Below are 55,428 nucleotides of genomic sequence, written 5' to 3'. Positions count from 1 at the left end.
GGTCCGGCATCGTGCAGGCCGCCTCCCACGCCTGGATCGATCCCCAGTCGTGCCCGACGAGGTGCACCTTGCGCTCCGGTGCGGTGGCGTCCAGCACGGCCTGCATGTCGGCCATCAGGTAGGAGAACGTGTAGCGCCTGCGCCCGAACGGCCGGGACGACGCGCCCGCCCCCCGCACGTCGTACCGGACGACGTGGAACCGCTCGGCGAGACGTCCGGCCACCTCGTCCCAGACCGCGTGGGTGTCGGGGTAGCCGTGGACCAGCAGGACGGTCGGGCGGGATCTGTCGCCCTGCTCGTACACGGCCAGGTCGACGCCGTCGCCCCGGACGCGCCTCGTGATGACGGGTGGTGCGGGGGGTGTCATGGCGTGTCTCCCGTAAGGTCTGGAGGAACCGTACACCGGCTCCGCGGCCCATGCGCGCGGGCGAGCGCCACTTCCGGGTTAGTACGGGTCGTAGCCCGCGGCCCTTGCGGCAGGGGACCGCTTCAGGTACTCCAGCGCCCGCGGCGTCGAGCACACCTTCGACGGGTGGTGGTTCGGCTTGAGATAGACCGGCGCCTCGCCGAGCAGCAGCTTGAAGATGCCCGGGACGTGCCCGAGCCGGACGGACCGGCGGTACGAGCGGTAGACGCGCAGCGGCGTCACCCTCCGCTTGATCGTCGGGTCCTGCTTGAGCAGGTACAGGGAGCCGCCGATCAGCGCCCAGTACAGGAAGAACAGCGACACCGTCCACGCTGCGACCCGGGTCGCGTACCCGCCGCCCATCGCCTTGTAGACGTCGAACACCACCGACCGGTGCTCGACCTCCTCGGCGCCGTGCCAGCGCAGCAGGTCCAGCATCGTCGGGTCCACGCCGGACTTCTCGAACCGCTCGTTGTCCATGATCCACTGGCCGAGCACGGCGGTGTAGTGCTCGATCGAGGCGACCGCGGCCAGCTCGAACCGCAGGCGGCGCCGCCACGCCCGGGGGTTGCGCTCCTTCAGCGCCGCCATCTGCGCGGGCCGCTCGGCGTTGCCGCGGGCCGCCGCGTCGGTGATCTTCGAGACGTCGATCCCGGCGCGCTCCAGGATCTGGTCGAGGACGCCCTGGTGCGAGCGCGCGTGCACCATCTCCTGGCCGATGAACCCCTTGATCTCCTCCAGCAGCCGCTCGTCCTTGATGTAGGGGCGCGCGTCCTTGACGCACTGGATGAACCACTTCTCGCCCTCGGGCAGGACGATGTGGAACGAGTTGATGATGTGCGTGGCCACCGGGTCGCCCGGCACCCAGTGCAGGGGCGTGTTCGACCAGTCGAAGGTGACGCGCCGCGGCTTGATCGGAGGATGGCGCTCGTCGATGGACGCCGCCGCACCGTTCGCCAGGGGCCTCGTCATACGGTCCTCGCCTTCCACACGCATGGAGCCGCGCGGTGCGGGGGCGCCCGCACGCGTACGCATCGGGGAAGCAGTCAACTCCAGTGAAGCGATGCGTTTCTTGAGGCCGGTCCAACAAGTTACCCGTTGGTTTTCGGCCCGTGATGACAAGTGGCGCCGCGCTACAGGGCGATACGCTCCGCACCCGCGTAGACGTTCATGGTCTCGCCGCGCAGGAAGCCGACCAGCGTCATCCCGGCGTCCACGGCGAGGTCGACGGCCAGCGACGACGGGGCCGACACCGCCGCCAGCACCGGCACGCCCGCGGTCATCGCCTTCTGCGTCAGCTCGAACGACGCGCGCCCGCTCACCATGAGGACCGTCCCGGCCAGCGGCAGCCGGCCCTGCCTGAGCGCCCACCCGACGACCTTGTCGACGGCGTTGTGCCGGCCGACGTCCTCCCGCAGCGCGAGCAGCTCGCCACCGGCGTCGAACAGCCCGGCCGCGTGCAGGCCGCCCGTCCGGTCGAACACGCGCTGCGCTTCGCGCAGCCGCCCCGGCAGCGCGGCGAGGACGTCCGGGGTGAGCCGGACCGGATCGCCGGCCACGTCGTACGGCCGGTCGTCGCGCAGCGCCTCGATGCTGGACTTGCCGCAGACCCCGCACGCGCTCGTCGTGGTGAACGCCCTGGTCATGGAGTCGTCCGGGGGCGGGACGCCGGGAGCCAGCGCGACGTCCAGCGTGTTCTGCTCGGCGGTGTCGGCGCAGTACCGCATCGTCGCGAGGTCGGCGGCGTCCCCGATCACGCCCTCGGCCGCCAGGAAGCCGGCGACGAGGTCGAAGTCGTGGCCGGGCGTGCGCATTGTGATGGTGAGCGGCTTGCCGGCGACGCGGATCTCCAGCGGCTCCTCGACCGCGAGGGTGTCGGGCCTGCGGCCCCGCGTGCCGGTGGTGCTCACCCGCAGCACGGGCCGTCGCACGGTGATCCGCCCCATGATGGGGACGGTACCCCGATACGCGCCGGTAATGAACGGGCGCCGGGGTCAGTCGGGCATGCCGCGCGGCCGGGGCGCCCGCCAGCCGTACCGCATGGCGACCACCCGGAGCCCGAACGCCAGGACGGCGCCGCCCGCGGCGAAGGCCGCGCCGTGCAGCCCGGCCCCGTCCGCGGCCGCCGTGACGGCGGCGCCGAGCAGCGCGGGCAGCGCGTACAGCTGCCGGTCGTAGAGCACCGCCGGGATCTGCCCGCTGAGCACGTCGCGCAGGATGCCGCCGCCCACCGCCGTGACGACACCGAGCAGCACCGCATGGATCGGCGACAGCCCGTGGTCGAGGGCCTTGATCGTGCCGGTCGTGCAGAACAGGCCGAGCCCGGCCGCGTCGAACAGCAGCACCGCCGGAAGCAGCCGGGTCACCTGGGGATGCCAGAAGAACACCAGCGCCGACGCCGCCAGCGGGACCAGCACGTACCCGAGGTCGGTGAACGCCGCCGGGGGCACCGCCCCGATCACCAGGTCGCGGATGATCCCGCCGCCGAGCGCGGTGATCTCGGCCAGCACCACCATGCCGACGACGTCCAGCCGCTGCCGGACGGCAGCCAGCGCACCGGACACCGCGAACACGAAGATCCCTGCGAGGTCCAGCACGGCCGCGACGCCCGGCCCCGTCACTCCCGGCGGTCCGTCCGGTCGATGTTCCAGTTCGCCACCACCGCCGCGAACGGCGGGATCACCAGCGCCGCCACCGACATCGCGATCGCCGCGGCGTGCGAGTAGAACCGCACCACCGCCCAGGCCAGCACGAACAGGGTGAGGCACGTCCCCATCATCACCCCGTAGGCCGCCTTGCGATGCCTCATGCCCTCACCGTACGCGGCGCCCGTGCCGGGGCGAGAAGGCCCCGGAACGGAGGTGGCGGAGGCGTACGGGAATCGAACCCGCCGTCCCGAGATCCTCGGGACCGTCGGCTTTGAAGGCCGGGGAGGCCACCAGGCGCTCACACGCCTCCGCAGGTGATCTTAGTCGGTGTAGAGCCCGTCGATGTCGGCGGAGTACTTGGTGTGCACGACGCGGCGCTTCAGCTTGAGGGTGGGGGTCAGCTCCTCGCTCTCGGCGGTCCACTCGGCGGGGAGCAGCCGCCACTTCTTGACCTGCTGCACGCGGGCGAGGCGGCCGTTGGCGTCGTCGACGGCCCTGGCGACCTCCTCCAGGACGAGCGGGTGCGCGGCCAGGGCGGCGAGGTCGGTGGTGTCGATGCCGCGGGCGGCGGCCCACACGGGGGCGACCTCGCCGTCGAGGGTGATGAGGGCGACGACGTAGGGGCGGCGGTCGCCGAAGGCGAGGGCCTGGCCGACGAGGGGGTGCTCCTTGAGGTGGTTCTCGATCAGGGACGGGGCGATGTTCTCGCCGCCGGCGGTGATGATCAGCTCCTTCTTACGGTCGACGACGGTGAGGAAGCCGTCGTCGTCCAGGCGGCCCACGTCGCCGGTGTGCACCCAGCCGTCCGCGTCGATGAGGTCGGCGGTCGCGTCCGGGCGGTGCAGGTAGCCCGGGGTGCAGGTGGCGCCCCGGACGAGGATCTCGCCGTCGCCGGCGAGCTTCAGCTCGACGCCGGGGAAGGGGCGGCCGACGGTGCCGAGCTTGAAGGAGCCGGCGAGGTTGGCGGTGATGGCGCCGGTGGTCTCGGTCATCCCGTAGGCGTCGAAGATCTTCAGACCGAGGCCGGCGAAGAAGCGGGCCACCTCGACCGGCAGCGGCGCGGCGGCGCTGGAGGCCTGCCGGACGCGGTCCAGGCCGAGCAGGGCGCGCATCGGGGTGAGGACGGCCCGGTCGGCGGCCTCGAACGCGGCGGTGACCTCCGGGGTGAGGGTGCCGCCGTACTCCTGGGCGGTGACGTAGGCGCGGCCCGCCTCGAGGGCCTGGGCGACGGCGCGCTTCTTCTCCTCGTCCCGCTCGGCGGACAGCACGGCCTGGATCCCGGCCATGATCTTCTCCCAGACGCGCGGGACGCCGAAGAAGGAGTGCGGTCGCACCTCGCCGAGCACGGCGGTCAGCTGGGCGGGATCGGGGCAGAAGTGGACGTGGGAGGCCAGCCGGATCGGCAGGTAGTAGCTGAGGACGCGGTCGGCGATGTGCGCGAACGGCAGGTAGGAGACGCCGGCCGGGTGTTCGGGCAGGACGGAGGTGCTCCGCACCATCTCCGCCTCGTGCAGCACCATCGAGTGGGTGATCAGGACGCCCTTGGGGTCGCCGGTGGTGCCGGAGGTGTAGAGGAGCGTGACGGTGTCGGTGGGCTTGACGGCACGCCGGCGCCGGTCGATCTCGTCCGGGTCCGCGGCGAGGCGCTCGCGGCCGAGCTCGGTGAGGGCGTCCCAGGACAGGTAGCGGTCGCCGGCCGGGCAGGCGCCCGCGTCCACCACGATGACCTTGCGCAGGTCGGGCAGGCGGTCGAGGACGGGCTGCCAGCGGTCCAGCTGGTCCTTGCCGTCCAGGACGGCGTACCGGGCCGCGCAGTGGCCCGCGACGAAGGCGACCTGGTCGGGCGCGAGGGTCGCGTAGACGGTGGTCGGGACGCCGCCGGCGTGGACGGCGCCGAGGTCGGCCAGGACGTGCTCGGACCGGTTCGGCATCATCAGCGCGACGACCTCGCCCGGCTCCAGCCCGAGGGCGGCGAAGCCGGCGGCCGTCTCCAGCGCGCGGCGCCGGGTGTCGGCCCAGGTGAGGGTCGTCCATCCGCCGTCGGCGCGGTCGGAGTAGGCGGGCCTGGCGCCGTGCCGCTCGGCGGTCTCGGCCAGGACCGTGCAGACGGTGCTCCCCGCGAGGGCCCGGTCGAGTCCGGGCCGTTCCTGGATCCCCATGTCGCCCCTTGAAAGTAAGTGATGACTTGCAGAGGGGAGATCGCATCATGCCGAACGTTGTTCGGACAAGGGTTTCGCGGATTTCCGTGCTGGTCGGGCCGGGTGTTCGGCCCACCGTGACCGCCCCCGTACTGTCCGTTTGTTGATCATTTGCGGTAGTTGTGCGTTAAATCTTGCGGTGACCCGACTCGCCCCTGTCGCCCGCCTGACGCAGTACGCGCACGGCGGCGGCGGCGCGTGCAAGATCCCGCCGGGGGAACTGGAGCGGGTCGTGGCCGGGCTCACCGGCGGGGACGACGCCCTGCTCGTCGGCGGCCCGGACGGCGACGACGCGGCCGTGCTGCGGATCGAGGGCGGCCGGGCCGTGGTGTCCACCGCCGACTTCTTCACCCCGGTCGTCGACGACGCCTACGACTGGGGCCGCATCGCCGCGGCCAACGCGCTCTCCGACGTCTACGCGGTCGGCGGCGAGCCGCTGATGGCCCTCAACCTGCTGGGCTGGCCGTCCGACGCCCTGCCCGCCGAGCTGGCCCGCGAGGTGCTGCGCGGCGGGCGCGACATGGCGGCCCTCGCCGGGTGCGCGATCACCGGCGGGCACAGCATCGACGACCCCGAGCCGAAGTACGGGCTGGCGGTGACCGGCATCGCCGATCCGGACCGGCTGCTGCGGCTGGACGCGGGCCGCCCCGGCCTCCCCCTGACGCTGACCAAGCCGCTCGGCGTCGGCGTCCTCAACGCCCGGCACAAGGCGACCGGCGAGGTGTTCCCCCACGCGGTCGACGCGATGACGGAGCTGAACGCTGAGGCCGGGCTGGCCGCCCTCGAACGCGGCGCCGCCTGCGCCACCGACGTCTCCGGTTTCGGGCTGCTCGGCCACCTGTACAAGCTGGCGCGGGCGAGCGGCGTGACGGCCGTGGTCGACGCCTCCGCCGTCCCGTATCTGGACGGCGCGCGGGCCGCGGTGCGCGACGGGTTCGTCCCCGGCGGCACCCGGCGCAACCTGGCGTGGGTGTCCCCGCACTCCGACTTCCGCCGCATCGCCGAGGAGGAGCGGCTGCTCCTCGCCGACGCCCAGACCTCCGGCGGGCTGCTGGTCGCCGGGGAGATCCCGGGCGCGCCGGTCGTCGGCGAGCTGGTCGGCCGGGGGCGGCACACCCTCGTCATCCGCTGACCGCGGCCGGGTGTTCCGGACACCAGGTCAGGGGTAGGGACCTGTGAAGGGACGGGACGGGGGAAGTAAAAGGTGCACTGATGACCATCGGGGGGCTCGCCGCCGCCGTCGTCGTGGGCGCGGCGATCGGCGCGCTCGCGCGGCTGCTCGTGCCGGGCCGGCCCGGCATGCCGGTCTGGCTGCTGATGGCCGCGGGCGTCGTCGCGGCGTTCGCCGGGACGGGCCTGTCGCACCTGACCGGCCTGTCGGAGGACGGCTGGAACCTCTGGGAGGCCTTCCTGCAGATCCTCCTCGCGGCCGTCGGCGTGTCCCTGGTGGCGATCGTCTGGCCCGAACGGACCCACCACCCCTAGGATCCCGCCGCCCCCGGCGGTGGCGCCGTCAGGCCTTCCGGAGGACGGGGCGCAGGTCGTCCAGCACGTCCGGGTCCTCGATCGTGGAGGGGACCGCCACCTCCTGCCCGTCCGCGATGCCGCGCATCACCCCGCGCAGGATCTTGCCCGACCGGGTCTTGGGCAGGGCGGGCACGACGGAGATCTCCTTGAGGGCGGCGACCGGCCCGACCTGGTCGCGCACCATCTTCACCAGTTCGGCCGACAGCTCGCCCGGCTCGGCCAGCACTCCGCTCTTGAGGACGACGAGGCCGCGCGGCACCTGCCCCTTGAGCTGGTCGTGCACGCCGATGACCGCGCACTCGGCGACCGCCGGGTGGGAGGAGATGACCTCCTCCATCGTCCCGGTGGACAGCCGGTGCCCCGCCACGTTGATCACGTCATCGGTGCGGCCCATCACCCACACGTAGCCGTCCTCGTCGATGTGCCCGCCGTCGCCGGTGAGGTAGTGCCCCGGGTACTTCGTCAGGTACGACTCGACGAACCGCTCGTCGTCCTGCCACAGCGTGGGCAGCGTGCCGGGCGGCAGCGGCAGCCGGATCGCGATGTCGCCGTCCGCGCCGGACGGGACCGACGACCCGTCCGGCGCGAGCACCCGCACGTCGTAGCCCGGCACCGGGACCGATGGCGAGCCCGCCTTGACCGGCATCGGCTCCAGCCCCCGCAGGTTCGCCACGATCGGCCAGCCGGTCTCGGTTTGCCACCAGTGGTCGATGACGGGGCGGTCCAGGACGCGCGACGCCCACCGGTAGGTGTCGGGGTCGAGCCGCTCCCCGGCGAGGAACAGCGTGTCCAGCGCGGACAGGTCGTACCCGGCGAGCAGCGCGCCCTCCGGGTCCTCCTTCTTGATCGCCCGGATCGCGGTCGGCGCGGCGAACAGCACCTTCACCCGGTGCTGCGCGGCCACGCGCCAGAAGGCGCCCGCGTCGGGCGTGCCCACCGGCTTGCCCTCGTAGAGGACGGTGGTGCAGCCGGTGAGCAGCGGCGCGTACACGATGTAGGAGTGCCCGACGACCCAGCCCACGTCGGACGCCGCCCAGAACACGTCTCCGGGGCCGACGTCGAACACGTTCTCCATCGACCAGCGCAGCGCGACCGCGTGCCCGCCGTTGTCGCGGACGACGCCCTTCGGCCGCCCGGTCGTCCCGGACGTGTACAGGATGTAGAGGGGGTCGGTGGCGGCGACCGGCACGCACTCGGCCGGCCCGGCGGCCGCGACCGCCTCGTCCCACTCCACGTCGCGGGGCCGGACGAGATCGGCGTGCAGCTGCTCGCGCTGCCGGATCACGCACCGCTCCACCTTGTGGCGGGCGAGCTCCAGCGCCTGGTCCAGCAGCGGCTTGTAGGGGACGATCCGGCCGGCCTCGATCCCGCAGGACGCCGACACGACCGCCTTGGGCCGCGCGTCGTCGATGCGGACGGCCAGCTCCTTCGCCGCGAACCCGCCGAAGACCACCGAGTGCACCGCGCCGAGCCGCGCGCACGCCAGCATCGCGATGACCGCCTCGGGCACCATCGGCAGGTAGATGACCACCCGGTCGCCGCGGTCGACGCCCTGCGCGCGCAGCGCCCCGGCGAACCGGGCGACGAGGCCGGTCAGCTCCCGGTAGGTGTAGGTCCGCACGGTCCCGGTGACCGGGCTGTCGTAGATCAGCGCGGCCTGCTCGCCGCGGCCCTCCTCGACATGCCGGTCGAGGGCGTTGTCGCAGGTGTTGAGCTCACCGCCGGTGAACCACCGGTAGAACGGCGGCGCCCCGTCGTCCAGGACCCGGTCGGGCGGGACGAGCCAGCGGACGTCCCGCGCGGCCAGCCCCCAGAAGCGGGTCGGATCGGCGATGCTGCGTTCGTACGCGGCCGCGTAGGCGCCCATGTCGTCCTCCCGGTGCCGGGTCCTCGCCCGAGTGTGCCCTTGAGGCCCCAATCGGTGATTCGGGCCGCACACCTATAGGGCATGGCGCGGGCCCGGTTCGTCAAGGGCCCGCGCCGTCACCCCGGGTGACGCAGGGCGTGCCCGACGGCGATGAGCGCGGCCGCGGCGGCGCCCGCGGCGACGATCCAGAAGCACGTCTCGTACGCGCCGAGCGTCGGCGCGCCGGAGCCGGCGACGACCCGCCCGGCCAGAATCGACGCGGTGGCGGCGCCGGCGATGCTGCCGCCGGTGGTGCGCACGAGCGAGTTGATCCCGCTGGCGATGCCGCTCTGGTCCATCGGGACGTGCCGGACGGCGAGCGTGCCGAGCGCCGCGTAGGCGATCCCGAACCCGATGCCCTGGATGGAGCTGAAGGCGAGCATGTCGTACGGATGGGAGTTCGACACCGCGAGCCAGACGTAGCACAGCCCGGCGAAGGCGGACCCGGTGGCGAGCGTGTAGGCGGTGCCGATCCGGGCGGCGATCCGGCCGGCCATCGCCGAGAAGACGAGCATGGTCGCGGTGCTCGGCAGCATGTAGAGGCCGACGTCCAGGACCGAGCCGTCCAGCCCGTACCCGAGCTCCGCGGACGGCGCCTGCACGAACCCGGCGATCAGCGTGAACGCGGCGAACATCGAGAAGCCGAGGAGCGCCGAGACGACGTTGGCCGACAGCGACCGCTTGCCGACCAGCAGGTTCAGCCGGACCAGCGGCGCGCGGACGCGCAGCTCGATCACCACCCACGCCGCGCACAGCGCGGCGGCGGCCCCGAACAGGCCGAGGACCCGGCCGGACGTCCAGCCCCACGCGTTGCCCTGGCTGATGCCGAGCAGCAGCGCGGCCAGCCACACGGCGAGGATCGCCGCGCCCGCGACGTCGGGCCGCCCGCCCGCGCGGACGCCGACGTCCCGGGCCGTCACCGCGACCAGCACGAGCACCGCGCCGGCCAGCGCGGCGGCGATCCAGAACACCGGGTGGTGGCTGGAGGTGCGGGTCGCGATCAGCCCGGTCACGATCATGCCGGCGCTGCCGCCGACGCCCATGGTGGCGCTGACGATGCCGATCGCCGTGGTGACGCGCTCCGCCGGGAACGTGTCCCTGATCATGCCGATCGACAGCGGGACCAGCGCGGCGGACACCCCCTGCAGGGCCCGCCCGCCGACCAGCACCGGCAGCGAACCGGACACCGCGCACAGCACCGAGCCGGCCAGCAGCAGGACGAGGGTCAGCAGGACCATCCGCTTCTTGCCGTACATGTCGCCGAACCGCGTCAGCAGCGGGGTCGCGACCGCGCCGGCCAGCAGCGAGGCGGTGAACACCCAGGTCACCGCGGTGATCGAGGCGTCGAAGATCTGCATGAGCCGCGGCAGCAGCGGCAGCACGAGGGTCTGCTGCACCGACACGACCATCCCGGCCGCGGCCAGCGCGAGGAGCGTGAGCCCGGTGTGCCGGGCGTCGGCGGGCGGGCGCCCGGTCTCCTCGCGCACCTTGGCCGGGGCGCCGGTCATGCGAACCTCCCGCGTCGGCCGGTCGCCGGGGGCCGGCGCGGCATTTTCCATTTACTTAGCGAACTTAAGTGTACGGTGGCTGCGGTTATTCCCCGCCATGTCACCCCAGGGGAGCGGGGGAGGAATCGCAGGTGGAATGCGGCCCGCTCGCGTGTCCGGTTTTGGCGCGCGGCCCCGGCATCCATAGGGTTGCCTTCCGTGGACCTTCGTCTGCGCGGCCCCCGTCGTTCGTCCCCCCGGCACGGCTCGTCCTCGTGACGCCTGCCGCGGTCAGGTCCGGAAAGGACGCTGATGCAGGTCGTCTCCACCGCCGGTCACGGTGGGCACGGGAAGTCGGCGCTCGTGCGCGCCCTCACCGGTACGGAGCCCGGTGAACCGGGCGCCTGGACCGAGCTGCCCTCCGGGCGGCGGGTGGCCTTCGTCGACGTGCCGGGAGACGAGCGGTCCGTCCCGGCCATGCTCGCCGGGTCCGCCCCGGCGCCCGCCGTCCTGCTGGCCGTGGCCGCCGACGAGGGGTGGATGCCGCAGACCGCCGAGCACCTGGAGGCCCTCGGCGCGCTCGGGATCCGCTCCGGCGTCCTCGCGGTCACCAAGGCCGACGCCGCCGACCCCAAGCTCGCGCTGCGCCTGGTCCGCGACAAGCTCGCCGGCACCGCGCTGCGCGGCATGGAGGCCGTCCCCGTCAGCACCGTCACCGGCGCGGGGATCGAGGAGCTGACCGCCGCGCTCGACCGCCTCGCCGGCCGGCTTCCCGTCCCCGACGCGGACGCCCCGGTGCGGCTGTGGGCCGATCGGGCGTTCACCGCCGGGCGGCAGACCGTCGTCACCGGCACCCTCGCCGCCGGGACGATCAGCGTGGGGGACGAGCTGCTCCTCATGCCCGCCGGCGAGCGCGTCCGGGTGCGGACGATCGGCTGCGCGGGCGAGCCCCGCGCGTCGGTCGGCGGCGTCTCGCGCGTCGTGCTCACCCTGCGTGACGCGGGCCGCGTGGAGGCCGGCATGGCCCTGGTCACCCCGGGCGCGTGGACCCACACCACCTGCGTCGACGTGCGCACCAGGTTCGGCGAGGCGTCCGGCCGCCTGGCCCGGCGGATGACCCTGCACCTCGGGGCGGCCGCCATCCCGGTCGGGCTGCGCCCCCTCGGCCCCGACACCGCCCGCCTGACCCTGAACACCCGGGTCGCCCTGCACCTCGGCGACACCGGCGTCCTGCGCGACCCCGAGCGCCGCTCCATCGCCGGGGTGAGCGTCCTCGACGTCCGGCCGCCGACGCTCGTGCGGCGCGGCGCCGGGGCGGCCCGCGCGCGGGAGCTGGCCTCCTGGCCCGACCGCCCGGACGGCACGATCGTGCTCCGGCGGCACGGCGTGCTCCGCCGGTCGGAGCTGTCCCTGATGGGCTGCGCGCCGCCGGACGACGCGGTCGCGCTGAACGGCGAGTGGGTCGCCGACCCCGCGCACTGGGAGTCGCTGTTCGAGCGGCTCGCCGAGGAGGCCTCCCGGCACGCCGCCGCGAGCCCGCGGGCCCCGGGCATCCCGCTGGAGACCGTCCGGCTCCGCCTCGGGCTCCCGGCTCGGCAGCTCGTCACCGCCCTGGTCCGGCCGCCGCTGCGGCTGGACGCCGGGCGCGTCTACGGCCCCGTCCCGCCGCCGGCGCCCGATCCGGCACCGGAGCCGCCGCCCACCGCGATCGCCGCGACGCCCCCGCCGCCCTGGGCGGCGGGCGTGGAGCGCCTGCGCGCCGACCTCGCGGGCTCCCCGTTCGACCCGCCGCCCCCCGCGCGCCTCGGCGAGCTCGGCCTCACCGGCGAGGTGCTCGCCGCGGCGGAGCGCGCCGGCGCCGTCGTGCGCATCGAGGACGAGGACGGCGACATCGTGCTGCTCCCGGGCGCCGACCGGGAGGCGCTGCGCGTCCTGACCGGCCTGCCCCAGCCGTTCACGCCCGCGCAGGCCGGGGAGGCCCTGGCGACGAGCCGCCGGGTCGCCGTGGCCCTGCTGCGCCACCTGGACCGGCTCGGCCTCACCGAACGGCGCCGCACCGAGCGGTCGTGAAGCGGGCGGTCGTGAAGCGGGCGGTCATGAACCGTGCGGGGGCGGGAAAACCGGTTGAACCGCGATCGGTGGTTCTGGCGTCATAGATCACGGTTCGGATCCCCGTCGACGAAGGAGTGGCATGCCGTACCAGACTCTGAAGGGCGGCCGTGTCCCCATCCGGATGTGGACCGACCCCGACACCGTCGAAGACCTCGCCCTCGACCAGCTCCGCAACGTCTCCTCCCTTCCGTGGGTGGAGGGGCTCGCGGTGATGCCCGACGTCCACTACGGCAAGGGCGCCACCGTCGGCTCGGTGATCGCGATGAAGGACGCGGTGTCGCCCGCGGCCGTCGGCGTCGACATCGGCTGCGGCATGACCGCCGCCAAGTCGTCGCTCACCGTCGAGGACATGCCGGACGACCTGGCCGGGCTGCGCAGCCGCCTGGAGAAGGCGATCCCGGTCGGGCGCGGCTCCCACAAGCAGGCCGTCGACCCGTCCGCGCTGCCGAACCTGAAGGAGCGCGGCTGGTACGACTTCTGGAAGTCCTTCGACGACCTGCACCCGGCGGTGCGGTCGCGCCTCGGCCGCGCGCGGTCCCAGATGGGCACCCTCGGCGGCGGGAACCACTTCCTGGAGCTGTGCGCGGACGACGAGGGCGCGATCTGGCTGGTGCTGCACTCCGGCTCGCGCAACATCGGCAACGAGCTGGCCGAGCAGCACATCGAGGCCGCCCGGAGGCTCCCGCACAACCAGGACCTCCCGGACAACGACCTGGCGGTGTTCCTGACCGGGACGGCCAAGATGGACGCCTACCGGCACGACCTGTTCTGGGCCCAGGAGTACGCGCGCCGCAACCGCGCCGTCATGATGGCGCTCGCGCAGAACGTCGTGACGCGGCGGTTCGGCGAGAAGCGCTGCAAGTGGCAGCAGGTCATCTCCTGCCACCACAACTACGTGGCCGAGGAGGAGTACGGCGGCGTCGAGCTCCTGGTCACCCGCAAGGGCGCGATCCGCGCCGGCCGCGGCGACCTCGGGATCATCCCGGGGTCCATGGCGACCGGCACCTACATCGTCCGCGGGCTCGGCAACGACGGGGCGTACAACTCCGCCTCGCACGGCGCGGGCCGCCGGATGAGCCGCAACAAGGCCCGCAAGAGCTTCACCGTCGAGGACCTCGTCGAGCAGACCCGGGGCGTCGAGTGCCGCAAGGACAGCGGCGTCATCGACGAGATCCCGGGCGCCTACAAGGACCTGGAGACGGTGATCGAGGCGCAGTCCGACCTCGTGGAGGTCGTCGCCCACCTGCGCCAGCTCATCTGCGTGAAGGGCTAGGGACCGGGCGGGGTGCGCAGCACGTAGCCGACGCCGCGGACGGTGTGGATGAGCCCCGGGTCGGGCGTGTCGACCTTGCGGCGCAGCACGGCGCGGATGCGGGCGACCAGCTCCACCAGGTCGAACGGCTTGGTCACGTAGTCGTCGCCCCCCCGGCCGTCAGGCCGCGCACCTTGTCGGCCGGGGCGTCCCGCGCGGTGACGAACAGCACCGGCACCGGACCGCCGCGCTCCCGCAGCCGGGCGATCACCGAGAAGCCGTCGAGGTCGGGCAGCATCACGTCCAGCAGGACCAGGTCGGGCCGGACGCGGGCCGCCGCGGCCACCGCCTCCTCGCCGGTGGCCGCGGCGGTGAGCCCGGCGGCGCGAGGTCCGGGACGCTCGGCGCGCGGCGCCGCCACCACGACGCTGCCGCCGGCCGGGACGACCTCGCGCGGGATCGGCACCGCCACGGCCCGCCACCCGCCGCCGCGCACGCCGGGCGCGTCGAACGGCCGTCCGGCGCGGCGGGCGACCTCCGCCGCGTCCAGCCGGGGCAGCCGCGGGCCCGCGCGCTCACCGCTCCCCCGGCGGTACACCACCTGGGCGATCCGGCCGGTCTGGTACCGGCCGAGCGCGCCGATCATGACGGTCGACCCGAGGGCCGGCCCGGCGGCCACCAGCGCCGTCGTGATGACCAGCAGCCGGGTCCGCAGCGAGACGCAGGTCAGCCGAGGACGCGGTCGATGAACGCGGTGACGTCGGCGAGGACCTCGTCGCGGTTGGTCTCGTTGAACACCTCGTGGCGGGCGGCCGGATAGAGGCGCTCGGTGAGGTCGTCCCCGCGGACGGCCTCGATGCCGGTCCGGGTGTCCTGCGGGCGGACGAGCTCGTCGGCGTCGCCGTGGACGTAGAAGGTCGGCAGCGCGCCGAGGGAGCCGTGCTCGTTGATGCGCCGGAGGGCGGTGTCGAGCGCCTGGACCGTCGTCTTCTTGAACGGGCCGTGCCAGATGAGCGGGTCCTCGGTGTAGGCCTTGCCGACGGCCGGGTCGCGCGACAGCGTGGACGTGTCGATCGGCTCGTCGGGCATCTCCTGCAGCGGCAGCAACTGCTCCGCGACGTGCCACCGGCCGAGGACGGGCCCCGACAGCATGAGCGCGGCGAGGACGTCGCCGTGCAGCTGGGCGTGGCGGGTGGCGATCAGCCCGCCCATCGAGTGGCCGATCAGGACGACGGGCAGGCCGGGATGGTCGGCGAGGGCCGCCTCGACGGTGGTGTGCAGGTCGGCGACGACGTCCTCGAAGTCCTCGATCAGGACGCGCTCGCCGGCCGAGCGGCCGTGCCCCATGTGGTCGGGCCCGCACACCACGGCCCCGTGCCGGACGAGGACGTCCGCGACGTGGTCGTACCGGCCGAGGTGCTCGCCGTAGCCGTGTGCGAGCACCGCGATGTAGCGCGGCTCGCCGTCCGCCCAGCTGCGGACGGTGATCGCGCCCTGCGTCCCGGCGAACTCCCACTCCCGCGACGTCGTCACTCCGGCCTCCCTCTCGCTCGACGGAACGTAACGGTCTCTCGCGATGGGACGGATCGTCAACCACCGCAATAGGGTGGAGTGACAGACCGCAATCCACCGGCGGCTCGCGAGCCGGGCCCGCCGGGCATCAGGAAGGGGCGCCCGTGCTGGTCGACACCTTCGGCCGTACCGCTACGGACCTGCGGGTCTCCCTCACCGACCGGTGCAACCTGCGGTGCGCGTACTGCATGCCGCCGGAGGGGCTGGACTGGCTGCCGAAGCCGGAACTGCTCACCGACGACGAGGTCGTCCGGCTGGTCGGCCTCGCCGTGCGCGACCTCGGTGTCACCGAGGTCCGCTACACCGGCGGCGAGCCGCTGCTGCGCCGCGGCCTCGCCGACATCGTGCGCAGGACGGCGGAGCCGGCTCCGCGCCCGCAGATCTCGCTGACCACCAACGGGATCGGGCTCGACCGGCTGGCCGCGCCGCTGGCCGAGGCCGGCCTCGACCGCGTCAACGTCTCCCTCGACACCCTCGACCGCGAGACGTTCCGGCGGCTCGCCCACCGCGACCGGCTGGAGGACGTGCTGCGCGGGCTCGCGGCGGCGCGGGCCGCCGGGCTGGAACCCGTGAAGATCAACACGGTGCTGATGCGCGGGATCAACGACGGCGAGGCCGTCCCGCTGCTGCGGTACTGCCTGGAGCACGGCTACCGGCTGCGGTTCATCGAGCAGATGCCGCTGGACGCCCAGCACGGCTGGACCCGCAAGGACATGATCACCGCGGACGAGATCCTGGACCGGCTGTCCGCCGAGTTCGACCTGGCCCCCGACACCGCGCACGACCGCGGCAGCGCCCCCGCCGAGTCGTTCCTGATCGGCGGCGGCCCGGAGACCGTCGGCGTGATCGGCTCGGTGACCCGGCCGTTCTGCGGCGCCTGCGACCGGGTGCGGCTGACCGCCGACGGGCAGATCCGCAACTGCCTGTTCGCCACCGAGGAGTCGAACCTGCGGGACGCGATGCGCGACGGCGCCACCGACGCCGAGCTGGCCGAGCGCTGGCGCAAGGCGGTCTGGGCGAAGCGCGCCGGGCACGGCATCGACGACCCGTCGTTCCTGCAGCCCGCGCGGCCGATGTCCGCGATCGGCGGCTGACCGCCGGTGCGCGCCGGTCCGGAGTTCGACGCCGTGCTGCTGGCCGGCGGGCGGGCGCGGCGGTTCGGGGCCGACAAGCCCGCCGCCACCGTGGGCGGGCGCGCGCTGATCGAATGGACGGCCGCCGCCGTCGCCGGGGCGGTCCGGCTGGTCGTGGTGGGGCCGCCGCGGGACGTGCTGCCCGACGCGGTCGTCGTCCGCGAGGACCCGCCCGGCGCCGGGCCGGTGCCCGCGCTGCGCGCCGGGCTCGCGCGGGTGCGGGCGCCGAGGGTGGCGCTGCTTGCCGCCGACCTGCCGTTCCTGCGTCCCGTCCACATCGCCCGGCTCCTCGACGCGATGGGGGAGCGGCCCGGGGCGGTGCTCGTGGACGAGGCGGGCCGCGCGCAGTGGCTCGCCGGCTGCTGGCGCACCGCCGCCCTGCGCGCCGCGCTGGACGGCCACGACGGCGCCGCGCTGCGCGGTCTGCTCGGCCCGCTGGAGCCGGCGCCGGTGGCGCTGCCGGCCGGTGCCCGCCCCCCCTGGTACGACTGCGACACCCCCGAGGAGCTGGCCGCCGCCGGGCGGCTGCTTTGATGGTGCGAGAGTGGGCAGGTCACCAGGACCACGCGCGAAGGGGGAACCCATGCCGGTGCTCGACGACTGGATCAACGCCGCCTGCCGCGAACTCGGCCTGGAGCGCGGCGACATCGACCAGGGCCTCGTCCTGGACCTGGCCCGCGACGTCGCGCACGGGGTCGCGCGGCCCGGCGCGCCGCTGACGGCGTACCTGCTCGGCCTCGCGGTCGGGCGCGGCGCGCCGGCCCGCGATGCCGCCGCCCGGCTGACCGAGATGGCCGAGGGCTGGCAGGCCGAGGTGCCCGCACCGGCGAGCGAGCCCGCGCTGGACGACGCCTAGCCCCGGTCGGCCGGGGCGTCCCGCTCGTCGACGGGCACGACGTCCTTCAGGAAGTCGCGGCGGGACAGGAACGCCGACAGGCTCTCGCGGTGCTCGTCGCAGGCCAGCCAGATCTTCCGCCGGTCCGGCGTGTGGATCTTCGGGTTGTTCCAGCGCAGCGCCCACACGGCGTCGGCGCGGCACCCCTTGGCGGAGCACAGCAGTTCCTCGGGGACGGTCCCCGGAGCGGAGTCGGTCATCCGGCCACTGTGGCACAGGGCGCCGGGGCGGAGCGGTCCAGCCCCGCGTTTCGCCCGGCCCGGCCCCGGATAGGAGGGTCCCGTGCGCACTGCGGCCGAGGAGCGCGGCGAGGAGGGGCGGCGGCGCTGGCGGGCGCTCTCGGTCTGCCTGGTGTCGGCGTTCATGACCCTGCTGGACGTCAGCATCGTCAACGTCGCGCTGCCCTCGATCCGGGCGGGCCTGGACGCGTCCCCGGCGGAGCTGCAGTGGATCGTGTCGGGGTACGCGCTGACGTTCGGGCTCGTCCTCGTCCCGGCCGGGAGGCTCGGCGACGCCCGCAGCCGCCGCGCGGTGTTCATGGCCGGGCTCGCGCTGTTCACGGTGGCGAGCGCGGCGGCGGGCATGGCCCCGACGGTCCTGTTCCTCCTGCTGGCGCGGCTCGTGCAGGGCGTCGCGAGCGGGATCCTCAACCCGCAGGTCGCGGGGCTCATCCAGCAGCTGTTCCAGGGCGCCGAGCGCGGACGCGCCTTCGGCGCCCTCGGCGCGGTGATCGGGATCGCCACGGCCGTGGGCCCGCTGCTCGGCGGCGCGCTGATCGCGTTGTCCGGGCCCGAGGAGGGCTGGCGATGGGTGTTCTACGTCAACATCCCGGTCGGGGTCGCGGCGCTGTTCCTGGCGTGGCGGCTGCTGCCGGCCCCGGTCTACGGGGAGCGGCAGGGCCTGGACCCCCTCGGGGTGGTCCTGCTCGGCGCCGGCGTCTTCTGCGTGCTGCTGCCGCTCGTCCAGGAGCAGCAGTGGAGGACGGGTCTGAAATGGCTGCTGGTCCTCGCGGGCGCCGTCCTGATCGCGGCGTTCGCCGTGTGGGAGCGCCGGGCCGGGGCGCCGATGGTCGACCTCGCGCTGTTCCGGCTCCGCTCCTACACGCTGGGCGCGGCGATCGCCCTGCTGTTCTTCGCCGGGTTCACCGCGGTCTTCTTCATCTTCACCCTCTACCTGCAGAACGGCCTCGGCTACAGCGCGCTCGGGGCGGGCCTCGCGATCACGCCGTTCGCGGTCGGGTCGGGCGCGGCGTCCGCGGCCGGAGGCCGGGTCGTGACGCGCTACGGGCGGTCGCTCGTCGCCGCCGGCCTGTGCCTGGTGCTGGCCGGCCTCGGGGCCGCCTGGGTCGCGGTCGAGCTGGTGCCGGGCGCCGGGGTCGCCTGGGCGACCGCGGCCCCGCTGGCGGTGGCCGGCGTCGGCACCGGCCTCGTCATCTCGCCGAACCAGACGCTGACGCTGTCGCAGGTGGACTCCACCGAGGGCGGCAGCGCGGCGGGCGTCCTGCAGACGGGCCAGCGCGTCGGCACCGCGATGGGCATCGCCGCCGCCGGCTCGGTGTTCTTCGCGACGGTCGCCGCGACGGCCGGGGACTGGGCCGCGGCGTTCCGGCACGGGCTCATCGTCATCCTGGGGTTCGTGCTGGCGGCGCTCGCCGCGGCCGGCGCCGACCTCGCCGCCGGCCGCCGGCAGCGGCGCCGCGACGCCGCGCTACAGACGGCGGCGCAGAGCGCGTGCGCCGAGGCCGATGGCCGCCGCGGCACCGGCGACGGCCGCGGCTAGCACCAGGTTCTGCCGCCTGATCCGGGCCGGGATCTCCGCGTACGGCATCGTCGAGAACGACACCAGCTCGTAGCGGGAGACGTAGCGTCCGGCCAGGCGCCGCTCCAGGGCGTGCGTCGCGGCCTGCTTCGCCCGGTACACCGGGGACGACACCCGGTCGCGCATCTCCACGAAGTTGTCCAGCGCCATCTCGGCGATCGCGTCGGTGTTGGCCTTGCGCCGCTCCTGGTAGAGGGTCAGCGCGCGGGCCCAGTCCCCGCCCGTCTCGGTCAGGCACCGGTCGATCTCGATGCAGTCCTCGAAGGCGCAGTTGGCGCCCTGCCCGAAGAACGGGACGATCGCGTGCGCGGCGTCGCCGAGCAGGGCCACGACCGCGCCGTCCCCGCGCGCCGTCCACGGCCGGCAGCGGACGGTGACCAGCGAGCCGACCGGGTTGCCCGCGTAGTCGTCGACAAGGCCGGGCATCAGGCCGGCCGCGTCCGGATAGTCCCGCTCGAAGCGGGCGGTGACCTTCTCCGGCGTGTCGAGGGCGGCGAGGTCGTCCTTCGGCCAGAACAGCGTGCAGGTGAACGACCGGTCGAGGTTCGGCAGCGCGATCATCATCGAGGTGCCGCGGGGCCAGATGTGCAGCGCGTCGGGGTCGAGGGCGAACCCGCCGTCCTGCGTCGGCGGGATGGTCAGCTCCTTGTACCCGTGTTCCAGGAAGTCGGCGTCCTCGCCCAGCTCGAGGGACCGGCGGACCGCGCTGTAGGCGCCGTCCCCGGCGAGGACGACGCCGGCGGGCTCGGCGTCGCCGCCCTCCAGTAGGACGGCCCCGGCCGCGGTGTCCACGCCCGTGACGCGCTGGGAGAACCGGAGCGTGACCCCCGGGGTCGCCTCGGCGGTGTCCAGCAGCGACCGGTTGAGCTCGGCGCGGCTGATGGAGTTGATAGCGCGTTCGCCGTCCGCGCTGTAGGGCTGGAAGTTCGGCGTCCCGCCCAGGGGGTGGACCATCCGCCCGTGCATGGGCAGCGCCTGCTTGAGCGACCGCTCGCGCAGGCCGACCTGCTCCAGCGCGGCGAGCCCGCGGGCCGAGATCGCCAGGTTGATCGAGCGGCCGCGCTCGGCGCCCGCGGCGCGCGGGTCGGGGCGCCGCTCGTACACCGTCACCGGGATGCCGCGGCGGCCGAGGAGCACCGCGAGCAGGCAGCCCGCGAGGCCCGCGCCGACGATCGCGACCCGGTCCCGGTCACCCGCCATTGACCGGGGCCTCCTCGGTCTGCGAGCGGACCTCCCACAGGTCCGGGAACGCGGGGGCGAACAGGGTGCTTCGCAGGTAGTCGGCGCCGGCCGACCCGCCCGTGCCGATCTTCGCGCCGATCGTGCGCTCCACCATCTTCAGGTGGCGGTACCGCCACTCCTGGATTCCCTCGTCGACGTCGACCAGCGCCTCGCACACCTCGGCGGCCGGCCCGGACTCGTCGGCGTAGACGGCGAGGAGCACCTTCTGGACGCCGGGGTGCGGCTCCCACTGCCGGGAGACGTCGCGGTCGAGCGCCTCCCTGGGGACGGGCAGCCCGCGCCCGGCGAGGTAGCGCAGCAGCGAGTCGAAGAGCGACGGGCGGGCGACGGCCGCCTGGAGGCGCTCGTCCCCGCGCAGGTCCGAGGCGGGGAACCCGCGCCGGCCGAGCACCGCCTCGATCTCGCGGAACTGCTCGCTCTGGAAGCCGCTGGAGCTGCCGAGGGCGTCGCGGAAGGCGGCGAACTGCCGGGGCGTCATGGTCTCCAGGACGTCGAGCTGGCCGACCACGGTCTTGAGGATCTTGGCGATGCGGCGCGCGGTGTGCAGCGACCCTCCGCTGTTGCCCTCCTCCAGCCGGCGCTGGAGCAGCGCGGCCTCGTGCAGGATCTGCTTGAACCACAGCTCGTAGACCTGGTGGATGATCACGAAGAGCAGCTCGTCGTGGGCCCGGGTCTTCGGTTCCTGGCAGGACAGGAGCTCGTCGAGCTTCAGGTAGCCGCCGTACGTCATCGTCGGCGAATCCGCCATCACGCCTCCTTGCGACACAACGGATGTGGTCCGCAGCATATGGGATCGTTCCGCCCATCCAAGGGACGGGAGGTCCTCGGCCGCCCATTCCAGGCACCCCCTACGATCAGAACGCGATTCGGTGTCGGGTTCCGGGAGGTACGGGATGGGCGGGATCGTCAGGGAGTTCGTGGGGCTGCCGTCGCCCGTGGCCGGGCGGGCGGGCGCGGGCGGCCACCCGTGCCAGGGCGTCTACCACCGCCCGGCGGGCGCCCCGCCGAAGACCGCGTTCATCGCGACCCACTACAACGTCGACTTCTCCGAGCACTACCTCGCCGAGCACCTCGCCGCCCGCGGGTACGGCTTCCTCGGCTGGAACACCCGCTTCCGCGGCAACGAGGCCTACTTCCTCCTCGACCACGCCCTCGCCGAGATCGGCACCGGCGTCCGCTGGCTCCGCGAGCAGGCCGGCGCCGAGCGGATCGTCCTGCTGGGCAACTCCGGCGGCGGGTCGCTCATGGCCGCCTACCAGTCCCAGGCGGTCCTGCCCAATGTCACGCCCGTCGCCGGAATGCGCCCGGCCCCCGCCATCGAGGACCTCCCCGTCGGCGACCTGTTCATCGCCCTCGCCGCCCACGCCGGCCGCCCCGAGGTCCTCACCGCGTGGATGGACCCCTCGGTGACCGACGAGACCGACCCCCTGTCGGCCGACCCGTCCCTCGACCCGTTCGACCCCGCGAACGGGCCGCCCTACGGCGCGGAGTTCCAGGCCCGCTACCGCGCCGCCCAGCGCGCCCGCAACGAGCGCATCACCGACCGGGTCCTCGCCCGCCTGGACGCCCTCACGGGCACCCGCGCCCGCGACGAGCTGTTCACCGTCCACCGCACCTGGGCCGACCTGCGGATGATGGACCCGTCCATCGAGCCGTCCGACCGCGAAGCCGATCGGTGCTACCTGGGCGAGCCGGTCAAGGCCAACTACGGCGTCCTCGGCATCGGCTCCCTCTGCACGCTCCGCTCGTGGCTGTCGATGTGGAGCCTGCGCACGTCGCAGTGCTCCGCCGCGCCGCACCTCGCGCGGATCACCGTGCCGTCCCTGGTCGTCCACGCCACCGCCGACGAGGGCGTCTACGACAGCGACGCGCGCGCGATCTTCGACGCCCTCGGCACATCCGACAAGACGCTCGACTTCATCGAGGACACCCACTACCTGCCGCGCTCGCGGCCCTGGGCCGCCGACCTCATTGACGCCTGGGTCCGCGACCACTAGGCGGGCTTCTCCGGACCACCCGGCCCCGGGCCCGGACGCGGGCGCGGGTCCCCGGCCCGGAGCGGCGCGTGCTCGTAGCGGCCCTCGTGGGCGAGGACCGGCCGCCGGTCGCCGGCCAGCTCGGGGTGCCGCTCCTCCAGCGCGCGCCGCTCCTGCGCCGTCCGCCGCAGCTCGGTGACGTACGCGCGGTCGCCCTCGCGGGTGCCGCGCCACGTCTGCGGCATCATCTCCTGCGGCGGCGGGACGGACGCCGTCCCGAGCAGCCCGCACCGCGCCGGGACCTTCGCCGTCGCCGCCCCGCACGCGCAGGCCGGCAGCGGCGCGGTGAACGACTGGATCACCTCGAACCGGTGGCCGGCCTCGCACCGCAGCTCGTAGATCGGCATGCCCGCCTCACCACAGCCGCAGGGAGCGCTTGAAGATCTCCGCCACCGCGTCCTCGTTCACCGGGCGCGGCGAGGTCGCCAGCAGCCGCTGCTGCTTCATCGTGCCCTCCACCAGGCCGGGGATGTCGCCCTCGGCGTAGCCGACGCCGCCGATCCCGTCCGGGATGCCGATGTCGCGCATCAGGTTCAGCACCGCCAGCGGCAGGTGCTCGGCCGGGTCGTTCGGCCGGTCCAGGCGCGGGTCGAGCAGCTCGGCGGCCCGCACGTGCCGCTCCGGGCGCGCCTGGTAGGTGAACCGGAACGCCTCCGGCGCGGTCAGCGACACCGACATCCCGTGCGGGACCAGCGCCTCCCCGTCCGGGTAGCCGGCGGGGTGGAAGTCCTTCACCATCCCGGCGATGGGGTAGGCGTTGGCGTGCGGGATGTGGACCCCGGCGTTGCCGAAGCCGAGCCCCGCGAACGTCGCCGCGAGCGCCATGTCGGCGCGGGCCTGCCGGTCGTCGCCGTCCTGGACGGCCCTGCGGAACGACCGGGACAGCAGGCTCAGCGACTTCTCCGCCCACATGTCCGATACCGGGTTGGCGCCGCAGTACGGCACCCGCTGCTCGGGCTGCTTGCGCTCGAAGTCGTCGAAGGGGCGGGCGGTGTAGCTCTCCAAGGCGTGGCAGAGGATGTCCATCCCGGCGGACGCGGTCACGCCGGACGGCTGCGACATCGTCAGCTCGGGGTCGACCACCGCGAGCGTCGGCCGCATCCGCGGGTGGCTGATGCCCGTCTTGACCCGCAGATCCAGGACGTCCAGGACGCACACGGTCGTGCTCTCCGCGCCGGTCCCGGTCGTGGTGGGGACGGCGACCAGCGGCAGCAGGGGTCGCTCCGGCGCCCGCCCGCCCCCGATCGGCGGGTTCAGGTACTCGGCGAGGTCGCCCTCGTTCGTCGTGAGCAGGTTAATCGCCTTGGCGGTGTCGATGCTCGATCCGCCGCCGACGGCCACGTAGGCGTCGTAGGGCCCGGTCTCCCGCGCGTGCTCGACGGCCTGCCGCAGGCTCGCGTCCGTCGGCTCCACGCGGACGCCGTCGAAGACCGCCGCCTCGACGCCGTACGCCTTCATCGCGTCGGCGATCCGCTGCGGGCCGCCCGTCGCGGCGACGCCGGGGTCGGTCACCACGAGCACCCGGCGCGCCCCCAGCTGCGCGAGGTCGAAGCCGAGCTCGTCGGCCGCTCCCTCGCCGAACTTCAGCTGGGGCGCTCCGTAGGTGAAGACCGTTTCGTTCGTCATGACCGTCCTCAGGTGTAGAAGGCGTCGGGCGCCTGCCGCAGCGAGTCCATTTGCTGCGCGTCGTGCCCGAACACCACCGTCGCATCGCTCTTCTCCGCGATTCCCCGGATCTTCTCCACCGATGCGTACCAATCGCCAAGATCGCTGACAATCGCGGCGGGCGTCGCGGGCGGGCCGTAGGAGTCGCCGAGGTAGACCGCGTCCGACGTGAAGATCATCGTGCCGGTGTCGGGGAGGTCGACCTTCATCGCCATCGTGCCGGGGGTGTGGCCCGGCGCCTCGATGAGGGTGACGCCCGGCAGGAACTCGGTGTCGCCGGAGACGGTCTCGAAGTCCAGGCCCCCGTAGTCGGCCTTGAGGTGCGCGCCCTCGAACTCGCCCTCGAACCCGAACGCGAAGTCCTTCTCCTTCTGGTTGCACACCAGCCGCGCGCCGGTCCCCGCGAACTGCCGGACGTTCCCCGCGTGGTCGAAGTGCAGGTGCGACAGCACGACGAAGTCGAGGTTCTCCGGGCTCACGCCCACCTGGCCGAGCCGCCGGTCGAGGTACTGCTCCTCCTCGACCTGGTCGTAGGGGAAGAACTCCTGCAGGCCGCTCGGCTCCCAGCGGGTCTCCCAGTCGCGGGGGCAGCTGGTGTCCCACAGCAGCGTGCCCTCCGGGGTCTCCACGAGGACGGCGTGGGTGGTGCAGCGCACCCATTCGCTCGGTGCGCCCTTCTCGCCGCGCGGCCGGATGGTCCGTCCCGCCTTCAGCAGGAGCCACGTCAGGTCGCAGCTCATCGCCCCGCAGTCGAGCACATGCAGCCTCGTCGCCGCCATCACGTCACCTCCGCGAGTCCGGTACCTCTCCACCGTGACATCGCCGTCCGATAAGTCAACAAACCACCGTTCTCGACCTGCACAAACATCTGGGATATGCCTGGAGACATGAGCCCTGGAGACATGAGCGTCGGCGCCCGCCCGTGGCTCGCGCGCTACGGCGAGGGGATCCCGGCCGGCATCGAGCCCGAGTACGCGAGCGCCCTGGACATGGCCGCCGTCACCGCGGCCGCGCACCCGGACGCCGACGCCCTGCGCTGCCGCGGCGAGCGGATCACCTGGCGCGACCTCGGCCGCCGCTCGGACGCCTTCGCCGCCGCCCTCGCGGCCGAGGGGCTCCGGCCCGGCGACCGGGCCGCGCTGTACCTGCAGAACGTCCCGGAGTTCGTGATCGCGCTGCTCGGCGTCTGGAAGGCCGGCGGCATCGCCGTCCCGGTGAACCCGATGAACAAGGCACGCGAGCTCGACCTCGTCCTGCGCGACGCCGGGGCGAGCGCCCTGGTCGCCCTGAGCGGGCTCTACGAGGACGTGGCGCGCGAGGTGATCACCGGCACCGGGGTGGGCACCGTCGTCACGGTGGCCGAGCCGGACCGTCCCGCGGCCGGCACGCTCGACCTCGCGGACCTGGTCGACCGGTTCGCGGGACGCTCCCCGGCGGCGCCGGCCCGCCCCTCCCCGGACGACGTCGCCCTGCTCACCTACACGTCGGGGACGACCGGGCCGCCCAAGGGGGCGATGAACACCCACGGCAACCTGGTCTTCAACGCCCAGACCTACCGCGACTGGATCGGCATCGGCCCGGGCGACGTGATCCTCGGGGTCGCGCCGCTGTTCCACATCACCGGCATGGTCGGGCATGTCGCGCTGTCGCTGCTGACCGGCGCCCGGCTCGTGCTGATGAACCGCTTCGACCCGGCGCGCGCGATCGACACGATCCGGGCGGAGCGCGCCACGTTCACGGTCGGCTCGATCACGGTCTTCATCGCGCTGCTCAACGCCCCGAACGCGGCGCGCGACGCGCTGGCCACGCTCACCAAGATCTACTCCGGGGGCGCGCCGATCCCGCCGAGCACGGTCGCGGCGTTCCGGGACGCCTTCGGCCAGTACGTCCACAACATCTACGGCCTCACCGAGACGACCTCGCCGTCCCACGCCGTCCCGCTCGGCGCCGAGGCGCCGGTGGACCCGGTGACCGGGGCCCTGTCCGTCGGCGTCCCGGTGTTCGACACGGTCGTCCGCGTGGTCGGCGACGACGGCCGGGAGCTGCCGCCCGGCGAGATCGGCGAGCTGGTCACCTCCGGCCCGCAGGTGGTCCCCGGCTACTGGAACAAGCCGGAGGAGACCGCGGCGGCCCTGCCGGGCGGCGCGCTGCGCACCGGCGACGTCGGCTACATGGACGCCGGCGGCTGGTTCTACCTGGTGGACCGCAAGAAGGACCAGATCAACGCGGGCGGCTACAAGATCTGGCCCCGCGAGGTCGAGGACGTCCTGTACGAGCACCCGGCCGTCCGCGAGGCCGCGGTCGTCGGCGTCCCGGACGAGTACCGCGGCGAGACCGTCAAGGCGTTCGTCAGCCTGCGCCCCGGCGCGGACGCCGGGCCGGAGGAGCTGATCGCCTTCTGCCGCGACCGCATGGCCGCCTACAAGTACCCGCGGGCCGTCGAGATCCTGGACGAGATCCCGAAGACCGTCACCGGGAAGCTGCTCCGCCGAGCCCTCCGCGACCGGCCGTCGGGCCAGGGCGGCCGGGGCTAACCGAGGTCGCCGGTGGTCAGGCGGACCTGGCGCAGGGCCGCGGTGAGCTCGGCGGCCTGGGCGGCGGGGAGGCCGGCGATGCCGAAGGCCGACTCGTTGAGCGCGAGCGTGGCCTCCTCGGCGAGGTCGCGGCCGGCCGGGGTGATGGTGGCGAGCACGACGCGGCGGTCGTCGGGGGAGGGGCGGCGGCCGACGAGGCCGCGCTGCTCCAGCCGCCCGATCACGTTGGTGACCGACGCGGGGTGCACCATGAGGCGCGTGCCCATCTTGCCCATGGGGAGCGTCCCGGTACGGGCGAAGGCCAGGAGGCGCAGGGCCTCGTAGGCGGCGAACGTCAGCCCGAACGGCTTGAGGACCGCCTCGATCCGGCTGAGCAGGAGCTGCTGGGCCCGCATCACCGAGGTGACGGCCGCCATGTGGTCGGCGTGCTCGGGCCAGCGGGCGCTCCACTGGCGGTGGGCCTCGGCGATCGGATCGGGTATGTCGGGCACCGGGCCACCGTATGTGGTCTTGACCGCGTCGCGCACGGAAACTATTTTAACTTCCAAATATTGGAAGTCCAAGGTTTGGGGTGGGGACGGTGACGGGGGAGCTGCACGTGCCGGTGCACCCGGTGCGCTTCGTGACGGCGGCGGCGCTGTTCGACGGCCACGACGCCGCGATCAACATCATGCGGCGCATCCTGCAGTCCCAGGGCGCCGAGGTCGTGCACCTGGGGCATGACCGCTCGGTCAGCGAGGTCGTCGACGCCGTCCTGGAGGAGGACGCGCAGGGCGTGGCGATCAGCTCCTACCAGGGCGGGCACGTCGAGTACTTCGAGTTCCTGTCGCGCAGCCTCAAGGAGGCCGGCGCCGAGCACGTGCGGGTGTTCGGCGGGGGCGGCGGCGTCATCGTGCACGAGGAGATCGACCGGCTCTCCGGCGCGGGCGTGCGGATCTTCTCGCCGGAGGACGGGCAGCGGCTCGGCCTCCCCGGCATGATCAACGAGCTGGTGCGCGACTGCGACGTCGACCTCGCGGCCGAACCCGCCCCGGTGGAGGAGGTCCTGGCGGGCGGGCGGCGCGCCCTCGCCCGGACCCTCACCTGCCTGCAGGCCGGGAAGCTGCCGGAGGGCGACCGGGCGCGGCTCGCCGAGGCGGCCGCCGCGCGCCGGGTCCCGGTGCTGGGCATCACCGGCACGGGCGGGTCCGGGAAGTCGTCCCTCACCGACGAGCTGGTGCGGCGGCTGCGCGTCGACCAGCGCGACCGGCTGCGCGTCGCGGTGCTGGCCGTCGACCCGACCCGGCGGCGCGGCGGCGGCGCGCTGCTCGGCGACCGGATCCGGATGAACTCCCTGGACGGCGGCCGCGTGTTCTTCCGCTCGCTGGCCACCCGGGGCGCGCGGGAGCTGCCCGAGAACATCGAGGACATCGTCACCGCGTGCAAGGCCGCCGGATACGACCTGGTCGTGCTGGAGACGCCCGGCATCGGGCAGGGCGACGCCGCGATCGTCCCGCTGGTGGACGTGTCGCTGTACGTGATGACGCCGGAGTTCGGCGCCGCGTCCCAGCTGGAGAAGATCGACATGCTCGACTTCGCGGACGTGGTGGCGATCAACAAGTTCGAGCGGCGCGGCGCGGCCGACGCGCTGCGGGACGTGGGCCGCCAGCTCGTCCGCAACCGGGAGGCGTTCGGGCAGCGCCCCGACGACATGCCCGTGTTCGGCACCAGCGCGGCCACCTTCAACGACGACGGCGTCACCGCCCTCTACCAGCACCTCGGGGAGTTCTTGGGCGAGCGCGGGCTGCGGCTGGAGGACGGGGCGCTGCCCAGGGCCGCGACGAAGGTGTCGACCGGCGCCGCGACCGTCATCCCGCCGAACCGCGTCCGGTACCTGTCCGGCATCGCCGAGACCGTGCGCGGCTACCACGCGGACACGGCCAGGCAGATGGAGGCGGTGCGGCGCGTCCAGCGGCTGGACGAGGTCCGCGCGGAGCTGACCGACGCCTCCGAGGTCGAGGCGCTGCTGGAGGAGGCGCGCCGCGACGTGGCGCCGGACAGCGCCCGGCTGATCGAGGAGTGGCCGGCGGTCGTGGAGTCGTACTCCGGCGACGAGCAGGTCGTGAAGATCCGCGACAAGGAGCTGCACACCAAGCTGACCCGCGAGTCCCTGTCGGGCAGCCGCATCCCGCGCGTCGCGCTGCCGCGCTACACCGACCACGGCGAGCTGCTGCGGTTCCTCCGGTCGGAGAACCTCCCGGGACGGTTCCCGTTCACCGCCGGCGTGTTCCCCTTCAAGCGCGACAACGAGGACCCCGCGCGCATGTTCGCGGGGGAGGGCGACCCGTTCCGCACCAACCGCCGCTTCAAGCTGCTGTCGGAGGGCCAGCCCGCCACGCGGCTGTCCACCGCGTTCGACTCGGTCACCTTGTACGGGCGCGATCCCGACGAGCGTCCCGACGTGTACGGCAAGGTCGGCACGTCCGGGGTGTCGATCGCGACGCTGGACGACATGAAGGCCCTCTACGACGGGTTCGACCTGTCGTCGCCGACCACGTCGGTGTCGATGACCATCAACGGCCCCGCGCCCACGATCCTGGCGTTCTTCCTCAATACGGCCATCGACCAGGGGCTGGACGCCTTCTACGAGGAGCACGGGCGCGAGCCGTCCGCCGAGGAGGCCGCGCAGATCCGCGCGCGCGTCCTGTCGACCGTGCGCGGCACCGTGCAGGCCGACATCCTCAAGGAGGACCAGGGCCAGAACACCTGCATCTTCTCCACCGAGTTCTCGCTGCGGATGATGGGCGACATCCAGGAGTGGTTCATCGCCAACAAGGTCCGCAACTTCTATTCGGTGTCCATCTCCGGCTACCACATCGCCGAGGCGGGCGCGAACCCCATCAGCCAGCTCGCGTTCACCCTCGCCAACGGGTTCACCTACGTCGAGTCCTACCTGGCGCGCGGCATGGACATCGACGACTTCGCGCCCAACCTGTCGTTCTTCTTCTCCAACGGCATGGACCCCGAGTACAACGTCCTCGGGCGGGTGGCCCGCCGCATCTGGGCCGTGGCCATGCGCGACAGGTACGGCGCCAACGAGCGCAGCCAGAAGCTCAAGTACCACGTGCAGACGTCCGGCCGCTCCCTGCACGCGCAGGAGATGCACTTTAACGACATCCGGACCACGCTGCAGGCGCTCATCGCCATCTACGACAACTGCAACAGCCTGCACACCAACGCCTACGACGAGGCCGTCACCACGCCGACGGCCGAGTCGGTGCGCCGGGCGCTGGCGATCCAGCTCATCATCAACCGCGAGTGGGGGCTCGCGATGAACGAGAACCCGCTGCAGGGGTCGTTCATCATCGACGAGCTGACCGACCTGGTCGAGGAGGCGGTGCTGGCGGAGTTCGACCGGATCAGCGAGCGCGGCGGCGTCCTCGGCGCGATGGAGACCGGTTACCAGCGCGGCCGCATCCAGGACGAGTCGATGCTGTACGAGCAGCGCAAGCACGACGGCTCCCTGCCGCTGATCGGGGTCAACACGTTCCGCACCCCGGACTCCGGCGACGGGACGCCGCAGAAGATCGAGCTGGCCCGCGCCACCGAGGAGGAGAAGCGGTCCCAGCTCGACCGCGTCCGCGCCTACCAGGAGGCGCACGGCGACGAGGCGCGGGCCGCCCTCGCCGCGCTCAAGGAGGCGGCGCGGGCGGGCGAGAACGTGTTCGCGGTGCTGATGGACGCGGCGCGCGTGTGTAGCCTCCAGCAGATCACCGCCGCGTTCTTCGAGGTGGGCGGCCAGTACCGCCGCAACGTCTGATCGTCCGGCCCATGACCGCGCGTGACGACACCGGCGCCCCGGTCCCCGTTCCGGACCGGGTGCGCCGGGTCGTGTCCATCGTCCCGTCCCTGACGGAGACGGTCGCGGTGTCCGCGCCGGGCCTGCTGGCCGGCGCCACCGACTGGTGCACCCACCCCGCGGGCCTGGACGTGCCGCGCGTGCGCGGCACGAAGAACCCCGACGTGGAGAAGATCGCGGAGCTGCGGCCGCACGTCGTCCTCGGCAACACCGAGGAGAACCGCCCGGCCGACGTCGAGGCGCTGCGCGCCGCGGGCATCCCGGTGTGGATGACCGAGATCCGCACCGTCGGCGAGGCCCTCGCGTCGCTGCGCCGCATGCTCACCGAGGCGTGCCGTGTCCCGGTCCCCGCCTGGCTGGACGAGGCGGCGCGCGTCTGGTCGGACGTCGCGCCGCGCCCGCCCCGCGCGGCGGTCATCCCGATCTGGCGGCGGCCCTGGATGGTCGTCGGCCGGGACACCTTCACCGGCGACGTCCTGTCCCGGCTCGGCGTGTCCAACGTGTACGCCGGCCACCCGGACCGCTATCCGAAGATTCCGCTGGACGAGCTGAACGCGTCGGGCGCGGACCTGGTCGTCCTGCCCGACGAGCCGTACGCGTTCACCGAGGACGACGGTCCCGAGGCGTTCCCCGGCATCGACGCGGCGCTCGTCAGCGGGCGCGACCTCACCTGGTACGGCCCGTCCCTCGTCGGCGCACCGGCCGCCCTGGCGCGGCGGCTCGACGAGGCCCACCCCCGCTAACCGCCCCCGTCAGGGCGCGCGGCCGGTGAACATGGCCTCCACACAGCGGGCCATGCGCGCGTCCAGTTCCTCCGCCGGCATGCCGATCTCCCTGGCGAGGTGCTCGCGCAGCAGCGTGTACCCGCAGATCGTGGACGCGATCGCCGCCTGCACGGCCTCGACGTCCTCGACGGGAAGGCGGCCCGCCGCGGCCTCCGCGGCGAGGTCCTCCCGGTCGGCGCCCCGGTTGAGCAGCGCCCGGGGCCGGTCGTCGCCGTCCAGCACCAGCAGCGCCGCCAGGCGGACCGGCTCGGGGTTGCGCAGGCTCGTCCAGAACAGGCGCGACAGCCGCTCGCGCAGCGGCAGGCCGGCCGCGTCGACCGCGTCCTCGGCGTTCAGCCGCGACCGGTGGAACAGCGCCGACCGCAGCAGCGCCCGCCGCGACCCGAAGTACTGGTACACCAGCCCGCGGTTGACGCCGGCCTCGTCGGCGACCTGCCGCAGGTTCAGCCCGGCGAGGACGCCGCCGCGCCGCAGCAGCGCGATGGCCGCCGCGCGCAGCGACTCCTCCGTCCCCTCCCGGTCGCGTGCCTGGCCGTGGCGGCGGGCCGCCCGCGGCGACGTCACGCGCCGTGCCCCGGCGTGGGTACGGCGCCGCGCACGGGCCGGCTCATGCCCGCGGACCGCCCGCCACGTAGATGACCTGCCCCGAGACGAAGGAGGCGTCGTCGCCGACCAGGAACGCGACGGTGCCGGCGATGTCCTCGGGGACGCCGACGCGGCGCACCGGGATCTCCTTGGCGGCGGCGGCCTTGAAGTCCTCGAACTCCACGCCGATCCGGGCGGCGGTCGCGGCCGTCATCTCGGTGGCGATGAAGCCGGGGGCGATCGCGTTGACGGTGACGCCGAACCGGCCAAGCTCGATCGCGAGGGTCTTGGTGAAGCCCTGGAGGCCCGCCTTGGCGGCCGAGTAGTTGGCCTGGCCGCGGTTGCCGAGCGCCGACACCGACGACAGGTTCACGATCCGGCCCCAGCCCGCCTTCGTCATGTGCTCCTGCGCGGCGCGGCTCATCAGGAACGAGCCGCGCAGGTGCACCGACATGACGGCGTCCCAGTCGTCGTCGGACATCTTGAACAGCAGGTTGTCGCGGGTGATGCCGGCGTTGTTCACCAGCACGACGGGCGGCCCGAGCTCGGCGGCGACGCGCGCGACGGCGGCGGAGACCGCCGCGGAGTCGGCGACGTCCACGCCGACGGCGAGGGCCGTTCCGCCGTCCTTGGCGATCGTCTCCACGGTGCCCGCGCACGCGGCCTCGTCGAGGTCGCAGACCGCGACGGCGAAGCCCTCCCTGGCGAGGCGGACGGCGGTGGCGGCGCCGATGCCGCGCGCGGCGCCGGTGACGATGGCCACACGGTTGTCGGTCATGTGCGCACCCTTCCGTCAGACCTGGATGTCCTTGGCGATGATGGTCTTGAGCACCTCGCTGGTGCCGCCGTAGATGCGGGTGACCCGCGCGTCGGTGTACAGGCGCGCGATGGGGTACTCCATCATGTAGCCGTAGCCGCCGTGCAGCTGAAGGCACTTGTCGACGACGCGTCCCTGGACCTCGGTGCAGAACAGCTTGCAGACGGCGGCGTCGGCGGGGGTCAGCTCCCCGGCGTCCAGGGCCTCGATGCAGCGGTCGACGAGCGAGCGGGCCGCCTCGACCTCGGTGGCGCACTCGGCGAGGACGAACTTGGTGTTCTGGAACGAGGAGACGGTCTTGCCGAAGACGGTGCGCTCCTGCACGTACTTGCGGGCGAACTCGACCGCGGCGGCGGCGGACGCGTAGGCGTTGGTCGCGATGCCGAGGCGCTCCTCGGCGAGGTTGTGGGTGAGGTACTCGAAGCCGCGGCCCTCCTCGCCGAGGAGGTCCTCGACGGGCACCCGGACGTCGGTGAACGACAGCTCGGCGGTGTCGGAGCTGTGCTGGCCGATCTTCTCCAGCCTGCGGCCGACGGCGTAGCCCTCGCTCGTGGTGTCGACGGCGAGGATCGACAGGCCGGCCCGGCGGTTCTCGGGCGTGGCGGGGGACGTCCGGGCCACCACGAGCACGCGGTCGGCGAGGACGCCGCCGGTGATGAACGTCTTGGCGCCGTTGAGGATGTAGTGGTCGCCGTCGCGCTTCGCGGTCGTCTGGATGCCGGCGAGGTCGGAGCCGGTGCCGGGCTCGGTCATCGCGATGGCGGTCATCATCTCGCCGGACACGAACGGCGGCAGCCAGCGCTTCTTCTGCTCGTCCGAGCCGTACTTGAGCAGGTAGGGCAGGACGAGGTTGACGTGCACCCCGTAACCGCCGAAGCTCACCGCGGCGCGGGCGCACTCCTCGGAGATCACGGCCTGGTACTTGAAGCTGGTCTCGCCCGCACCGCCGTACTCCTCGGGCACCTGGACGCCGAACACGCCCAGCTCGCCGAGCTTGTGGTAGAAGCCGCGCGGCGGGTGGCCGGCCTTCTCCCACGCGTCGTAGACCGGGGCGACCTCGGCCTCGATGAACGACCGGATCATGTCCCGGAACGCCTCATGGTCCTCGTTGAATACGGTGCGGCGCACGCCGTGCCCCTCTCGCCTGCGTAACTAACAGAACGCTAACCTAACTCGAATAGCATTCTAGAATCAACTACGAGGGAGAGGGGCCGCGGAGGTCAGGGGTTGACCCGCTGGGACAGCGCCTTGAGGAAGAGCGCCTGCACCTCCTCCGGGGTCTCGGCCACGTACGCGTCCCCGCGCGTGAGCCGCGCGATCTGCCGCAGCTCGTTGACGTCCACGTCGCCGCCGTTGCCGAACATGTTGATGAGGACCGGGCGCTCCGGGTCGTACTCGCGGCGGATGTGGTCCAGCGTCTCGGCGAGCGAGGGGCCGCCCGGGTCCTCGTTGCGGCCGTCCGTCCAGAGCAGCACCGAGTTGACGTACTCAGGCTTGTAGGTCCGCTTCATGTAGTCGAACGCCGCCATGACCGTGTCGTACAGGCCCGTGTCGCCGCGCTTCTTCACCCGGATCTGCGCGAACGCGCTCAGCATCTGCTGGCGCCGGGTGGCGGAGCCGAGCCGCTCGCCGAGCGGTCCGACGCTGACCAGCTCGCGCCAGTCCTGGTCGCCCTCCAGCTTGGTGGAGAACACCCACTGGCCGAGCTCGCTGTCGTCCGGTAGCAGCGACAGCCCGCCCTGCGCGGTGCGGACCGTGGCCTGCAGCCGGGTGACGCCCGGCACCAGCCGCTGGTCCATGGACCCGGACACGTCGATGATGCTGAGCATCCTGATGCTCAGCGACAGCTGCGCCCACGACTGCATGGTGCGCCGCACGTCGGCGGCGGGCGCCGGCGGCAGCGCCTTCGGCGCGCGCGGGTTCAGGCCGGTCCGGGGGGAGAACGCCGCGGGCGCGGCGCCGCCGGGGGTGCGGAACCCCAGCCGCTGGACGTCGTCGCGGGTCGCCCGGTCCGACAGCGCCCGCCGCAGCAGGCGGGCCGCGCCGGCCTTGGCCGCGTCCCGGGACAGGACGGTGACGGGGTGGTCCAGGAAGACCGTTCCCTCCGCCGGGTACACCGCGACGGCCTGCTCGGCAGGACGGCGCGCGTTGTAGGAGAACACCGCCTGCTCGGGGGCCAGCGCGACGGGGTAGCGGTCGGTGTCGCCCTTGCCGAACGCGGCGAACTCCGCCGGGACCGACGCCGCGATGCCCTCGCGGATCGTGCGGACCACGCCGGCGAACCGCGCCTGGCCGCCCGGCGAGTCGGCCAGCAGCGCGCCGGCCAGCATCAGCGAGCCCATCCCGGTGGCGCTCCGGTCGGGGTCGGGGACCTGGAGCCGGAACAGCCGCGCCGGGATGACGCCGCCGCCGGCGTCCGGGTCCTGCCCGGAGTCCGAGGCGCCCGCCGCGGCGAGCAGATCCTTCCAGGACGGCTGCTCGGGCGCGCCGAGGTTGCGCAGCTGCGTCGCGAGCCCGCGGGGCATCGCCAGCACGATGGGGGAGGAGGCCATGCCGCCGAGGTCGGTGAAGGACCCGGCCGCCCCGGGCCTGTCGGAGGTGCCGACGAGCTTGGTCCACAGCGAGGAGTCGGGGATCCAGACGTCCGGCTTCTCGGTGACGCCGGCGACCCCCTTGCCGGACAGCAGGGTCGCGACGGCCGCCGGCTCGGTGGCCCGCACCCGCGCGCGGACGCACCGCCCGTCGACCTCGTTCTTGGCGTCGTTGAGGCGGCCCGCCGCCCGGATGACCGCGGGGGCGATGTCCGGCGCGGCCGCCACGGTGAGCGTGAGGGCGTCGTCGCCGGAGCAGTCGTCGCCGGCCGCGGCGACCGCGTAGGCGCCGAGGCCGGTCAGCAGCACCAGGCCGACCGCGCCCGCGAGCGGCCCGAGCAGGATGCCGCCGACGCGCCTCGGCGGCCGTCCCCGGCAGGGGAGCCACCGCCCCCGGGGCGGCTTGGCGGCGGCGTGCGCCGGCCCCGGCGGGCGGGACGCGCGGGCGGGCCGGCTGAACGCGTCGAAGGGCGCCTCCGCCCCGCCGGGCCCCGCCCCGCCGGGCCCCGGACCGGCGGGGCGCGCGCCGGGGCCGTGCGGCCCGGGCGCTCCACCGGGCTGCGAGGCCCCGAGGAAGGTGTAGGGCGTCTCCGGGTCGCCCGGCTCCGGCAGGTTCCGGGGTGCCCAGTCGGGCACGTCGTCGTGTCCGCTCATCGCCGTTCTCCGTTTCCCGGTGGGCCCGGACGAGCGGGGCGCCGGGCCGCGTCGCGCCATGTCTCGACGGCCCGCGGGTGAGACACATTGATGATCTGTCTCGGCGGGGCCAGGTGTGATGTTCGTCTCATCAGCGTCTTCCGTCAAGGGTTTCGGCGGGTCCGGACTGGGTCGCGGGCGGTCAGGAGGGCGGAACGGGCACCTCGGCGAGCAGAGCGGCGAATCCGGCGGCGCGCGCCGGGGACACCTCGTCCGCGGTCCGCCCGTCCAGGGACGCGCGCAGCCGCGCCACCCGCCGCCCGAGGTCCACGGGCCGGCCCTGGTCCACCTCGTTGAGCAGCGTGGTGACCTCGGTGGCCAGGTCGGAGCCGAACCGCGGCCCGACCTCCCCGCGGGCGATCCCCACGTCGATCGCGCGGCGCAGCCGGGCGAGGGCGCCCACGACGGCCGTGCGCGCGTCCGCCGCCGGGACCGCCGGGCTCGCCGTCCGGGTCGGCGGTCCCGGCCGGCGGGTGCTCGGATCCCCTTCCGGGTCGGGCGGGCCTTCGGCGGACGGGCGCGGCGGCAGGGGCAGGGTGACGCCGCCCGCCGCCGGGTCCGGCAGCGCGGACATGGTCACGGCGAGCGGCACGAGCGCGAGCGCCAGCGCCGCCGCGGCGGCGCCGAGCACGCCCGCGCGCCGGGCGCCTCCCGGCCCGCGCCGGGCGGGTGCCCGCTCCCCGGTGTCCGCTGCGTCCGCCGCCTGCGCGGCGTCGGCGGCGTCCGCGGGCAGGGGGAGGACGGGGATCTCGCCGGCCTGCTCCGCCAGCGTGCGCGCCACCTCGGCGGCCGGCGGCCGTGCGGCGGGATCGGTGGCGCGGCACCGGGCCGCGAGGCCGGCGAGGTCCGCCACCGCCCCGTCCGGCGGCTCCCCGTCCGCCGTCTCGGGAAGGCACGCCGCCAGGATCGCGCCCAGCGCGAGCACGTCCGCGGCCCGCCCCGCCTCCTCGTCCGGCCCGTCCCGGCCCTGGAGGGCCTCCCCGGCTCCCTCGCCCGCGGCCTCCGCGGCCGGGCCGGCGACGCCGAGGCCGAGGAGTTTCACGCCGCCCGCGGTGAGGAACACCTGCCCGGCCCTCAGATCGCCGTGGACGACTCCGCAGGCGTGGACGGCGGCCAGGGCGTCGGCGATCCGCGCGCACACGCCGGCCGCCTCCTGGGGGTTCGGCAGGCCGCGCGTGAGGCGCGCCGTCAGCGACTCGCCGTTCAGGTACTCGGTCACGACGTAGGTCAGCGCGCCGCCGCCGGGGTCCTCGGCCTCCCCGTAGTCGTAGGTGGTCACGATGCCCGGATGGGTGAGCGCCGCGGCGGCGCGGGCCGCGTCGCGCAGGCGCCGCCGCGCCCGCCGCTCGGCGCGCGGGACGGTGACCATCGTCACCGCGACGCCGCGGGCCAGCAGCTCGTCGTGCGCGCGCCACACCTGGGCGGGACCGCGCCGGCCGACGCGGTGCTCCATGCGGTAGCGGCCCTCCAGCCGGAATCCCGGTTCCACGGGACCTCCCCTCTGGCGCGGGGGACGGTTGTCACCGCACAGCAGTACGCACCACGGCCCGGATCGGATCGGTCGGTGGCCGGGAGGTTCTGACGGAGGGTGTCCGTCCGGGGACACCGCGCCCCGCACGGATCCGGAGGCGAAAGGTTCGGGGTCACCCGGTTTCGGGCCGTGGCCGGACCAGGCCACGGCTGCGTGCTTGCTTTTTCGTCAGGATGTGCCCTCGTCCCGGTGGACGGTCAGGCGCGGGTCACGGGGAGGGTGTTCCCGGCTCCGCGGAGGCCCTCCCACGTGCCCGGACAATGAAAAGCGGCGCCGGGTGGATACGGGGGCAATCCACCCGGCGCCGCATCATCGGTGTTCCGACGGGGGCCCGGAACACCGGCACGGGCGCTCCGACGGGGGACCAGAGCGCCGGTACAAATCGTACACCGAAACCCCCCGCGGTTAGTCAAGAGAATGTCACGACCGGATTTCCGGTCGCTGTCCGGAAACCGGCTTCTGTGCCCGGCGCTCGGGGTCGTCGAAGGACGCGGACGCCGTCGGCTCGCGCCCGCCGTTGGCGAAGATGACCGCCACGTAGGGCAGCACCGCGGCCCCCACCACCATGAGCAGCGCGAGCCACCACGGCGCGCCGGCCACGGCGGCGGCCACCGCCCCCAGGAAGCAGGCCGTGCGGACGCCCATGGAGATCAGGTAGCGCCGCTGCCGGTTGCCGATGTCCTCCGACATGGGTCGGGGGGCGTCGGTGACCGTGTAGACCGCCGGCTCCCGGTGGTCGTGGTGATTGACCTTCACGATTCCACGGTAAGCCCAAGGGGTCCGGCCTGCTACGGCGGTACGGGTCAAACCTCGGAAACGGGCCGGAACTTCGCCGCAGGGCCGAAACAACGGGAGGAAGAGATGACCGATCGCACGTACCGGGTGACCGAGATCGTCGGGACGTCGCCGGAGTCCGTCGAGGCCGCGATCCGCAACGGCGTCCGGCGCGCCTCGCAGACCCTGCGGCACCTGGACTGGTTCGAGGTGACCGAGGTCCGCGGGAACATCCAGGACGGGGAGGTCGCCCACATCCAGGTCACGATGAAGGTCGGCTTCCGCCTGGAGGACGCCTGACCGCGACCTGCCGCGTCCGGGGCCCGGCGTCCGGGGCCCGGGCCCCCGGACACAGAGCGAGCCCCGGACGCGCGGTCTCGGGCCGTCAGGACGCCTGCGACACCGTCGACATGTTGTAGTCGCCGATCCTGATCGGCGGCATGGCGGCCCGGGTGAAGTAGTCCGACCACTCGCGCGGCAGCGTCGGCACGGTCGCGCCGACCTCGGCGAGCCGCGACAGCAGGTCGACCGGGCTCTCGTTGAACCGGAAGTTGTTCACCGCCCCGACGACCTCGCCGCCCTCGACCAGGTAGACGCCGTCGCGGGTCAGGCCGGTCAGCAGCAGGCTCTGCGGGTCGACCTCGCGGATGTACCAGAGGCAGGTCAGCAGCAGCCCCCGCTCGGTGCGGGCGACCATCTCCTCCAGGGAGGCGCCGCCGTCCGGCCCCCTCATCGCCAGGTTGTCGATGGCGGGGGTCACCGGCAGCCCGGTGATCTCGGCCGAGTACCGGGTCTGGGTGAGCGCCTTGAGCGTCCCGTCGCCGATCCAGTCGGTGGCCTGCAGCGGCAGCCCGTTGTCGAACATCGACGAGTCGCGGTCGGAGAAGGGCGCGATGACGAACGGGGCGCACTCCATGCCGGGCGCGGCCGGGTCGCTGGACAGCGTGACGGGCAGGTTCGCGAGCTTCTCCCCGACGCGGGTGCCGCCGCCCGGGGCGCTGAACACCGTCCGGCCGTCGTGCGCGTCCTGCGCGCCCGCCGACCAGTACAGGTAGATCATCAGGTCGGCGACGGCGGACGGCGGCAGGATCGTCTCGTAGCGCCCGGCGGGCAGGTCCACGCGCCGCTCGCCCCACTGCAGCCGCCGGGCGAGGTCGCCGGTGAGGGCGGGGACGTCGACGTCGGTGAAGTCGCGGGTGCCGACGCCGGCCCAGGCCGAGCCGCCCGCGCCCTTGGCGTTCAGCTCCAGCAGCCCGGACGGCTGGTCGTGCCGCAGCCGCAGCCCCGTCGAGGTGCCGAGGAACGAGGAGGTGAGGACGTGGTTGGCGAACCCGTACAGGCGCCGGTCGCCGGCCTCGGCGGCGGCGAACGCCTCGCCGAGCGCGGGCGCGAACCCCTCGAACACGCCGATGCCGGTCTCGGCCGGGTCGTCGTCCCACGCCGCGCCGGCCGGCCCGTCGGTGACCAGCGGGCGGGCGTCCTCGGCGGGCTCGTTGCCGGCGGCGTCGGCCTCGGCGGCGCGGACCAAATCCTCGATGTCGCCGGCGCCGACCGCCGACCGCGACACCACGCCCGCCGCGACGCCGTCCGCGGTGCGGCGCAGCGCGATGACGGTGAGGCGGCTGGAGCGGGTGACGCCGTTGGTGGTGAGGGTGTTGCCGGCCCACCGCAGGTTCGCGGTGGTCGCCTCGTCGGCGATGACGACGCAGTCGTCGGCGCGCGACAGCGACAGCGCCCGCTCGACGGCCTCCTGCGGCCTGATCGTGCTCACTGGCCCGCCTCCTTCAGCGCGTTGAGGATGTTGACGCCGCGGAACAGCGCCGCCGGGCAGCCGTGGCTGACCGGCGCGACCTGACCCGGCTGGCCCTTGCCGCAGTTGAACGCGCCGCCGAGCACGTAGGTCTGCGGGCCGCCGACGGCCTCCATCGAGTTCCAGAAGTCGGTGGTGGTGGCCTGGTAGGCGACGTCGCGGAGCTGCCCGGCGAGGCGCCCGTCCTCGATCCGGTAGAAGCGCTGGCCGGTGAACTGGAAGTTGTACCGCTGCATGTCGATCGACCAGCTCTTGTCGCCGACGATGTAGATGCCGCGCTCGACGCCGGAGATCAGCTCGTCGGTGGACGGGCCGCCCTCCGCGGGCTTGAGCGACACGTTCGCCATCCGCTGGATCGGCATGCTGGACGGCGCGTCCGCGAACGCGCAGCCGTTGGACCGCTCGGCGCCGGTGAGGCGGGCGATGCGCCGGTCGGTCTGGTACCCGGTGAACAGCCCCTCGGAGACGATGTCGAACGACTGCGTCTCCACGCCCTCGTCGTCGTAGCCGATGGTGGACAGGCCGTGCTCGACCGTCCGGTCCCCGGTGATGTTCATGACCTTCGACCCGTACTGCAGCGCCCCGAGCTTGTCGGGCGTGGCGAACGAGGTGCCCGCGTAGGCGGCCTCGTAGCCGAGCGCGCGGTCCAGCTCGGTGGCGTGCCCGATCGACTCGTGGATCGTCAGCCACAGGTTGGACGGGTCGACGACGACGTCGTACACGCCCGGGTCGACCGACGGCGCCGCGAGCTTCTCGGCGAGCAGCTCCGGGATGCGGGCGAGCTCGCCGTCCCAGTCCCAGTGCTCGCCGGACAGCCACTCCCACCCGTACCCGGCGGGCGGCGCGAGCGTGCGCATCGTGTCGAACAGGCCGCCGGCGAGGCCCACGGCGTTCACGACCGGGTGCAGGCGGACCCGCTGCTGGGTGGTGACGGTCCCGGCGAGGTCGGCGAAGAACTTGTTCTCCTTGACCTGCAGGAGCGTCGCGTCCACGTGGTCGACGCGGTCGTCGCCGAGCAGCCGGCGGCTCCACCCGGCCAGCAGAGCGATCTTGTCGGCGGTCGGCACGTCGAACGGGTCGATGTCGTAGGCGGAGACCCAGGTGCGCTCGCCGTGCACGGGCTCGGGCGCCAGCGCGATCGGCTCGCGGTTGACGGCCCTGGCGACGCCGGCGACCTCGACGGCCTGCGCGGCGACGCGCGCGGCGCCGTCCGGGGTCAGGTCGATGCCGGCGGCGAAGCCCCAGGTGCCGTCCTTGACGACCCGGACCGACAGGCCGACGTCGTCCTCGTCCAGCGCGGTCTCCAGCGCGGCGTCGTGCAGGCGGAGGGTCTGGCTGCGGATGCGCTCCAGCCGGAAGTCGGCGTGCTCGGCGCCCAGCTCCCTGGCGCGGGACAGGGCCGCGTCGGCGAGCGCGCGTAGCGGCAGCGCGGTGAAGGCGGGATCGATGTCATGCACCCTCCGCAACCTACCCTCCGCGCCCGCGCGCGGCCCCGAACAAACCCGGGTGAGGGGATCTTGTCGGTTCGGCACATCTTCACGGCCCGCCCGGGGCCGCTAGTGTCGTGCAGCAGTCACCCACGACCACAACGAGAGGGTAGTGATGAGTCGCTCTGTCCTCGTGACCGGCGGTAACCGGGGCATCGGCCTCGCCATCGCCCGCGAGCTGGCCGCGGCGGGCGACGCGGTCGCGGTCACCTACCGGTCGGGCGAGCCGCCCGAGGGCCTGTTCGGCGTCCGCTGCGACGTGACGAGCGCCGAGGACGTCGACGCGGCCTTCGCCAAGGTGGAGGCCGAGCAGGGCCCGGTGGAGGTGGTCGTCGCCAACGCCGGGATCACCAAGGACACCCTCCTGGCGATCATGAGCGAGGACGCGTTCACCTCCGTCCTCGACACCAACCTGGCCGGCTCGTTCCGGGTGGCCAAGCGCGCCGTGAAGGGCATGATGCGCAAGCGCTCCGGGCGGATCGTGCTGGTCTCCTCGGTCGTGGGGCTGATGGGCTCGCCGGGGCAGTCCAACTACGCCGCGTCCAAGGCCGGCATGGTCGGGTTCGCGCGCTCGCTGGCCCGCGAGCTCGGGTCGCGGGGCATCACGGTGAACGTGGTGGCGCCCGGGTTCGTCGACACCGACATGACCGCGGTGCTGAGCGAGGACCAGCAGAAGGCCATCACCGCCGCGATCCCGCTGGGGCGGATCGCGAAGCCGGAAGAGATCGCCAAGGCCGTCCGGTTCGTGGCCGGCGAGGACGCCGCCTACATCACCGGGGCCGTGATCCCGGTCGACGGCGGCCTGGGAATGGGGCACTGACAGTCATGGGAATCCTCGAGGGCAAGCGCATCCTGGTCACCGGCGTCCTGACCGACGCCTCGATCGGCTTCCACGTCGCGCGGATCGCACAGGAGCAGGGCGCCGAGGTGGCGCTGACCGCCTACCCGCGGCCCACGCTCACGCAGCGGACCGCCAAGCGGCTGCCGTCCGGCCCGGACTCCCCGCCGCCGGTGCTGGAGCTCGACGTGACCGACTCCGACCAGCTGGGCGCGCTCGCCGGGAACCTGCGCGAGCACGGCTTCGACCACCTGGACGGCGTCGTCCACGCGATCGGCTTCGCGCCGCAGACCGCGCTCGGCGGCAACTTCCTGGAGACGCCGTGGGAGGACGTGGCGACCGCCGTGCACACCTCGGCGTACTCGCTGAAGTCGCTGACGATGGCGTGCCTGCCGCTGATGAAGGAGGGCGGCTCGGTCGTCGGGCTGGACTTCGACGCCAGCAAGGCGTGGCCGGTGTACGACTGGATGGGCGTGGCGAAGGCCGGCCTGGAGTCGTGCGCCCGCTACCTGGCCAAGTACCTGGGACCGCAGGGCATCCGGGTGAACCTGGTCGCCGCGGGGCCGCTGGCCACGATGGCGGCCAAGAGCATCCCGGGCTTCGAGGGGATGACGGACATGTGGCCGCAGGTGGCCCCGCTCGGCTGGGACATCAAGGACAGCGAGCCCACGGCCCGCGCGTGCGCGGCGCTGCTGTCGGACTGGTTCCCCGCCACGACGGGGGAGATCGTCCACGTCGACGGCGGCCTGCACTCCGTCGGCGCCCCGTCGACGTGACCGCACCCCCCGGCCGCACGTCCGCGTGATCCTTCCGGCGTGACCCTCAGCGGGCCTCGCGGCGGCGGCGGAGCGCGCGGCCCGCGACGCTGACGTTGAGGGCCCCGACCGCGCCGGCGGCGCCCGCTGCGGCGGCGACGAGGAGCATCCGGCCGTCGTCGGCCCCGGAGGCGGCGACGGGGGAGATGAGCCGCGTCTGCGGCACCGCGGCCGTGCCGGTGGAGGCGTACCGGTAGGCGTTGGGGTTCGCGGCGATCTCGGGGGTCGGCAGCACGCCGGGCAGCCCGGACTGCGCCGGGGGGGCCTGCCCGGAGTACGGCCTGAGCCCTTCCGCGCCCGTCATGGGGACGGGGGCGTCCCCTCCGCCGCGCGGCTTCGGGGACGGCTTGCGCGGGGCCTTGGCGGGTGCCTTGCCCGGCTTCTTCACCGAGGTCTTCTCCGGGGCGGGCCGGACGGTCTTGGACGGGGTGGGCTTCGGCGTCGGCGTGGGGCTCTTCGGGGTGAGGGCCTCGCGGAGGTTGCCGAGGTTGCACTTCCAGTTCTCGATCGTGCTCTCCGGGTCGACGCCCTTCTTGCACGTCTCCGCCGCGGCGGCCTCCGCCGGGGTGGAGAGGAGCAGCACCAGCGCCCCCGCCGAGACCGCCGCCGACGCCGTACCGAGCCGCCTGAGCCGCTGGGGCATGTCGCTCCTCCACCCGAACCGTATTCTGTTTCCTGACCCTGCCGTCATCGTGTCCCATACGGGCGGGTGCGTAAACCACGGCACGCGGGTTTCTTTCCCCCCGTCCTACCTCACTGGACCACCAGTCTCCCGAGCCTGGTGCGGCGCGCGGGCGACCCTCCCTCGCGGACGGCCCTGGCCAGGGCGGGTCCGGCCGCCTGGACGACCGACAGGTGCCGCAGCGCCAGCCCGAACGCGGTGGCCACCAGCGGCCGGGTCAGCCCGCCGCCGGACAGGACCGCGACCACGGCGGGCCGCCGCGTCCCGCGGGCCAGCGCGGCGGTCACCGCCCAGCCGTGCCGCAGCCGGGACGCGTCGGCGGGGGCGATGACGGCGTCGCCGCCGGGGAAGGCGACCTCCAGCCCGTGCGGGCCGCCGCCGGTCACCACGCCCGTCTCGCCGAGCGGGGCGTGCGGGAGCGGCGCGGCCACGACCACCCGGTCGCCGGGGTCCATGCCGCGGAACGCGCCGGGGCCGGGGTTCAGCCGGGCCTTGAGCGCGGCGTTGAGGGCGGCGGCGCCCGCCTCGCCGCCCGCCGCCGGCGCGACGACCTGGACGTCGCCCGCGTCGAGCCCGAACGCCCGGGGGATCGAGTCGGCGACGAGCTGGACGGCGCGGTGCACCGCCTCGGCGGCGCCGTCGGCGGGCACCACGACGACCTCCCGCCCCGGGGCGTCCACGGCGATGAGCTCGCCGCCGCGCACCGCCTCGGCCAGCGTGCCGAGCGGGCCGGACGGCGGCTCGGCGCCGAGCGCGACGACGGGCACCGTCTCGGACGCCTCCAGGTCGTCCAGCGGGCGCCCGGGGCCGGCCGGCGGCGGGGCGCCCTCCTCCGCGCACAGCACGAGGTGGGCGCCGTCCGGGCACGCCTCGGCCAGCACCGCGCACAGCTCGACGTCCAGCGCCGCGCCGTCGGTCGCGATGACCAGGTCGAGGTCGAAGGGGCGCTGCTCGCCCCGCCCGTAGACCACGGCGCCCGGCGCGGCGGACGGGTCGTCCCGCGGCTCCAGCAGGCGGTGCAGGCTGGTGACCGTGACGGCGTCCGGGTCCAGCGCGCCCTCCGCGGCGGCCAGATCGGCGGCGGCGCGGTCGGTGGGCGTCACGATCGCGGTGCGGACCCCCTGCGACGCGGCCGCGGCGGCGATCTCGGCGGCGGTGCGGGCGAGGCCGTCCGGCGTGCCCCGCAGGATGCTCACGCCTGTCCGCAGCGCGGCGGTGAGCGCGAGGGAGCGGTCCTCGGGCAGCCCGTCGCGCAGCGTCTTGACGGCCGCGTCGTCCAGCAGCGGCACCGCCGTGAGCGTCAGCCGCCGCAGGCCCTCGGCGGCGGCCTCCTCGGCCAGCGCCCACCGCGCCGGGCCGAGGGTCTCCTCGGGCTCGGGCGGCTCGGCGTCCTCGCCGAAGGCCTCCTCGTCGAACTCGGGCTCCTCGGTGAGCGAGAGGACCTCCGCCTCGTCCAGGGCGGCCTCGACGGCGGCGCGCGGGTCGGGGAACGCCAGCCGCCCCAGCCCGGACAGCACGTCGGCGGCGGGCGTGACCGTGTGCCCGGCGCGGGCCTCCTCGGTCAGCAGGTGCAGGACGAGCGCGGCGCCGCGGCGGGGGTCGTCCGGCCGGGCGTCCTCGCCGAGGAGGGCGCGGGCGAAGTGGTCGGCCTGCCGCGGCTGCACGCCGGGGACGCGCAGCAGCCGCCAGGGGTCGGCGCGCAGCAGCCGCGCCGCGTCCGGCCCGAGGCGGGTGGCGGCGGGTGCGGCGAGCGCGGCGGGCACGCTCGTCTCCGCGAAGAGCGCGGTGAGCGCCCGCAGCCCCTCGCCCGGGGCGGGGTTCGGCCCGGGCGGCGGCGGCGCGGGTGCGGGGTCCGCGGGGCGTCTGTCGAGCGCCTCCGCGGCGGCCTCGGCGGCGCGCATGGCCTCGGCGGCGCGCGCCGCCCGCTCGGCGGGGGTGGGGGTCTGGTCAGGGCTGTCGGTCACGGGCTTCCCGTCGCGGCTTCACGGCTGGCGGTGGACCGTCCCGAGCGTGCCACGGACGGTCCCGGCGGTCACGGAGAAAACACGGGGACGAACCACGGGGCGGTCGCGGATCACGGCTGCGGGGCGGACTCGGAGACGTCGGAGACGTCGTCGAGCGCGTGCCGGATCTCGTTCGGCAGCGTGAGGTCCTCGCTCTCCAGGATCGCGCGGAGCTGCGCGGCGGTGCGGGCGCCGACGATCGGCGCGGCCACGCCCTCCCGGTCGCGGACCCACGCCAGCGCCACGGCGAGCGGGGACCGGCCGAGGCCCTCGGCGGCGGTCACCACCGACTCCACGATGCGGGCGCACTCCTCGTCCAGGTAGGGCTGGACGAACTCGGCGAAGTGCGGGGCGGCGGCCCGCGACCCGGCGGGGATGCCGGTACGGTACTTGCCGGTGAGGACGCCGCGGCCGAGCGGCGACCACGGCAGCAGGCCCGCCCCCGCGTCCAGCACCGCGGGCACGACCTCCCGCTCGATGTCGCGGCGCAGCAGCGAGTACTCCATCTGCGCGGACACCACCGGCGCCCGGCCCGGCCAGGCGCGCTGCCAGGCGGCGGCCTTGGAGACCTGCCAGCCGGCGTAGTTGGACACGCCGACGTAGCGGGTGCGGCCGGAGGCGACCGCCTCGTCCAGCGCCGACAGCGTCTCCTCCAGCGGCGTCGCCGGGTCGTAGACGTGCAGCTGCCACAGGTCGACGTGGTCGAGGTCCATCCGGTCGAGGGAGGCGTCCAGGGCGCGCAGCAGGTGCCGGCGGGAGCCGTCGTAGCGGCCGTTCGGCCTGATCGCCGCCTTGGTCGCGATGACCAGCGCGTCCCGGTCGACGACGTCGTGCAGCAGCCGGCCGAGGATCCGCTCGCCGGCGCCGCCGTTGTAGACGTCGGCGGTGTCGACCAGGGTGCCCCCCGCGTCGGCGAACGCGACGAGCTGCGCCGCCGCCTCGTCCGGGTCGGTGTCCTGGCCCCAGGTCATGGTGCCGAGACCCAGCCGGGACACCAGCAGCCCGCTCCGCCCGAGGTGACGCTCCTTCATAGGCGGTCAATGTAGCGGTCCGCGCGATCGCGGCGGAAAGCGAGGACCGGCCGCGTCCCGGCCCCCGCGTCCCGCGAAGATCCTGGTGAGGTCTATTGCCGGGGCCGGGGCCCGGCTAGAGTGCGCAGCCATGGCGCAACCCCCGTTCTCGATGTACTCGCCGAAGTCGCCGGACGGCGACGGCGGGCCCGACATGGCGCCTGTGTTCGGCGCGGGGCCCTCCGACGACCCCGGCTACCTCGCCTCGCTGCGGAGCGAGACCGTGCTCGGCCGGATGCGCCTGATGATGCTGGCCCTGCTCGCGGCGCCCGTCCTGATCCTGGCGCTCACGCCGCTGATCGTGGAGGACGGCTCCGAGGACGTGTCGCCGTGGCTGTTCCTCCCGCCCGTCGCGGCGGCGCTGTCCGTGCTGGTGGCCGGGCCGCGGGTGCCGCGCCCGATCCCGCCGGACGCCGGCCCGGAGGCGGCGCCGCCGGCGGTGCTGATGGCCTTCCGCCAGGCGGTGCTGGTGCGGTTCGCGCTCGCCGAGGGCGTGATCCTGCTGGGCCTGCCGCTGGCGATGGTCGGGCACAGCGAGCTGGTGTTCGCGGCCGCGTTCGTGCTCGGCTACCCGCTGCTGGTGTGGCTGGTGCTGCCCACGCGCGGCGGCGTCGAGCGGATGCGGCGCCGGCTGGAGGAGCGGGGCGCCGAGTCGCACCTGTGGGCGGTCCTGCTGGCCGCGCCCGCGCCCGCCGCACCGGAGGCGCCCTCCGCTCCGGACGCGGCTCCCGGCGAGGGCGGCTAGGGCCGGCCGCTCAGAGCCAGCCGCTCTTGCGCAGCCGCCGGAACAGCAGCACGCACGCGACCGCCATCACCGCCAGGACCAGCGGGTATCCGAAGCTCCAGTGCAGCTCGGGCATGTGGTCGAAGTTCATGCCGTAGATCCCGGCGATCGCGGTCGGCACCGCGATGATCGCCGCCCACGCGGAGATCTTGCGCATGTCCTCGTTCTGCTGCTTGCCCTGCAGCGCCAGGTGCGCGGTCAGCACGCTGTTCAGCAGCTCGTTGTGCGCGTCGACCTGCTCGTCGACGCGCAGCAGGTGGTCCAGGACGTCGCGGAAGTACTCGCGGGTGGTGCCGCACTCGGCGACCCGGCCCTTCACGATCTCCTGCAGGACGGGGACAAGCGGGTCCTCGGCGCCGCGGAACTCCAGCACCTCCCGCTTGAGGGAGTAGATGTCGGCGGTGACGTCCCGCGCGCCCGGGTCGAACACGGCCCGCTCCAGCCCGATGATGTCGACCTCGACCTCGTGCGCCACCAGCCCGTACCGGTCGACGACCTCGTCGCACACCGCGTACAGGACGGCGGTGGCGCCGTGCTTGAGCAGCTCCGGCGACTCCTCCAGCCGCCTGCGGACGGGCCCGAGCGGGTTCCCGGCGCCGTGCCGGACGGTGACCACGAAGTCGCGGCCGAGGAACACCATGATCTCGCCGACCTCGATGTCGGACGTCTCGTCGATGTAGGCGAGCGTCTTCAGCACGATGAACAGGGTGTCGTCGTAGCGCTCCATCTTCGGCCGCTGGTGCGCCGAGACCGCGTCCTCGGAGGCGAGGGGATGCAGCATCAGCTCGTCCTTGACCAGCTCGAACTCGTCCTCGTCGGGTTCGAACAGGCCGATCCACAGGAAGCAGTCGCCGCCCGCGCGGGCCGCATCGAAGGCGTCGCTGATGTCGCCGTCGATGTCGTGGCGCCGGCCGCTCGCGTAGATGGCCTTGTCGACGATCACACCTCGCATTCTCCCGCATCCGGGACGCGAACGGGCCGCGGTGATCTCCTAGAGTGGCCGTTGTGACGACGCTTCTCCTGGTCCGGCACGGCCTGACCGCGATGACCGGCCCGGTGCTCGCCGGCTGGACGCCCGGCGTGCGCCTGGACGAGCGCGGCCGGGCGCAGGTCGCCGCGCTCGCCGCCCGCCTGGCGTCCCTTCCTCTGGCCGCCGTCGTGTCCAGCCCCCTCGAACGCTGCGCCGAGACGGCCGAGGCGATCGCGGCGGGCCGCGCGGGCCCGGCCGGCAAGGTGGAGACGGACGAGCGGTTCGGGGAGGTCCGCTACGGCGACTGGACGGGCCGCCCCCTCAAGGAGCTGGCCGAGGAGCCGCTGTGGCGGGTCGTCCAGGCCCACCCGAGCGCCGCGCGGTTCCCCGGCGAGGCCGGGGAGTCCCTGGCGGACGCGCAGCACCGCGCCGTCTCCGCCGTCCGCGACTGGAACGGGCGGATCGCCGCCGAGCACGGCCCGGACGCCCTCTACGCCGTGTGCAGCCACGGCGACATCATCAAGTCGGTCGTCGCCGACGCCCTCGGCCTGCACCTGGACCAGTTCCAGCGCATCCAGGCCGACCCCGCGTCGCTCACCGTCATCCGCTACACCGAGACGCGCCCGTTCGCGGTGCGGGTCAACGACACCGGCGGCGATGTCGCCGGGCTGGTCCCCGAATCTCCGCCGGAGGGCGACGGCGGCGGCGGGCCCGGTCCGGGTGACGCGGTCGTCGGCGGCGGCGCGTAGGGTCGGTGTCATGCCCGTCATCTCCTACGACCCGCCGGAGCGTTTCGTCGCGGGCGCCGTCGGGCGGCCCGGCGACCGTGCCTTCTACCTGCAGGCCCGCTCCGGCCGCCGCGTCACCAGCGTCGGCCTGGAGAAGTTCCAGGTGACGCTGCTGGCCGAGCGGCTCGAGGAGCTGCTGGACGAGGTGCTGCGGCGCAGCGGCGGCGAGGCCGCCGTCCCGGCCGTCGCCCCGTCCGAGCTGCAGGACGACGGCCCCCTCGACCAGCCCGTCGAGGAGGAGTTCAAGGTCGGCACGATGGCGCTGGCCTGGGACCCCGAGGACGAGCAGGTCGTGATCGAGGCGCAGGAGGTCACCGAGTCCGAGGCGGAGCCCGACGTCGGCGAGGACGACCCCGCCATCGCGGTGCTGCGGGTCCGGATCAGCCCGGCGCAGGCCCGCGCGTTCGCCGAGCGGGCGCTGAAGGTCGTCGCGGCGGGGCGGCCCCCCTGCCCCCTATGCGGCCTGCCCCTCGACACCGAGGGGCACGTGTGCCCCCGGCAGAACGGATACCTCGGCTGACATGTACTGGATCATGCACGCCGCGGCCGGGAGAATGAGCGCATGACGCAGTCCTCCCGGGACCGTGCCCCCGCCGGCGACGTCGCCGGGCGGGGCACGGGCGGCCGCCCGGTCTCGCCGCGCGACACCGCCGCGGCCGAGCGGCTGCTGTCGGCCGGGCGCCTCGCCGTGGAGGGCCGGCTCGTCCAGGCCTCCAACGCCACCCTCTACTGCTCGATCGAGCACGACGGGCTGTCGGCCAACTGCGTCTACAAGCCGGTCGCGGGGGAGCGCCCGCTGTGGGACTTCCCCGACGGCACCCTCGCCGAGCGGGAGGTCGCCGCCTACGAGGTCTCCAAGGCGATGGGCTGGGGCACCGTCCCGCCCACCGTCCACCGCGACGGCCCCTACGGGCCCGGCATGGTCCAGCTGTGGGTGGAGCCCGACCCCGACATCGACCTCGTCGCGCTGTCGCGCTCCGACGACGAGGCGATCCGGCGGATGGCCGTCTTCGACGCCGTCGTCAACAACGCCGACCGCAAGATCGGGCACCTGCTGCCGCCCGGCGACGGCCACGTGTACGGCTGCGACCACGGCGTCTGCTTCTCCACCGACTACAAGCTCCGCACGGTCCTGTGGCAGTGGCGCGGCAAGCCCCTCACCCCCGAGGCCCTGGAGGTGCTCGGCCGGGTCGACGCGGAGCTGCGGGGCGGCGCCCTCGGCGCGCGGCTGGCCGAGCTGCTCACCGCGGACGAGGTCGACGCGACCCGCAGGCGCGTCGAGCTGATGCTCAAGCACCGCATCCACCCCTACCCGCCGGAGGACTGGCCCGCCATCCCCTGGCCGCCGCTGTGACCCCGGCCCGGTAACGCGCGCCCCGCCGGACGGGCGGAAAGGGCGGAATGCTCCAATTGGGGCATGTGCACGGCGATCATCAGTGTCGACCCGTCCTCCCCGGTCCCGGTCCTCCTCGTCGGCGTGCGGGACGAGTTCCTCGCCCGCGACTGGGACCCGCCCGGCCGGCACTGGCCCGAGCGGCCCGGCCTCATCGGCGGCCGCGACCGCCGCGCGGGCGGCACCTGGCTCGCCGTGGACCCGGACGCGCCGCGCGCCGTGGTGGTGCTGAACGGCCGCGGCGCGATGGCGCCCGAGGACGGCCGCGCCTCGCGCGGGGAACTGCCGCTGCGCGTCGCCGCCGACGGCAAGCTCGGCCGCCCCGACCTCGCCGCCTTCGACCCCTTCCACCTCGCCGCCGCCGAACCCGACCGGGTGCGGCTGTGGAGCTGGGACGGGCGGACCCTGACCGCCCGCGACCTCGGCCCCGGCCTGCACCTGGTCGTCAACAGCGGGCTGGAGGGCCTCGACCAGCCGGAGGGCGACACCGAGGACGCCTACATGGAGGCGCGGCTCTCCCACTTCCGGCCGCGCCTGGCCGCCGCGCCGCGCCCCGAGCCGGGGCCGGAGGACCCGCCGGAGTGGGCGTGGGGCGCGTGGCTGCCCCTGGTGAACGGCGACGGGCTGCCCCGCGCCGACCACCGGTCCCTGCTCCCGCTGCTCGACCTCGGCGAGGGCCGCGTCTGGGGCACCACGTCGGTCAGCCTCGTCGCGATCCGCCGCGACGGCGTCCGGTACGACTTCAGCGCCGCGCCCGGCGTCGGGGAGGCCTGGACGCGCGTGCGGTGAGGGACGCGTGACGCCCGGTCTGACAAGTGTGCCTGCGGAGCATGACTCACGGTGCTAAGTTGGCTACTCGACGCGATCTTCGCCGGAGCGCCGGCCGCCCGCGGAGGCCGGTCACCGGCGCACGGGAGGGCGGATGGCAGCAGCGGCACGCCCGGCACCGGTGCGCGACCGGCCCGGTGCCCCGCCCCCGGAGCCGCAGGCCCGCCCCGTCGTCCCGGTGCCCGGCCGCAGCCCGTTCCAGCTCGCGCTGAGCCGGTTCCGCCGCGACCGCGCGGCGGTCGCGGCCCTCGCCGTCCTCACGCTGATCGTGGCGTTCGCCGCGCTCGCGCCGCTGTGGGCGCACCTGACCGGCCACCCCTACCACGCGACGTTCCCCGAGACGGGCCTGGACGCCGGCGGGCAGCCCCGCGGGCCGTGCGGCGCGTTCCCGCTCGGCGCCGACCAGCTCGGCCGCGACGTCCTCGTCCGGGCCGCCTACGGCGCCCGGATCTCCCTGGCCGTCGGCGTGCTCGCGGCCCTGCTCGCGGCCGTCGCCGGGACCGCCGCCGGGACCCTCGCCGGGTTCGCCGGCGGCGCCGTGGACGCCGTCCTCGCCCGGCTGATGGACATGACCCTCGCGCTGCCGTACCTGCTCGTCGCGATCACGCTGTCCACCACGTTCCAGATCGGCTCGGCCGCAGCGAGCCTGACGATGACGGTCGCGGTGATCGCGTTCTTCTCCTTCGCCTCGTTCGGCCGGATCATCCGCGCCCGGGTGATCGCCCTCACCCGCGCCGAGTTCGTCGAGGCCGCCCGCGCGCTCGGCGCGTCCCGCACCCGGATCGTGGTCGGCGACCTGCTGCCGAACCTGGTCGCGCAGATCACCGTGCTGACCTCGCTGCTGATCCCGGCGTCGATCGTGTTCGAGGCGACGCTGTCGTTCCTCGGCGCCGGGGTGCGGCCGCCGATGCCGAGCTGGGGGTCGATGCTCGGGGAGGGCGGCGACGTGTACCGCACCGCCTGGTGGCTGCTCGCCGTCCCCGGCGTCCTGCTGCTGCTGACCACGCTGTCGTTCAACCTGCTCGGCGACGGCGTCCGCGCCGCCCTCGACCCGCGCGGCGACCGGTCCGCCGGGGGCGGGTGAGCGCCCGTGGCGCGCTTCGCCGTCCGCCGGCTGCTCTACGCGGCCGTGGTGCTGTGGCTGGTGTCCACGCTGGTGTTCGTGTTCCTGCACGTCTCGCCGGTCCCGGTGGAGCGCGTCATCGGCGGGCCCCGCGCCACCGCCGACACGCTGCGGCAGATCCGCGAGAACCTCGGCCTGGACCGGCCCGTTCTCGTCCAGTACTGGCGGTTCACCGGGCGGCTGCTGAGCGGCGACCTCGGCGACTCCTACGTCAACGGGACGCCGGTCACCGCCCTGATCGGCGCCCGGCTCCCGACGACGCTGCTGCTGGTGGGCGGCGCCGCGGTCCTGTGGTTCGCCGGCGGCGTCACGCTCGGGGTGCTCAGCGCCACCCGGGCGCGGGGCCTGTGGGACCGCGTCTCGACCGTGGTCACGCTGATCGGCCTGTCCACCCCGCCGTTCGTGATGGCGCTGGCGCTGCTCCAGCTGTGCGCGACCGGGCCCGGCCGGCACGGCGTCCACCTGTTCGAGGCGGGGCCGCCGCTGCAGGAGCACTTCCTGCAGCGGATGGTCCTGCCGTGGATCGCGCTGGCGTTCCTCATGCTCGCCGCCTACACGCGCCTCACCCGCGGCGCGATGCTGGAGGCGCTGGGCGAGGACTACGTGCGGACGGCGTGGGCGAAGGGGCTGCCGCGGCGCCGCGTCGTATGGAGGCACGGGCTGCGGGCGGCGCTGACCCCGGTCGTCACCCAGCTCGGCATCGACCTCGGCGTGCTGATCGGCTCCACGATCGTCACCGAGAAGGTGTTCGGGCTGCAGGGCGTGGGGCAGCTCGTCCAGCAGTCCATCGCGCTCGGCGACACCCCGGTGATCATCGGGGTGACGCTGCTGGTGACGCTGTTCGTGGTGGCCGCGAACCTGCTCGTCGACATCGGCTGCTCGATCCTGGACCCGCGCGTGCGGCTGCGCTGACGGCCTCCGCCGGCGGCCGCCCCGTCCCGGTCAGACGGGGTGATCTCGGATTCCTGCCGTTAAGTGCGCATGGATAAGCTTTCGGTATGCGATCGTGGCCCGCCTCCGAAGTCCCGAGCCTGTCCGACGCGGGACTGCCCGCCGCGACCCGGCCGCTGAGCCTGCACGACACCGGGACGGGGACGTCGCGTCCCACGTCCCCGGGCGACACCGCCCGGATGTACGTGTGCGGCATCACCCCCTACGACGCCACCCACCTCGGGCACGCCAACACCTACCTGGCGTTCGACCTCGTCAACCGCGTGTGGCGCGACCTCGGCCACCGGGTCCACTACGTCCAGAACGCCACCGACGTCGACGACCCGCTCCTGGAACGTGCCCGCGAGACCGGCGAGGACTGGCGGGAGCTCGCCGACCGGGAGATCGAGCTGTTCCGCGGCGACATGACGGCGCTGCGGATCCTGCCGCCCGACCAGTACGTCGGGGCGGTCGAGGCGATCCCGCTGATCGTCGAGATGATCGAGAAGCTGCGCGGCCGGGACGCCGCCTACGAGGTCGACGGCGACGTGTACTTCCCGGTCGCGTCCGACCCCGCGTTCGGGCAGGTCAGCCGCCTGACCCGCGGGGAGATGGCGCCGCTGTTCGCCGAGCGCGGCGGCGACCCCGAGCGCCCCGGCAAGCGCGACCCCCTCGACGCGCTGCTGTGGATGGCGCGCCGCCCCGGCGAGCCGGGCTGGGAGTCGCCGTTCGGCGAGGGCCGCCCCGGCTGGCACGTGGAGTGCTCGGCGATCTCCATCGAGTACCTCGGGATGGCGTTCGACGTCGAGGGCGGCGGCTCGGACCTGGCGTTCCCGCACCACGAGATGAGCGCCTCCCACGCCCAGGTCGCCACGGGGGAGCGGCCCCACGCCCGCGCCTACGTCCACGCCGGCATGGTCGGCCTGGACGGCGAGAAGATGTCGAAGTCGCGCGGCAACCTGGTGTTCGTGTCCAGGCTGCGGGAGGCCGGCACCGACCCGATGGCGATCCGGCTGGCGCTGCTGGCGCACCACTACCGCGCCGACTGGGAGTGGACGCCGGAGGCCCTGGACGAGGCGTCCGCGCGGCTGCGCCGCTGGCGCGACGCCGTGGCCCGCCCGTCCGGCCCGCCCGCCGCCGACCTGGCCGCCGCGGTGCGCGGCCACCTGGCCGACGACCTGGACGCCCCCGCCGCGCTGGCGGCCGTCGACGCCTGGGCGGCCACCGCCGGCACCGACACCGCCGCCCCGTCCCAGGCCCGGGCCATCGCCGACACCCTGCTCGGCGTCGCGCTCTGACCTCGGTGCGCGACCCGGGGCCGGTACCTGCGGCGCCTCATTCCATGACGTAGCAGTCCCAGGCCGACGGGCTCCCGGCGTCGCCGCGGAGGCGCGCCTCGGCGTCCGGCCGGTACTGCGCCGCGCAGACCTGCGTCATCGTGATCGGGGTGTCGACGCCGATGTCGGAGCCGCGGGGGACGCAGTACCAGTCGCCGGACCGGAACTCGGCGTCGCGTCCGCGGGCCCCGCAGTACCTGCCGGGGTCGGGGGAGCCGAGCACGACGGGGCCCGGCGGCGGGTCGTCGGTGTGCGTCGGCCCGCCGCCGCCTCCGCCGCCGGGCCGCGTCCCCTCGCCCTGTCCAGGGCCGCCCGGCGCCGTGGTGCCCGGCTGCCGGGACGTCCGGCTCCGGGACGGCGAGGACGCGGGCGAGCGGGCGCCGGGCGTCGCAGGCGCGGTGACCCGCCCGCCGCCGGCGCCGGCCGTCCCGGACGGCTCGCCGCCCCGCCGGTCCAGCAGCAGGTACCCGGCGGCGCCCGCGGCCGCCGCGGCCACGGCCGCGGCGACGGCGGCGGCCAGCGCCC

Annotated in this window: 54 protein-coding genes and 1 tRNA gene (2 of these 55 running past the window's edge); 23 read left to right on the top strand and 32 right to left on the bottom strand. The window is 74.3% G+C overall.

Annotation, left to right across the window (positions count from 1 at the left end; all coding sequences use genetic code 11):
- The 7 genes from ABGB11_RS12250 to ABGB11_RS12220 all read right to left on the bottom strand — a co-directional run.
- On the bottom strand, positions 1–367 hold the start of the coding sequence (locus tag ABGB11_RS12250; protein WP_347631948.1) for an SDR family oxidoreductase. Its footprint begins 1,403 nt before the window's first position; the window shows 367 of its 1,770 coding nt (coding positions 1–367); the start codon lies at positions 365–367; the stop codon falls past the left edge of the window.
- A gap of 78 nt (positions 368–445) precedes the next feature.
- A complete protein-coding gene (locus tag ABGB11_RS12245; protein WP_347631946.1) occupies positions 446–1,378 on the bottom strand; it encodes a metal-dependent hydrolase in 933 nt (310 codons plus the stop codon).
- Between the two features lie 161 nt (positions 1,379–1,539).
- Positions 1,540–2,352 (bottom strand): formate dehydrogenase accessory sulfurtransferase FdhD, encoded by an 813-nt coding sequence (gene fdhD / locus ABGB11_RS12240; RefSeq protein ID WP_347631944.1) that lies wholly within the window; start codon positions 2,350–2,352, stop codon positions 1,540–1,542.
- Positions 2,353–2,400: 48 nt separating this feature from the next.
- Complete coding sequence (locus ABGB11_RS12235) at positions 2,401–3,027, bottom strand: trimeric intracellular cation channel family protein (RefSeq protein ID WP_347631942.1); 627 nt, start codon at positions 3,025–3,027, stop codon at positions 2,401–2,403.
- Complete coding sequence (locus ABGB11_RS12230; protein WP_024936715.1) at positions 3,024–3,215, bottom strand: DUF3099 domain-containing protein; 192 nt, start codon at positions 3,213–3,215, stop codon at positions 3,024–3,026. The genes ABGB11_RS12235 and ABGB11_RS12230 overlap by 4 nt, the downstream gene beginning before the upstream one ends.
- A 53-nt stretch (positions 3,216–3,268) precedes the next feature.
- A tRNA-Sec gene (locus tag ABGB11_RS12225) sits at positions 3,269–3,364 on the bottom strand.
- Between the two features lie 10 nt (positions 3,365–3,374).
- The gene (locus ABGB11_RS12220) at positions 3,375–5,213 is read right to left on the bottom strand and encodes an AMP-dependent synthetase/ligase (RefSeq protein ID WP_347631940.1); all 1,839 of its coding nucleotides are present in this window, start codon (positions 5,211–5,213) and stop codon (positions 3,375–3,377) included.
- A gap of 178 nt (positions 5,214–5,391) precedes the next feature.
- Here ABGB11_RS12220 and selD point away from each other — a divergent pair, with 178 nt between their 5' ends.
- Together selD and ABGB11_RS12210 are read left to right on the top strand one after the other, a co-directional pair.
- On the top strand, positions 5,392–6,384 hold the full coding sequence (gene selD, locus ABGB11_RS12215) for a selenide, water dikinase SelD (protein ID WP_347631938.1): 993 nt from the start codon (positions 5,392–5,394) through the stop codon (positions 6,382–6,384).
- Between the two features lie 80 nt (positions 6,385–6,464).
- Positions 6,465–6,737, top strand: a complete 273-nt coding sequence (locus ABGB11_RS12210) for a GlsB/YeaQ/YmgE family stress response membrane protein (RefSeq protein WP_347631936.1) — start codon at positions 6,465–6,467, stop codon at positions 6,735–6,737.
- A 28-nt stretch (positions 6,738–6,765) separates the two neighbouring features.
- Here the strand turns inward: ABGB11_RS12210 and ABGB11_RS12205 are convergent, their stop codons facing one another.
- Both ABGB11_RS12205 and ABGB11_RS12200 read right to left on the bottom strand, forming a co-directional pair.
- Entirely contained in the window at positions 6,766–8,646 is a 1,881-nt protein-coding gene (locus ABGB11_RS12205) for a propionyl-CoA synthetase (RefSeq protein ID WP_347631934.1), read from the bottom strand.
- 116 nt (positions 8,647–8,762) lie between these two features.
- Positions 8,763–10,193 carry an MFS transporter gene (locus tag ABGB11_RS12200; RefSeq protein ID WP_347631932.1) on the bottom strand — a complete coding sequence of 477 codons (1,431 nt, stop codon included), beginning with the start codon at positions 10,191–10,193 and terminating at the stop codon, positions 8,763–8,765.
- 291 nt (positions 10,194–10,484) lie between these two features.
- Here ABGB11_RS12200 and ABGB11_RS12195 point away from each other — a divergent pair, with 291 nt between their 5' ends.
- Together ABGB11_RS12195 and ABGB11_RS12190 are read left to right on the top strand one after the other, a co-directional pair.
- Entirely contained in the window at positions 10,485–12,242 is a 1,758-nt protein-coding gene (locus ABGB11_RS12195) for a SelB C-terminal domain-containing protein (protein WP_347631930.1), read from the top strand.
- A 121-nt stretch (positions 12,243–12,363) separates the two neighbouring features.
- Positions 12,364–13,557 (top strand): RtcB family protein, encoded by a 1,194-nt coding sequence (locus ABGB11_RS12190; RefSeq protein ID WP_347631928.1) that lies wholly within the window; start codon positions 12,364–12,366, stop codon positions 13,555–13,557.
- On the opposite strand, the gene ABGB11_RS12185 is transcribed toward ABGB11_RS12190, so the two are convergent.
- The 3 genes from ABGB11_RS12185 to ABGB11_RS12175 are packed head-to-tail and all read right to left on the bottom strand — an operon-like array spanning position 13,554 to position 15,069.
- Entirely contained in the window at positions 13,554–13,694 is a 141-nt protein-coding gene (locus ABGB11_RS12185) for a hypothetical protein (protein ID WP_347631926.1), read from the bottom strand. The two genes, ABGB11_RS12190 and ABGB11_RS12185, sit on opposite strands and share 4 nt — an antisense overlap.
- Complete coding sequence (locus tag ABGB11_RS12180; protein WP_347631924.1) at positions 13,691–14,215, bottom strand: response regulator; 525 nt, start codon at positions 14,213–14,215, stop codon at positions 13,691–13,693. The genes ABGB11_RS12185 and ABGB11_RS12180 overlap by 4 nt, the downstream gene beginning before the upstream one ends.
- Before the next feature lie 47 nt (positions 14,216–14,262).
- On the bottom strand, positions 14,263–15,069 hold the full coding sequence (locus ABGB11_RS12175; RefSeq protein WP_347631922.1) for a lysophospholipase: 807 nt from the start codon (positions 15,067–15,069) through the stop codon (positions 14,263–14,265).
- A 143-nt stretch (positions 15,070–15,212) separates the two neighbouring features.
- Between ABGB11_RS12175 and moaA the strand changes: the two genes are divergently transcribed.
- From moaA to ABGB11_RS12160, 3 genes are read left to right on the top strand one after another with little or no spacing between them, the layout of a single operon-like run.
- Positions 15,213–16,202, top strand: a complete 990-nt coding sequence (gene moaA, locus ABGB11_RS12170; RefSeq protein ID WP_347631920.1) for a GTP 3',8-cyclase MoaA — start codon at positions 15,213–15,215, stop codon at positions 16,200–16,202.
- A 6-nt stretch (positions 16,203–16,208) separates the two neighbouring features.
- Positions 16,209–16,775 (top strand): molybdenum cofactor guanylyltransferase, encoded by a 567-nt coding sequence (locus ABGB11_RS12165; RefSeq protein ID WP_347631918.1) that lies wholly within the window; start codon positions 16,209–16,211, stop codon positions 16,773–16,775.
- A gap of 49 nt (positions 16,776–16,824) precedes the next feature.
- On the top strand, positions 16,825–17,097 hold the full coding sequence (locus ABGB11_RS12160) for a DUF6457 domain-containing protein (protein WP_347631916.1): 273 nt from the start codon (positions 16,825–16,827) through the stop codon (positions 17,095–17,097).
- Here ABGB11_RS12160 and ABGB11_RS12155 read toward each other — a convergent pair.
- Positions 17,094–17,336 carry a hypothetical protein gene (locus ABGB11_RS12155; protein ID WP_347631914.1) on the bottom strand — a complete coding sequence of 81 codons (243 nt, stop codon included), beginning with the start codon at positions 17,334–17,336 and terminating at the stop codon, positions 17,094–17,096. The two genes, ABGB11_RS12160 and ABGB11_RS12155, sit on opposite strands and share 4 nt — an antisense overlap.
- 82 nt (positions 17,337–17,418) lie before the next feature.
- Between ABGB11_RS12155 and ABGB11_RS12150 the strand changes: the two genes are divergently transcribed.
- Positions 17,419–18,915 (top strand): DHA2 family efflux MFS transporter permease subunit, encoded by a 1,497-nt coding sequence (locus tag ABGB11_RS12150; protein WP_347631912.1) that lies wholly within the window; start codon positions 17,419–17,421, stop codon positions 18,913–18,915.
- On the opposite strand, the gene ABGB11_RS12145 is transcribed toward ABGB11_RS12150, so the two are convergent.
- Both ABGB11_RS12145 and ABGB11_RS12140 read right to left on the bottom strand, forming a co-directional pair.
- Entirely contained in the window at positions 18,844–20,154 is a 1,311-nt protein-coding gene (locus ABGB11_RS12145) for an NAD(P)/FAD-dependent oxidoreductase (RefSeq protein WP_347631910.1), read from the bottom strand. The genes ABGB11_RS12150 and ABGB11_RS12145 overlap by 72 nt on opposite strands.
- Entirely contained in the window at positions 20,144–20,944 is an 801-nt protein-coding gene (locus ABGB11_RS12140; RefSeq protein WP_347631909.1) for a tryptophan 2,3-dioxygenase family protein, read from the bottom strand. Before ABGB11_RS12140 ends, ABGB11_RS12145 begins: the two co-directional genes overlap by 11 nt.
- 145 nt (positions 20,945–21,089) lie before the next feature.
- Between ABGB11_RS12140 and ABGB11_RS12135 the strand changes: the two genes are divergently transcribed.
- On the top strand, positions 21,090–22,193 hold the full coding sequence (locus ABGB11_RS12135) for an alpha/beta hydrolase (protein ID WP_347631907.1): 1,104 nt from the start codon (positions 21,090–21,092) through the stop codon (positions 22,191–22,193).
- Here ABGB11_RS12135 and ABGB11_RS12130 read toward each other — a convergent pair.
- Genes ABGB11_RS12130 through ABGB11_RS12120 form a run of 3 tightly spaced genes read right to left on the bottom strand, consistent with a single transcriptional unit; the run spans position 22,190 to position 24,676 of the window.
- Positions 22,190–22,579: a zinc ribbon domain-containing protein gene (locus tag ABGB11_RS12130; protein ID WP_347631905.1), complete on the bottom strand. Its 390-nt coding sequence runs from the start codon at positions 22,577–22,579 to the stop codon at positions 22,190–22,192. The genes ABGB11_RS12135 and ABGB11_RS12130 overlap by 4 nt on opposite strands.
- Before the next feature lie 7 nt (positions 22,580–22,586).
- Positions 22,587–23,858 carry a hydroxyacid-oxoacid transhydrogenase gene (locus ABGB11_RS12125; protein ID WP_347631903.1) on the bottom strand — a complete coding sequence of 424 codons (1,272 nt, stop codon included), beginning with the start codon at positions 23,856–23,858 and terminating at the stop codon, positions 22,587–22,589.
- Between the two features lie 8 nt (positions 23,859–23,866).
- On the bottom strand, positions 23,867–24,676 hold the full coding sequence (locus ABGB11_RS12120; RefSeq protein ID WP_347631901.1) for an N-acyl homoserine lactonase family protein: 810 nt from the start codon (positions 24,674–24,676) through the stop codon (positions 23,867–23,869).
- 108 nt (positions 24,677–24,784) lie between these two features.
- Here ABGB11_RS12120 and ABGB11_RS12115 point away from each other — a divergent pair, with 108 nt between their 5' ends.
- Positions 24,785–26,431 carry an AMP-binding protein gene (locus ABGB11_RS12115; protein ID WP_347631899.1) on the top strand — a complete coding sequence of 549 codons (1,647 nt, stop codon included), beginning with the start codon at positions 24,785–24,787 and terminating at the stop codon, positions 26,429–26,431.
- Here the strand turns inward: ABGB11_RS12115 and ABGB11_RS12110 are convergent.
- Positions 26,428–26,922 carry a MarR family transcriptional regulator gene (locus tag ABGB11_RS12110; RefSeq protein ID WP_347631897.1) on the bottom strand — a complete coding sequence of 165 codons (495 nt, stop codon included), beginning with the start codon at positions 26,920–26,922 and terminating at the stop codon, positions 26,428–26,430. The two genes, ABGB11_RS12115 and ABGB11_RS12110, sit on opposite strands and share 4 nt — an antisense overlap.
- A gap of 89 nt (positions 26,923–27,011) precedes the next feature.
- Between ABGB11_RS12110 and icmF the strand changes: the two genes are divergently transcribed.
- Both icmF and ABGB11_RS12100 read left to right on the top strand, forming a co-directional pair.
- Positions 27,012–30,230, top strand: a complete 3,219-nt coding sequence (icmF, locus tag ABGB11_RS12105) for a fused isobutyryl-CoA mutase/GTPase IcmF (protein ID WP_347631974.1) — start codon at positions 27,012–27,014, stop codon at positions 30,228–30,230.
- 11 nt (positions 30,231–30,241) lie between these two features.
- Positions 30,242–31,012 (top strand): helical backbone metal receptor, encoded by a 771-nt coding sequence (locus tag ABGB11_RS12100; protein ID WP_347631895.1) that lies wholly within the window; start codon positions 30,242–30,244, stop codon positions 31,010–31,012.
- Between the two features lie 9 nt (positions 31,013–31,021).
- On the opposite strand, the gene ABGB11_RS12095 is transcribed toward ABGB11_RS12100, so the two are convergent.
- The 6 genes from ABGB11_RS12095 to ABGB11_RS12070 all read right to left on the bottom strand — a co-directional run bounded on the left by ABGB11_RS12095 (position 31,022) and on the right by ABGB11_RS12070 (position 38,027).
- Positions 31,022–31,618, bottom strand: a complete 597-nt coding sequence (locus ABGB11_RS12095) for a helix-turn-helix domain-containing protein (RefSeq protein ID WP_347631893.1) — start codon at positions 31,616–31,618, stop codon at positions 31,022–31,024.
- A 43-nt stretch (positions 31,619–31,661) separates the two neighbouring features.
- Entirely contained in the window at positions 31,662–32,417 is a 756-nt protein-coding gene (gene fabG, locus ABGB11_RS12090; protein WP_347631891.1) for a 3-oxoacyl-ACP reductase FabG, read from the bottom strand.
- Positions 32,418–32,432: 15 nt separating this feature from the next.
- Complete coding sequence (locus tag ABGB11_RS12085; RefSeq protein ID WP_347631889.1) at positions 32,433–33,584, bottom strand: acyl-CoA dehydrogenase family protein; 1,152 nt, start codon at positions 33,582–33,584, stop codon at positions 32,433–32,435.
- 92 nt (positions 33,585–33,676) lie between these two features.
- Positions 33,677–35,701 carry a substrate-binding domain-containing protein gene (locus ABGB11_RS12080; RefSeq protein WP_347631887.1) on the bottom strand — a complete coding sequence of 675 codons (2,025 nt, stop codon included), beginning with the start codon at positions 35,699–35,701 and terminating at the stop codon, positions 33,677–33,679.
- A 181-nt stretch (positions 35,702–35,882) separates the two neighbouring features.
- On the bottom strand, positions 35,883–37,229 hold the full coding sequence (locus ABGB11_RS12075; protein ID WP_347631885.1) for a protein kinase: 1,347 nt from the start codon (positions 37,227–37,229) through the stop codon (positions 35,883–35,885).
- 462 nt (positions 37,230–37,691) lie between these two features.
- Positions 37,692–38,027, bottom strand: a complete 336-nt coding sequence (locus ABGB11_RS12070) for a DUF3099 domain-containing protein (protein ID WP_347631883.1) — start codon at positions 38,025–38,027, stop codon at positions 37,692–37,694.
- A gap of 105 nt (positions 38,028–38,132) precedes the next feature.
- On the opposite strand from ABGB11_RS12070, the gene ABGB11_RS12065 reads away from it, so the two are divergent.
- Positions 38,133–38,345, top strand: a complete 213-nt coding sequence (locus ABGB11_RS12065; RefSeq protein WP_021599222.1) for a dodecin — start codon at positions 38,133–38,135, stop codon at positions 38,343–38,345.
- 85 nt (positions 38,346–38,430) lie between these two features.
- Here ABGB11_RS12065 and ABGB11_RS12060 read toward each other — a convergent pair whose 3' ends face one another.
- Both ABGB11_RS12060 and ABGB11_RS12055 read right to left on the bottom strand, forming a co-directional pair.
- On the bottom strand, positions 38,431–39,807 hold the full coding sequence (locus ABGB11_RS12060; RefSeq protein ID WP_347631972.1) for a metallopeptidase TldD-related protein: 1,377 nt from the start codon (positions 39,805–39,807) through the stop codon (positions 38,431–38,433).
- A gap of 5 nt (positions 39,808–39,812) precedes the next feature.
- Positions 39,813–41,312 carry a TldD/PmbA family protein gene (locus ABGB11_RS12055; RefSeq protein WP_347631881.1) on the bottom strand — a complete coding sequence of 500 codons (1,500 nt, stop codon included), beginning with the start codon at positions 41,310–41,312 and terminating at the stop codon, positions 39,813–39,815.
- A gap of 145 nt (positions 41,313–41,457) precedes the next feature.
- Between ABGB11_RS12055 and ABGB11_RS12050 the strand changes: the two genes are divergently transcribed.
- Both ABGB11_RS12050 and fabI read left to right on the top strand, forming a co-directional pair.
- A complete protein-coding gene (locus tag ABGB11_RS12050; RefSeq protein ID WP_347631879.1) occupies positions 41,458–42,162 on the top strand; it encodes a beta-ketoacyl-ACP reductase in 705 nt (234 codons plus the stop codon).
- Between the two features lie 5 nt (positions 42,163–42,167).
- Positions 42,168–42,956: an enoyl-ACP reductase FabI gene (gene fabI, locus ABGB11_RS12045; protein WP_347631877.1), complete on the top strand. Its 789-nt coding sequence runs from the start codon at positions 42,168–42,170 to the stop codon at positions 42,954–42,956.
- Positions 42,957–43,002: 46 nt separating this feature from the next.
- Here the strand turns inward: fabI and ABGB11_RS12040 are convergent, their stop codons facing one another.
- The 3 genes from ABGB11_RS12040 to ABGB11_RS12030 all read right to left on the bottom strand — a co-directional run bounded on the left by ABGB11_RS12040 (position 43,003) and on the right by ABGB11_RS12030 (position 46,711).
- Positions 43,003–43,638, bottom strand: coding sequence for a hypothetical protein (locus ABGB11_RS12040; protein ID WP_347631875.1), 636 nt, complete (start codon positions 43,636–43,638; stop codon positions 43,003–43,005).
- 110 nt (positions 43,639–43,748) lie between these two features.
- Entirely contained in the window at positions 43,749–45,641 is a 1,893-nt protein-coding gene (locus tag ABGB11_RS12035; RefSeq protein ID WP_347631873.1) for a helix-hairpin-helix domain-containing protein, read from the bottom strand.
- Positions 45,642–45,751: 110 nt separating this feature from the next.
- On the bottom strand, positions 45,752–46,711 hold the full coding sequence (locus ABGB11_RS12030) for an aldo/keto reductase (protein WP_347631871.1): 960 nt from the start codon (positions 46,709–46,711) through the stop codon (positions 45,752–45,754).
- A gap of 130 nt (positions 46,712–46,841) precedes the next feature.
- Here ABGB11_RS12030 and ABGB11_RS12025 point away from each other — a divergent pair, with 130 nt between their 5' ends.
- The gene (locus ABGB11_RS12025) at positions 46,842–47,495 is read left to right on the top strand and encodes a hypothetical protein (protein ID WP_347631869.1); all 654 of its coding nucleotides are present in this window, start codon (positions 46,842–46,844) and stop codon (positions 47,493–47,495) included.
- Between the two features lie 10 nt (positions 47,496–47,505).
- Here the strand turns inward: ABGB11_RS12025 and corA are convergent, their stop codons facing one another.
- Positions 47,506–48,486 carry a magnesium/cobalt transporter CorA gene (corA, locus tag ABGB11_RS12020; protein ID WP_347631867.1) on the bottom strand — a complete coding sequence of 327 codons (981 nt, stop codon included), beginning with the start codon at positions 48,484–48,486 and terminating at the stop codon, positions 47,506–47,508.
- A 53-nt stretch (positions 48,487–48,539) separates the two neighbouring features.
- Between corA and ABGB11_RS12015 the strand changes: the two genes are divergently transcribed.
- The 7 genes from ABGB11_RS12015 (at position 48,540) to mshC (ending at position 54,864) form a co-directional block, all read left to right on the top strand.
- Complete coding sequence (locus ABGB11_RS12015; protein WP_347631865.1) at positions 48,540–49,253, top strand: MSMEG_4193 family putative phosphomutase; 714 nt, start codon at positions 48,540–48,542, stop codon at positions 49,251–49,253.
- 10 nt (positions 49,254–49,263) lie between these two features.
- Positions 49,264–49,812, top strand: a complete 549-nt coding sequence (locus ABGB11_RS12010; RefSeq protein WP_250355649.1) for a DUF3090 domain-containing protein — start codon at positions 49,264–49,266, stop codon at positions 49,810–49,812.
- 42 nt (positions 49,813–49,854) lie between these two features.
- Positions 49,855–50,646, top strand: coding sequence for an SCO1664 family protein (locus ABGB11_RS12005; RefSeq protein ID WP_347631863.1), 792 nt, complete (start codon positions 49,855–49,857; stop codon positions 50,644–50,646).
- A gap of 63 nt (positions 50,647–50,709) precedes the next feature.
- On the top strand, positions 50,710–51,474 hold the full coding sequence (locus ABGB11_RS12000) for an NRDE family protein (protein WP_347631861.1): 765 nt from the start codon (positions 50,710–50,712) through the stop codon (positions 51,472–51,474).
- Between the two features lie 133 nt (positions 51,475–51,607).
- Complete coding sequence (locus tag ABGB11_RS11995) at positions 51,608–52,597, top strand: ABC transporter permease (RefSeq protein WP_347631859.1); 990 nt, start codon at positions 51,608–51,610, stop codon at positions 52,595–52,597.
- A 6-nt stretch (positions 52,598–52,603) separates the two neighbouring features.
- Entirely contained in the window at positions 52,604–53,548 is a 945-nt protein-coding gene (locus ABGB11_RS11990) for an ABC transporter permease (protein ID WP_347631857.1), read from the top strand.
- Positions 53,549–53,634: 86 nt separating this feature from the next.
- Positions 53,635–54,864, top strand: coding sequence for a cysteine--1-D-myo-inosityl 2-amino-2-deoxy-alpha-D-glucopyranoside ligase (gene mshC, locus ABGB11_RS11985; protein WP_347631855.1), 1,230 nt, complete (start codon positions 53,635–53,637; stop codon positions 54,862–54,864).
- 37 nt (positions 54,865–54,901) lie between these two features.
- Here the strand turns inward: mshC and ABGB11_RS11980 are convergent, their stop codons facing one another.
- On the bottom strand, positions 54,902–55,428 hold the final stretch of the coding sequence (locus ABGB11_RS11980) for a serine/threonine-protein kinase (RefSeq protein ID WP_347631853.1). Its footprint extends 1,009 nt past the window's final position; the window shows 527 of its 1,536 coding nt (coding positions 1,010–1,536); its start codon lies off the right edge, out of view — the gene reads right to left on this strand; it ends in the stop codon at positions 54,902–54,904.

Source organism: Actinomadura sp. B10D3, from assembly GCF_039871695.1.
GTDB lineage: Bacteria > Actinomycetota > Actinomycetes > Streptosporangiales > Streptosporangiaceae > Spirillospora > Spirillospora madurae.
Note: the sequence above shows the minus strand (reverse complement) of the source record. Positions and strands in the feature narration are given on the sequence as shown.

Excerpts from the sequence above, each read along its gene's own strand:
- ABGB11_RS12140 (WP_347631909.1), bottom strand. The coding sequence starts at position 20,944 with ATGGCGGATTCGCCGACGATGACGTACGGCGGCTACCTGAAGCTCGAC.
- ABGB11_RS12130 (WP_347631905.1), bottom strand. The coding sequence starts at position 22,579 with ATGCCGATCTACGAGCTGCGGTGCGAGGCCGGCCACCGGTTCGAGGTG.
- mshC (WP_347631855.1), top strand. The coding sequence starts at position 53,635 with ATGCGATCGTGGCCCGCCTCCGAAGTCCCGAGCCTGTCCGACGCGGGA.
- ABGB11_RS12025 (WP_347631869.1), top strand. The coding sequence starts at position 46,842 with ATGGCGCAACCCCCGTTCTCGATGTACTCGCCGAAGTCGCCGGACGGC.
- fabI (WP_347631877.1), top strand. The coding sequence starts at position 42,168 with ATGGGAATCCTCGAGGGCAAGCGCATCCTGGTCACCGGCGTCCTGACC.
- ABGB11_RS12205 (WP_347631934.1), bottom strand. The coding sequence starts at position 8,646 with ATGGGCGCCTACGCGGCCGCGTACGAACGCAGCATCGCCGATCCGACC.
- ABGB11_RS12120 (WP_347631901.1), bottom strand. The coding sequence starts at position 24,676 with ATGGCGGCGACGAGGCTGCATGTGCTCGACTGCGGGGCGATGAGCTGC.
- ABGB11_RS12065 (WP_021599222.1), top strand. The coding sequence starts at position 38,133 with ATGACCGATCGCACGTACCGGGTGACCGAGATCGTCGGGACGTCGCCG.
- ABGB11_RS12005 (WP_347631863.1), top strand. The coding sequence starts at position 49,855 with ATGACGCAGTCCTCCCGGGACCGTGCCCCCGCCGGCGACGTCGCCGGG.
- fdhD (WP_347631944.1), bottom strand. The coding sequence starts at position 2,352 with ATGGGGCGGATCACCGTGCGACGGCCCGTGCTGCGGGTGAGCACCACC.
- ABGB11_RS12030 (WP_347631871.1), bottom strand. The coding sequence starts at position 46,711 with ATGAAGGAGCGTCACCTCGGGCGGAGCGGGCTGCTGGTGTCCCGGCTG.
- ABGB11_RS12125 (WP_347631903.1), bottom strand. The coding sequence starts at position 23,858 with ATGACGAACGAAACGGTCTTCACCTACGGAGCGCCCCAGCTGAAGTTC.
- ABGB11_RS12080 (WP_347631887.1), bottom strand. The coding sequence starts at position 35,701 with ATGAGCGGACACGACGACGTGCCCGACTGGGCACCCCGGAACCTGCCG.
- ABGB11_RS12145 (WP_347631910.1), bottom strand. The coding sequence starts at position 20,154 with ATGGCGGGTGACCGGGACCGGGTCGCGATCGTCGGCGCGGGCCTCGCG.
- ABGB11_RS12135 (WP_347631907.1), top strand. The coding sequence starts at position 21,090 with ATGGGCGGGATCGTCAGGGAGTTCGTGGGGCTGCCGTCGCCCGTGGCC.
- ABGB11_RS12155 (WP_347631914.1), bottom strand. The coding sequence starts at position 17,336 with ATGACCGACTCCGCTCCGGGGACCGTCCCCGAGGAACTGCTGTGCTCC.
- ABGB11_RS12200 (WP_347631932.1), bottom strand. The coding sequence starts at position 10,193 with ATGACCGGCGCCCCGGCCAAGGTGCGCGAGGAGACCGGGCGCCCGCCC.
- fabG (WP_347631891.1), bottom strand. The coding sequence starts at position 32,417 with ATGACCGACAACCGTGTGGCCATCGTCACCGGCGCCGCGCGCGGCATC.
- ABGB11_RS12230 (WP_024936715.1), bottom strand. The coding sequence starts at position 3,215 with ATGAGGCATCGCAAGGCGGCCTACGGGGTGATGATGGGGACGTGCCTC.
- ABGB11_RS12100 (WP_347631895.1), top strand. The coding sequence starts at position 30,242 with ATGACCGCGCGTGACGACACCGGCGCCCCGGTCCCCGTTCCGGACCGG.
- ABGB11_RS11995 (WP_347631859.1), top strand. The coding sequence starts at position 51,608 with ATGGCAGCAGCGGCACGCCCGGCACCGGTGCGCGACCGGCCCGGTGCC.
- ABGB11_RS12040 (WP_347631875.1), bottom strand. The coding sequence starts at position 43,638 with ATGCCCCAGCGGCTCAGGCGGCTCGGTACGGCGTCGGCGGCGGTCTCG.
- ABGB11_RS12190 (WP_347631928.1), top strand. The coding sequence starts at position 12,364 with ATGCCGTACCAGACTCTGAAGGGCGGCCGTGTCCCCATCCGGATGTGG.
- corA (WP_347631867.1), bottom strand. The coding sequence starts at position 48,486 with ATGCGAGGTGTGATCGTCGACAAGGCCATCTACGCGAGCGGCCGGCGC.
- ABGB11_RS12000 (WP_347631861.1), top strand. The coding sequence starts at position 50,710 with ATGTGCACGGCGATCATCAGTGTCGACCCGTCCTCCCCGGTCCCGGTC.
- ABGB11_RS12220 (WP_347631940.1), bottom strand. The coding sequence starts at position 5,213 with ATGGGGATCCAGGAACGGCCCGGACTCGACCGGGCCCTCGCGGGGAGC.
- ABGB11_RS12195 (WP_347631930.1), top strand. The coding sequence starts at position 10,485 with ATGCAGGTCGTCTCCACCGCCGGTCACGGTGGGCACGGGAAGTCGGCG.
- ABGB11_RS12010 (WP_250355649.1), top strand. The coding sequence starts at position 49,264 with ATGCCCGTCATCTCCTACGACCCGCCGGAGCGTTTCGTCGCGGGCGCC.
- ABGB11_RS12115 (WP_347631899.1), top strand. The coding sequence starts at position 24,785 with ATGAGCCCTGGAGACATGAGCGTCGGCGCCCGCCCGTGGCTCGCGCGC.
- ABGB11_RS12050 (WP_347631879.1), top strand. The coding sequence starts at position 41,458 with ATGAGTCGCTCTGTCCTCGTGACCGGCGGTAACCGGGGCATCGGCCTC.
- ABGB11_RS12210 (WP_347631936.1), top strand. The coding sequence starts at position 6,465 with ATGACCATCGGGGGGCTCGCCGCCGCCGTCGTCGTGGGCGCGGCGATC.
- ABGB11_RS12160 (WP_347631916.1), top strand. The coding sequence starts at position 16,825 with ATGCCGGTGCTCGACGACTGGATCAACGCCGCCTGCCGCGAACTCGGC.
- ABGB11_RS12245 (WP_347631946.1), bottom strand. The coding sequence starts at position 1,378 with ATGACGAGGCCCCTGGCGAACGGTGCGGCGGCGTCCATCGACGAGCGC.